This is a genomic window from Blastococcus sp. DSM 46786 (assembly GCF_900109665.1).
Taxonomy (GTDB): domain Bacteria; phylum Actinomycetota; class Actinomycetes; order Mycobacteriales; family Geodermatophilaceae; genus Blastococcus; species Blastococcus carthaginiensis.
On sequence record NZ_FOAO01000017.1, the window covers coordinates 56130 to 111754 of the forward strand.

Here is a 55625-nt window from a genome sequence, read left to right on the forward strand (position 1 = left end):
GACGACGGCGATCGGCAGGTAGGGCTGGAGCCACAGCGGGACGGTGGGGTCGAAGACCAGGCCGAGCAGCACACCCGCCGCGAGGCCGAGGATCGGGATCACGACGTCAGCCTCCGGGGCCGGGCTCGGTGCCGGGGACCCGGCGGGGACTGACGACCTCGGCGGAGCGGAGCTCCGGCGGGTTGGCGGCCGGCAGGGACAGGTCCTCCTCCTCGGCGAACACGAACTGCAGGCCGGTGGCCGCCGCGAACTCGGCGAGGTCGCGGACCTGGGGGTCGAGCAGGAAGTTCTGGGACAGCGCGTCGGGGTCGCCGACGGCGCTGATCCGGTACGGGCTGGTGACCGGGCGGAAGTTGACCAGCACAGCCTCGCCGGCGAACCGGATGGCGCTGGTGGGGCCCAGCCGCTGGCCGTTGATGCTGATCGCCTCCGCGCCGGCGCCCCACAGCGCGTTGACGACCAGCTGCAGGTCGCCGTCGGCCACCTGCACCGCGTCGGAGGGGGCACCGGTGCCGATCGGGTCGTCGTCGGCGTCGGCCTCGGCGTTGGCCAGCGTGACCAGCAGCCCCGGCCCGGTGACGGCGACGGCGGCGGTGCCCTGCTCGGCCCGGGCGAGGGCGTCGAGCGCCCGCTGGCCCACGGCGGTGGCGGCGAGCAGCTCGTCGCTGGTCCGGCTGACCTCGGCGCGCAGCTCCTCGAGGCGGGCGGCCAGCTCGTCGCTGCGCGCCGATTCGTCCTGGATGTCGCTGACCAGCGCCTCGCGGATCTCCTGCCGGCCCTCGGCCCGGGCGGCCGCCTGGTCGTAGGTCACCGCGGCCAGCAGGCCCGCGGCGGCCATGGTGAGCGCGACCAGCACCCGGCCGCGGCCCCGGCGGGGCGGCTCTCCCCCGGCCCGGCGCGCGGCGGCCTCCGCGTACGCCGGGTCGAGGGTCTCGGCGAGCACGTCGTCGAGCAGCGAGGCGCCCAGCGAGCGGATGCGGCCGGGCGGGTGCGCACCGGTCACGGCGGGCCCTGGCGTCCGGCGGAGCGCTCCGCGGCCACCAGGCCCACCACCTGGACCACGTAGAAGGCGGCGGCCAGCAGGTAGAGCGCCGTGCCCCAGATGGTGAGGGCCCACGCGAACGGCGCGGTGACGGTGGCCAGCGTGCCGTCCCCGTCGGCGATCAGCAGCGCGGGGAAGGCGTAGAGCAGCAGGAGGGTCGCCGCCTTGCCGAGGTAGTGCACCTGCAGCGGCGGGTAGCCGTGCGCCCGCAGGACGAGCAGCAGCACGCCCAGCAGGAGCTCCCGCCCGACCAGCAGCGCCACCAGCCAGACGGGCACCACCTCGCGCAGCGCGAGGGCGATCAGGGCGGAGACGATGTAGAGCCGGTCCGCGGCGGGGTCCAGCAGCGCGCCGAGGCGGCTGCCCTGGTCCAGCCAGCGGGCGAGCTTGCCGTCGAGCCAGTCGGTGAACCCCGACACCATGAGGACGACGAGCGCCCACCCGTCCTCCTCCGGCCCGAGGAGCAGCCACAGGAACAGCGGCACGCCGAGCAGCCGCAGCACCGAGAGAGCGTTCGGCAGGGTCCAGACGCGGTCCGGCAGGGCCTCGCGGCCGGGCAGCACCGACCTCGTCGTCCGGGGCGGGGGGACGGGTGCGGCAGCCGACGGCCCGTTCGACGACGTCACGTTCCCTCCAGTCCCAGCAAAGCCGTGCCCGAGGCTAGCCGACCGGCCCCGTCTCCCCCGTCGCCCGCGGGCTCGCGGCGAGCCCTCGGACGGGGCAGCCGCGGGGCCCCGCCGCCCGCGGGTGCCCGGCGGGCCCGGCCAGGGGCGGACCGCCGTCCCCGGTGCTCGCCGGGACGGTGTCGCTCAGACCGGCACGGCCACCGCGGCGGGCGCCGGCTCGTACCCGAGCGGCCGGCGGTCGAAGCTGCCCGTCCCGTGCGTCACCGAGCGCAGGACACCGGGGTACACGAGCAGCTCCACCTCGGGCACCTCGGCGCGCACGGTGGCGCGGTCGCGGCCCGGGTCGGCCTCGCTGCCGGTCACCCGCGCCCGCCGGGAGGACAGGTCGCTCATCACCGCGCCGACGTGCTCGGCCGGCACCCGCACCTCGACCTCGCACCACGGTTCCAGCACCTGGGTGCCCGCCGCGGCCGCGAGCTCCCGCACGGCCAGGGCGCCGGCGGCCTGGAACGCGGCATCGGAGGAGTCGACCGAGTGCGCCTTGCCGTCGACGAGCGTGACGCGGACGTCCACGAGCGGGCGGTCCCCGTTGACCCCCCGGGCCGCCTGGGCGCGGATCCCCTTCTCCACGCTGGCGTGGAACTGGCCGGGCACGGTGCCCCCGACGATGCGCTGCTCGAAGACGATCCCCGAGCCGGGCTCCCCCGGCTCCCCCTCGACGACGACGACGGCGTACTGGCCGTGCCCGCCGGACTGCTTGACGTGCCGGCCGGTCACCCGGGCCGGCACGCGGAGCGTCTCGACCAGCGGGACCCGCACCGGCACCGTGGCGACGGCGACGCCGTGCCTGCTGCGGAGCCGCTCCAGCAGCACCTCGGCGTGCGCGTCGCCGACGCACCAGAGCAGCAGCTGCCCGGTGTCGGCCCGCCGCTCCAGCCGGACGGTGGGGTCCTCGGCGACGAGGCGGGCCAGCGCGGTGGCCATCCGGTCCTCGTCGCCGCGGGAGGCGGCCTCCACCGCCACCGGCAGCTGCGGCACCGGCAGCTCCCAGGGCGGGACCAGCCGCGGTTCCTCCGGCGAGCTCAGCGTGTCGCCGGTCTCCGCCGTCGCCAGCCGGGCGACCGCGCAGACGTCGCCGGCCGGGCACGCCGCCACCGGCCGGAGGGCGGCGCCCAGCGGGGCGGTGAGGACGCCGATCCGCTCGTCGGCGTCGTGGTCGGGGTGGCCGCGCTCCGCCATGCCGTGACCGGAGACGTGCACCGCCACGTCCGGCCGCAGCGTGCCGGAGAAGACCCGGACCAGGGAGATCCGGCCGACGTAGGGGTCGGTGGTGGTGCGGACCACCTCGGCGACGAGCGGGCCGTCGGGGTCGCAGCTGAGCGCGGGCGCCGGGGACCCGTCGGGCCGGTTGACCGGCGGGCACCCGTGCTCGGCCGGCGAGGGCAGCGCGGCGACGACGAGCTGCAGCAGCTCGCCGGTGCCGACCCCGGTGAGCGGGGCGACGCAGACGACGGGGTGGAAGTGCCCGCGGGAGACCGCCGTCTCCAGGTCGGAGACCAGATCGGGGACGGCGAGGTCGTCACCGGCGAGATAGCGCTCCATCAGCGTCTCGTCCTCGCTCTCGCCGATGATGCCCTCGATCAGCTCGGCGCGGAGGCGGTCGGCGTCGTGGTCCCCGACCCGGGCGGGATCGAGGTGCGGCTCCAGCAGCGACACCAGGCCGCGGGCCGCCCCGTCCGGGCCGCGCTCCACCAGGTGCATGGGGTACACCCCCTCCCCCAGCATCAGCTGGCAGAGGCGCACCGCCTCGTCGACGTCGGCGCGCGGCCGGTCGATCTGGGTGAGCACGACGGCGCGTGGCATCCCCACCGCGGCGCACTCCTCCCAGAGCTGCACGGTGGCGGCGTCCACGCCGCTGACGGCCGAGACGACGAACAGCGCCGAGTCCGCCGCGCGCAGACCGGCCCGCAGCTCGCCGACGAAGTCCGGGGAGCCCGGGGTGTCGAGGACGGTGATCCGGTGGCCGTCGTGCTCGACGGTCGCCACGCCCAGGGCGACCGAGCGCTGCTGGCGGATCTCCACCTCCTCGGTGTCGAGACAGGTGGTGCCCTCCTCGATGCGGCCGGCGCGCGGTACCGCCCCCGTGGCCACCAGCAGCGCCTCGGCGAGCGTCGTCTTGCCGGCCCCGGCCCGGCCGACGAGGGCCACGTTGCGCACCTGCGCGGCCGGGCGCGGCGCGGGGGCCGGTGGGATGTCCTTGCCCATGGCGACCTCAGCCGTCGAGGCCGGTCGCGCGGGGCGGATGAGCGGGGTGGGCTGCCACGACGCCTCCTGGTGCGGGATGTGTCCTGCGTCACAGCCTGCCCGGCGAGCGGGCGGCGGACAAGACCCCCGGCGGCCCGCGGCCCGTCGAAGACGCATGCTGGGGGCATGACCAGCGACCACGCGGCCGGCCGCGACCAGGCCACCGGCCGCGCGCACGCCGTCCTCCGCAGCACCGCCGACCTGCCGGCACCGTGGGCCGGCATCTGCGGGGCGTCGGTCGGCGTCGTCCAGGGGGCGTGGGACGGCCCGCGGGGCCGGGGGTCGGCCGACCCGTGCCCCGAGTGCGTGCGGCTCACCTCAGGCTCATGACCGGCGCCTCTCCCCAGCTCGTCGCCGAGGAGTCCGTCCGCCGCTACCTGGCCGGCGATGCCGCGGCGCGGGCGCTGGGCGTCACGGTGAGCCACGTGGCACCCGGCGTCGTCACGGCGCACATGACCATCCGGCCGGAGATGCTCAACGGCCACGGCACCGCGCACGGGGCCGCGCTGTTCGCCGTCGCCGACATCGCCTTCGCGATGGCCTGCAACTCCCACGGCCGGGCGGCGGTGGCCCGGTCGTGCGGCATCGAGTACCTCGCGCCGGCCCGGTCCGGCGACGCCGTCACCGCCGCCGCCGTCGAGCGCTCGGTCGCCGGGCGCGGGGGCATCTACGACGTCGCCGTGACCCGCGACGCGGACGGCCTGCTGCTCGCCGAGATGCGCGGGCACAGCCGGCTGCTCCCACCCTGAGCCGGCCGAACCGTCAGGGGCCCGCCGCCGGCCGGGTGCGCAGCCCGGCGAACGCCGTGGTGACGACGGCGTCGGCGAGGTCGTCGGCGGAGAGGCCGCCGTCGGGCCGGTACCACTCGGTGAGCGAGTTGACGGTGCCGAACAGCAGCCGGCTGGTGACGGCGGGGTCGACGTCCGGGCGGACGTCGCCCTCCCCCTCCGCGGCGCGCACCAGGTCGGTGACGATGCGGTCGAACCGGCGGCGCCGCTCCAGCGCCGCCTGCTCGACGGCGGAGTTGCCGCGCACGCGCAGCAGCAGGGTGACGAACGGCAGCTCGGCGGCGAGCACCCGCACCGAGCCGCGGACGACGTGCTCGAGGCGGTCGATGGCCGGGCCGGCGGTGGCGCCCGGCTCCTCGGTGACGGCGAAGAGCGCGTCCAGGGCCCGGTCGAGCGCCAGCCGGAGCAGCTCCACCTTGCTCGGCACGTGGTGGTAGATCGCCGACTTGGTGACGCCCAGCCGCACGGCGAGCTCGTCCATGCTCGTGGCGTCGTAGCCGCGCTCGTTGAACAGCGCCACGGCGGTGCGCAGCAGGGAGTCCAGCGAGTGACCGGGGCGCCCCCGCCGCCCTGTCGCCGTCCCGATCGCGGTCACGCGGGGTCGCCGGTCGCCGGGCGTTCCCGCAGGTCGTGCAGCCGCTTGAGCTTGCCGACGGAGCGGGGCAGCGACTCGGGGTCGACGACCACGACGTCGATGCTGGTGCCGACGGTGTCCTTGACCGCCTGCGCCACCTCGGCCGCGGCGGGGTCGCGGCGATCGGGCGGGGTGTCCGGACGGGCCTCGATCCGGCAGGTCAGGTGGTCCAGCCGGCCCCGCGTCGTCAGCTCCAGGGCGAAGTGCGGGGAGAGCCCGGGGGTGCGCAGGACGATCTCCTCGACCTGGGTCGGGAAGAGGTTGACCCCGCGCAGGATGATCATGTCGTCGCTGCGGCCGGTGATCTTCTCGATCCGCCGCATGCCGGGCCGGGCGGTGCCGGGCAGCAGCCGGGTGAGGTCGCGGGTGCGGTACCGGACGACCGGCATCGCCTCCTTGGTCAGCGAGGTGAGCACCAGCTCGCCCTGCTCCCCCTCGGGCAGCACCTCGCCGGTGAGCGGGTCGACCACCTCCGGGTAGAAGTGGTCCTCCCACACGTGCAGGCCGTCCTTGGTCTCGACGCACTCCTGGGCGACGCCCGGCCCCATGACCTCGGAGAGGCCGTAGATGTCGACGGCCTGGATGTCGAGCCGCTCCTCCATCTCCCGGCGCATCTGCTCGGTCCAGGGCTCGGCGCCGAAGATGCCGATCTCCAGGCTCGTCGAGCGCGGGTCGATGCCCTGGCGCTCGAACTCGTCGACGACGGTGAGCATGTAGGAGGGCGTCACCATGACCACCCGCGGCCGGAAGTCGGTGATCAGCTGCACCTGGCGCGGCGTCATGCCCCCGGAGACCGGGACGACGGTGCAGCCCAGCGCCTCCGCGCCGTAGTGCGCGCCCAGCCCGCCGGTGAACAGGCCGTACCCGTAGGCGTTGTGCAGCACGTCGCCGGGGCGGCCACCGGCCGCGCGGATGGAGCGGGCCATGACGGTGGCCCAGGTGGCGAGGTCGCCCTCGGTGTAGCCGACGACCGTGGGCCGGCCGGTGGTGCCCGACGAGGCGTGCACCCGGCGCACCTGCTCCCGCGGGACGGCGAACATGCCGAAGGGGTAGTTGTCGCGCAGGTCGGCCTTGCTCGTCGTCGGGAAGCGGGCCAGGTCGGCGAGCTCGCGGCAGTCGTCGGGGTGCACGCCGGCCGCGTCGAACGCCTGCCGGTAGTGCGGCACGTTCTCGTAGGCGTGCCGCAGCGACCACCGCAGCCGGTCCAGCTGCAGGGCGCGCAGCTCCTCGAGGGGCATCCGCTCCGCCGGGTCGAGCTGCGCGGGGTGCGGGGGCTCACCGAGCCGTCGCCGTCCGGTCGTCGTCATCCGTGCCGTCCTCGCCCCTCGGCTGCTGGTCCCCGCCCGGCGCTTGTGCACGCCCGCGACGTGGGTCACACTATTCCTGACCGGACGGTCAGTAAACAGCTCGAGGAGATCCGATGTCCGCGCCCACCCTGGATCGATCCGCGACCGGGAGCCCCGACGAGGCCACCCTGCAGGAGCAGTTCGACGCGACGATCGCCGCCGACCGGCGCATCGAGCCGCGGGACTGGATGCCCGAGGGCTACCGGAAGACGCTCGTGCGGCAGGTCGCCCAGCACGCGCACTCGGAGATCATCGGCATGCAGCCCGAGGGTGACTGGCTGCTGGCCGCGCCCAGCCTGCGGCGCAAGGCGGTGCTGCTGGCCAAGGTGCAGGACGAGGCGGGGCACGGGCTCTACCTGTACTCGGCGGCCGAGACCCTCGGGGCCGACCGCGCCGACCTCACCGACAAGCTGATCGAGGGGCGGCAGAAGTACAGCTCCATCTTCAACTACCCGACGCCGGCCTACGCCGACGTCGGGGTGATCGGGTGGCTGGTCGACGGCGCGGCGATCTGCAACCAGGTGCCGCTGTGCCGCTCCTCCTACGGGCCCTACGCCCGGGCGATGATCCGGGTCTGCAAGGAGGAGTCCTTCCACCAGCGGCAGGGCTACGAGCTGCTGATGACGATGATGCGCGGCACCGACGAGCAGCGGGCGATGGTGCAGGACGCCGTCGACCGCTGGTGGTGGCCCTCGCTGATGATGTTCGGCCCGCCGGACGACGAGAGCCCCAACACCGCGCAGTCGATGGCGTGGGGCATCAAGCGGCACACCAACGACGAGCTGCGCCAGCGCTTCGTGGACATGACGGTGCCCCAGGCGCAGGCCCTCGGCGTCACGCTGCCCGACCCGGACCTCGCCTGGGACGCCGACAGCGGGCACTGGCGGTTCGGCGCGATCGACTGGGAGGAGTTCCGCCGCGTGCTCGCCGGCGACGGGCCGAAGAACGCCGAGCGCATCGCCCGCCGGCGGGCGGCGCGGGACGACAACGCCTGGGTGGTCGAGGCGGCCACCGCCTACGCCCGCAAGCACGAGCGGGGTGCGGCGTGAGCGAGGTGACCGCCGAGGGCGGGCACGGCGCGATCCCGACCGGGCCGGAGGTGCCGGTGCAGCCGCGCGCCCGCGCGGTGCAGCGGGACTGGCCGCTGTACGAGGTGTTCGTCCGCGGCAAGCGCGGGCTCAACCACGTGCACGTGGGCTCGCTGCACGCCCCCGACGACGAGATGGCGATCGACGCCGCCCGCGACCTGTACACCCGGCGCAACGAGGGCGTCAGCATCTGGGTGGTCCGGGCCGTCGACATCACCGCCTCGAGCCCCGACGAGAAGGACCCGCTGTTCGCCCCCAGCGGCGACAAGGTCTACCGCCACCCGACGTTCTACGAGATCCCGGACGGCGTCCCGCACATCTGAAAGGACCCCCTCTCCGCCCACCACCGCTCGTACCTCGCGGCGCCGGGCCCTGAGAGGGGGCCGCCCACGGAGGCCACCTTGCACGAAGAAACCGTGTACGACGCGTTGACCAACGCGCACGGGGAAGCGGGGCACTGGGCGTTCGGCACCGGGTTCGACGACCCGCTGGCCGGCGTCGACACCACCGTGCCCGACGGCATCGACCCCGCCGACCTCGGCGCGTACTGCCTGATGCTCGGCGACGACGCCCTCGTGCTCGCCCAGCGGCTGACGCAGTGGATCACCCGCGCGCCCGAGCTCGAGGAGGAGGTGGCGATCGGCAACATCGCGCTGGACCTGCTCGGCCAGGCCCGGCTGCTGCTGGCCCGCGCCGGCTCCGTCGGCGTGCTCGGCCGCTCCCGCGAGCAGGCCACCGCGACCATCCCCGACGAGGACGCGCTCGCCTACTTCCGTGACGTCGACGAGTTCCGCAGCACCGCGCTCGTCGCCGCACCCGACGCGGACTTCGCGCAGGCCGTCGTCCGGCTGGTGGCCGCCTCCACCGTGCGGCTCGCGGTGTTCACCCGGCTGCGCTCCTCCCGCGACCCGGTGCTCGCCGCGATCGCCGCCAAGGGCGTGCACGAGCTGGCCTACCACCGCGACCACGCCGCGCGCTGGGTGCTGCGCCTCGGCGACGGCACCGAGGAGTCGCACCGGCGCGCCCGGTCCGCCGTCGAGGCGGTGTGGCCGCTGCTCGCCGACCTGTTCACCGCCACCGACGTCGAGGAGCGGCTGGCCGCGGCCGGTGTCGCCGTCGACCCGGCCGCGGTGCGCGACGAGGTGCGGGACGTGCTCACCCAGGTGCTCGAGCGGGCCACGCTCCCCGTGCCCGCGTGGCCCGCCGGCGCGCCGCCCCGCGGGCGCCTCGGAGAGCACGGGCCGGAGCTCGCCGAGCTGCTCGGCATCCTCCAGGGGCTGGCCCGGCAGCACCCGGCGGCGACCTGGTGAGCGCCGTGCCCACCGATCCACGCACCGTCGCCGAGCAGGTCACCGACCCCGAGCTGCCCACGCTGACGCTGGCCGACCTGGGCGTGCTGCGCGACGTCCGCACCGGGGACGACGGCGCCGTCGTCGTCGAGATCACGCCCACCTACTCCGGCTGCCCCGCGATGGGCGTGATGCGCGCCGACCTGCTGAGGGCGCTGCACGAGGCCGGCTTCGACGACGTCGACGTCCGCACGGTCCTCTCCCCCGCCTGGACCAGCGACTGGATCAGCGCCGAGGGCCGCCGCAAGCTCGCTGCCGCCGGCATCGCGCCGCCGGGCAGCGCACCGGTGCGCCCGGACGGGCCCGTCCCGCTGCAGCTCGGCCCGCCCCGGCGCACCGCGGCCTGCCCGCTGTGCGGCTCCGCCGACACCGAGGAGCTGTCGGAGTTCGGGTCGACCGCGTGCAAGGCGCTGCGCCGCTGCCGCAGCTGCCGCGAGCCGTTCGAGCACGTCAAGGAGATCTAGTGAGCGCACCGACCCGCCGCCGGCCGCAGTTCCACCCGCTCACCGTGGCGCGGGTCGAGCGGCTCACCGACGACGCCGTGGCGGTCACCTTCGACGTGCCCCCGGAGCTGACCGCCGACTACGCCTTCTCACCCGGGCAGGCGCTCACCCTGCGCCGGGTCGACGGCGGGCGGGACGAGCGCCGCTCCTACTCGATCTGCGCGCCCGTGGGCGCCGCCCCGCGGGTCGGCGTCCGCGAGGTGCCGGGCGGCTTCTTCTCCTCCTGGCTGGTGCACGAGGTGCGCCCGGGCGACCGGATCGACGTGCTGCCCCCCTCGGGCACCTTCACCGCCGACCTGTCGACGCCCGGCGACCACGTCTTCGTCGTGGCCGGCTCCGGGATCACCCCGGCGCTCTCGCTGGCCGGCACGGTCCTGGGGGACGGCAGATCGACCGTCACCGTCTTCTACGGCAACCGGCGCACCAACACCGTCATGTTCGCCGACGAGCTCGCCGACCTGAAGGACCGCCACGGGCCCCGGCTGCAGCTGGTGCACGTGCTCTCCCGCGAGCCGCGCGACGCCGAGCTGACCAGCGGCCGGCTGGACGGGCAGCGGCTGCGCGCGCTGGTCGGCAACCTGGTCGACGCCCCGCACGTGGACCACTGGTGGCTGTGCGGCCCGCACGGGATGGTCACCGACGCCCGCGCACTGCTGGCCGAGCTCGGCGTCCCGCCGGAGCGGATGCACCAGGAGCTGTTCTACGTCGACGACGTCCCGCCGGAGCCGGTCCGCGGCGACGAGGAGACGGTCGAGGGTCCCAGCGCCCAGGTGACCGTCGTCCTCGACGGCCGCTCCACCACCCTGGCCCTCCCTCGCGGTGAGGCCGTCCTCGACTCCGCCCAGCGGGTGCGGTCGGACCTGCCGTTCGCCTGCAAGGGCGGCGTCTGCGGCACCTGCCGGGCGCGGGTGACCGCCGGTGCGGTGGAGATGCGGCGCAACTACGCGCTCGAGCCCGCGGAGGTGGAGGCCGGCTACGTGCTCACCTGCCAGTCGCTGCCCGTCTCCGACGAGATCACGGTCGACTTCGACGCCTGAGTGCCGGGCCGGTCACCCGCCGACCTGCACCTCGACCTCGTCGCCGTCGAAGGAGCGGTGCCCCGCGGCGGGCAGCGCCTCGAGCAGCGGGTCGCGGTAGCACCAGGCGGCGTCCTCGAACCGGCGCCCGTCGACGACGACGTGCTCGTAGGTCGCCACTCCCTTGTACGGGCACACCGACGTCGTCGGGCTCTCCGCCAGGACGCCGTCGGCGACGTCGGCCCCGGGCACGTACCAGCGCACCGGCAGCCCCGTCTCGAACACTGCGACCGGCGACCGCGTCTCGGCCACCACCTGACCGCCGACGCGGACGACCACGTGCCGCGAGGAGCGCCGGGCGTCGACCCGGTGGAACGGGTCGCGGGGATGGCCGATCATCTGCTCGTCCTCGATCCACCAGGAGTCCACGCGCTCCGGGTAGAAGGAGAGCAGGCCGGCCAGCGGCGGGCAGCCGGCCACGGGCTCCGGGTACGACCAGGCGGCGTCCTCGACGCGGCGCCCGTCGACCTCCAGGTGCCAGTAGCGGGCCTCGCCCTTGAACGGGCAGGTGGTGCGCGTCTCGCTGGGCACGAGCAGGCCGGGCGTGACGTCGTCCTCGGGGAGGTACCAGCGCGGGAGCAGGCCGGTCTCGTGCAGCAGCACCGCCCGGGTGGTGTCGACCACCGTCCGGTCGGCCAGCACGCCGCGGATGCGCTCCTCCAGCGGGTGCGTGTAGACGGCGTGGGCGGGCAGCGCCGACCACAGATCGCCGTTGAGCTGCCCCTCCGAGGGGCGGGCGAGCGGGCCGGTGCCGAGGGTCAGCGACATGGGTCGACGGTAGGCGCGGTCACTGGTCCCCGCCCGGTCACTCGGTCCGCCGGAGCGCCCCCGGCGACGGTTCCGGTGCCTCTCTCGTCGACGTCGTTCCTGGAATGTCGAGCTGTTAGTGGCTGGATGTTGGGCATAACGGCCGACGTCCTGCGGCACACCGACGGCGACGGGAGCCCGTTTCGTCGACGTCGTCCTGAACGAGGCGGAGCAGAAGGGCACCGGACGGTGGACCGTCCAGTCGGTACTGGATCTGGGCGTGCCGACCAGCGGCATCGCCGAGGCGGTCTTCGCCCGGTCCTTGTCGGGCCACCGCGAGCAGCGGTCGGCGGCGCGAAAGGTGCTGACCGGGCCCGGTGCGGCGTGGGAGGCGCCCCACCGGCAGCAGTCCGTCGACGATGTCCGGCGGGCGCTCTACGCGTCGAAGGTGGTCGCCTACGCCCAGGGATTCGACCAGATCGCCGAGAGCGCTGAGGAGAACGCGCCTACTACGATGGCCTGCGGGCCGAACGCCTCCCCGCGGCGCTCGTGCAGGTGCTGCGGCACCGGTTCGGCTCGCACGGCTACGAGCGGGTCGACCGCGAGGGCAGGTTCCACACCCGCTGGTCCGACGACCGCAGCGAGGTGAACTGCGCTGATGCTCGCCCGGGCCGAAGGGACGGCGGCCATCCCCGGGAACCGCTGCTGCGCCTCGGCATCCCGGAATGCGGCCTACGGGTCAGACGTGATCGCGCGGGATCGTGCGCTCCCAGTTGAGCGAGGCGACCCGCTTGTCGTCGTCGTAGGCGTCCAGTTCGGCGTACAGGCGGAAGTCGCGCGGGGTCGACGTCATGACCGTCCGGGTCACCGTCCGTACGTTCCACTCGCCTCGGCGGAAGCCCATGGCCCAGCGCGTCTCACCGCGGATCGATCCGAAGTCATCGGCGACCGAGCTGTAGCGCTCCTCCGCTCTGCGTGTCACCTCCAGGCCGATGTCGTCGATCCGCGCGACGCCCAGGTCGTTGACGACCTCCAGCGCGGATTCGTAGCCGATCAGGTCCCTGGTCACCTGCCACCGGTGCTCCCCGGGCCGAAGCTGCGTCACGGAGATCGGCTCAGCCCCCTCCGGCGGGCCGAACGGCTGCGCCGAGACCTCGTCGGACTCCTGGAGCGGTCGGGTCGGCAGGAGCAGCCGGCTGGCCGACGTCAGCACCTCCAGCCGGACCGGCTCCGGCGACGGCCACGCCAGCGGCCAGTACGACGTGGAGACCGAGAGCCGGATGCGGTGCCCGGCCGCGAAGGCGTGCGCGACGCCGTTCATGCGGACGGCGACGCGGTAGCACTGGCCCGGTACGAGCGGCTGCGGGTTCGCGTGCCCGTCGCGGTGGGTGAGGTTGAGCAGGCCGTAGGTGACCCGCGTCGCCCGCCCGTCCGGCGCGACGTCGGAGAGGCGGACGGCCACCATCGCGTCGGGCCGGCTGGCGGTGACCTCGAGCTCGGCCAGCGGCGCGCCGAGGATCTCGTGCTTCTCCACGAGCACGTCGCTGTCGAACACCAGCGACCCGCCGTCCTCCTCCCGCTGGTCGTAGGGCAGATCGGGAGGGGCGTTGTACGAGCACCACTTGCCGGCGAACTGGCCCACCGACAGCGGCGACTCCACGCTCAGCCGTTCCTCGGCCACCGCGTCGTCCGGGGCAGCGATCCGGTTGCGCCCCAGCGGGTGCGCGACCTCCTCGACGTGCGGTGAGGGCCAGCTCGGCTCGCCGACCCAGCGGCCCGGGCGGTCCTGGTAAGCGGTGAGCGGGGGCACGCTGTCCTGCATCCAGACCCGCAGCATCGGCGCGTCCATCACGTCGTTGTCGATCCCCTTGAGCCAGCGGTCCCACCACCGGACCATCTCCTGGAGGAAGCCGATCGCCGGCCCCGGCTGACCAAGATGCGGGTACTTGTGCGACCACGGGCCGATCAGGCCCTGCCGCGGGACGTCGAGGTGCTCGATCATGCGGAAGACGGCGTTGGAGTAGCCGTCCGCCCAGCCGCTCACGGCCAGCACGGGACACTCGACGTCCGAGTAGTCCTCGCAGATCGAGCCGTGCTCCCAGTACGCGTCGCGCGTCTGGTGGCGCAGCCACTCGTCCAGCCAGAGCCCGCTGCCGTTCAAGCGGTCTCGCCACATCTCCCGCCAGCGGTCGCCGACCAGCTCCGGGTCGGGGGGGCTCGACGTGTAGGCGAACATCGTGGAGGCCCACGACAGGTTGTCGCTGAGCAGGCACCCGCCCATGTAGTGGACGTCGTCGGCGTAGCGGTCGTCCGTGGAGCAGACGGTCACGATCGCGCCCAGCCCGGGCGGCCGGCGCGCTGCGACCTGCAGTGCGTTGAAGCCGCCCCACGAGATGCCCATCATCCCGGTGGTCCCGTTGCACCACGGCTGCTGGCCGAGCCAGGCGAGCACGGTCTCGGCGTCGAGCAGTTCCTGCTCCAGGTACTCGTCGGTCAGCACCCCCTCGGAGTCGCCGCTGCCCCGCAGATCGACCCGCACGCACGCGTACCCGTGCCCGGCCATGTACGGGTGGTGGATCGAGTCGCGATAGGCGGTCAGGTCGCGCTTGCGGTACGGGATGAACTCCAGGACGGCCGGGACGGGCCGGTCGTCGGACTCGCTCGCTCGCCAGATGCGGGCGGCCAGCCGGGTGCCGTCGGCCATCGGGATCCAGACGTGCTCGTCCTCCACGACGTCGTGCGGGAGCTCCTGCACCGCCCGCAGTGCCGCGTCAGCCACGGACTCCGCCTCCGTCCGTGATCTCGAACGGCAGCAGCGCGACGGCCCGCTCGTACTTCTCGACCAGCTCGGCCTCGTCGCGTGCCCCGATGAACACCTGGGCCAGCTCGTAGCTGTAGCTGTCCTGCTGCGCGAGCTCGGACAACCGGCCCCCCTGCTGCGCGACCACGCGCACGGTGACCCCCTCGAGCTCCCGCTCGACCCGGGCCACGTCCTCCGGCGACGGGCTCCGGGACACCACGCCGTCGTCGAAGGTGCGCAGGTACCACTTGGCCGCGACCCCGTACGCGCCGCCGGTCCGCTCGCCGGGTGCCCGGCCCAGGGCGAGCTCGACCATGACCTCGTGGTTGCTGACGCCGTCGACGGCCTCGAACATCGTCGCGTGGGACTGCGAGTGCCGCGGGTTCACCTCGAGCAGCCGGATGCGGTCACGGTCGGGGTCCCAGAAGTACTCGATGTTGAAGGTGGTCGACTCCAGGCCCAGGTGCTCGATGACTCTCGTCGAGATGTCCACCAGCCGCGCCCGGACCTGCTCGGGCAACCGGGAGGGGTACTGGTAGCGCAGGAAGCTCGAGGAATCGGGATAGGTCAGCGAGTCGATGATCCCGTACACGTGGGCGCGCCCGGCCTGCGCGTAGCCCTCGACCGTGAGCTGCTGCCCGACGGCGGCCTCCTCGGCGAGACAGGCGGTCGCGCCGACCGCCGCGATCTCGGGCGGGAGGTCGATCTGGTCGAGCACGAACTCGAACGGCTCCCCGTACTTGTCGATCCCCGCGCGGATCGCGCCGAGGGCCTCGTCCAGTTCCGTGCGGTCGCCGACGTGGAACGCGAGCTCCGAGGACACGGACTTCACCGGTTTGAGCCAGACGGGGAGGTCCAGACCCGGCGGCAGCTCGTCGTCCCCCTCGAGGTCCACCAGCGCGAACGCAGGAACCTCGTCGATCACCTTCCGCTGCTCCAGCCGGCTCCAGTACTTGTGCTCGCACTTCACGACGGCCTCGAGCGGAGCGCTCGGGAGTCCGCGTCGCCGGCACAGGATCGGCACCATCGAGCTGACCGGGAAGTCCCAGTACCCGATGACGGCGTCGATCGGCCCCGCGAAGCTGTCGAGCCGCTCCTCCGCGCGATCCAGCAGAGCAGGGATGTCGATGTCGTCGATCCCGATGAGCTCGTCCTTGTGGAGCAGTTCGTGGAAGGCGTACTCCTCCTGCGGGAGATGGGAGAGCGTGTCGAGGTTCAACCGGTCCAGGCCCAGGACGAAGACGTTGGCAGGCACCCGGTCGCCCTACCCGGGGGTTGGACGGTCACACGGCACCGGCGTCACACCCGCGGCAGCGGCGCACTCCGACATGATCGCCATCTCCGCCGCGCTCGCCGGCACAGGTCGCGCACCGCCGAGGCCGACGTCGTCGCCGGACTGCTCCACCGGGCAGGCACCGGCGAGGTGGCGCCGTGACCGACCGGCTGGCCGGTGGCACCGGCTTGCGGTCCTCCGCGGCCGCCGACGAGGAGCAGTTCGTCGTCCGCCCGCCCGACCGGCCGTCCTCGCCGCAGGGGTCTAGCGTCGATCCATGACGACGCCTCCGGTGCCGGCCCCCCAGCCGCCTTCCCCCTCGCCCTCGCCGACGGATCCGGTGTCGCCACCCGGTCCGGCCCCCGTACCGCAGCCGGGCCCCGCCGACCCCATCGCGCCGCCGCCCGAGGGCCCGCCGCCGGTCTGATGAGCGGGATCGCGGGGACGACCGGTCGGGTGGGCCTACCGCGACGCCGAACGGATACCGGGCTCCGCAGACCACACCCGACCGGCGCGCACCCGCAGCACCGGACCACTCGGTCCGCCGAACGCGAGGAGGCTCTCCCGACATGTGGGTCCGGATCGCTGTCATCACCCTCGTCCTGAGCCTGGGATCCGGGGCGGTGGAAGCAGCCCGGCTGGCGAGCAAGCACGAGGACGTGGCGCGCCGGGGTCCCGAGGCGTCCGGTCGAGCAATGCCCGACATCGACGGGGACGACCGCGCCGGACCCGGGATCGAGGAGCGGCAGGTGCCCGCGAGCGGCTCCCGGGCCGGTGTGTCCTCCGCCGGCCGGGTGTGATGGGCAACCTCCCTGCCGGATCGCCCGAGCCGGCCGACCGTGCCGTCGCCGGGCGCATGGCGGCGGCGGCGAGTGCCTGGCTGGCCTCGCTCGACCGCGGACAACACCGACTCGCCCAGCGGGACGGTCCGCGCAGCGATCCCGAGGCCGAGGCCGACCGCCGGCGCTGGCACTACACGCCTACCGACCACGGCGGACTGACCCTGGGTCAGCAGCACCCGGCGCAGCAGTCGCTGGCCATGCAGCTGGTCGCCTCCGGGCTGTCCACCGCCGGCTACGTGACCGTCTCCGGGGTCATGGGCCTGGAGAACGTGCTCGACCGCACGGAGGGCTTCCCGCGGGGCGCCGGGCACGATCGCCGCCGGGACCCGGGTCGCTACTACCTCCGGGTCTTCGGGGAGCCGGGCGGCGCGAAACCGTGGGGCTGGCGGCTGGGCGGTCATCACGTGTCCCTGAACAACCTGGTGGTCGACGGCCGGGTGGTCGCCGTCACCCCGTGCTTCCTCGGCGCCAATCCGGCCGCCAGCCCGCTGCTGGGCGATGGCTCCTTCCGGCTGCTCGGCGCGACCGAGGACCTGGCCCGCGAGCTGGTGCGTTCGCTGCCGCCGGCCCTGGCCGCACAGGCGGTGCTGCTCGATCGCGCGCCCTCGGACATCGTCAGCCGCAACCGGCCCCAGCTCCCGGCCGGCGACGAGGTCGAGCCGGGGCCCGACGGCACGCTGGAGCTGACGGCCCGGCCGATCGGGCTTCCGGGCAGCGAGCTGGACGGGGACCGGCGCGAACTGCTGCGGGCCCTGGTCTCGGCCTACACCGGTCGCGTCCCGGACGGACTGGGGCCGTCGGTCGACCTCGATGCGGTCCACCTGGCGTGGGCAGGCTCCACCGAGCCCGGCCGGCCGCACTACTACCGCCTCCACGGCCCGCGCCTGCTCGCCGAGTGGGACAACACCCAGAGCGACGGCAACCACGCGCACTCGGTGTGGCGCGATCCGGTGTCGGACTTCGGCGCCGACGTCCTGGCCGGCCACCGCGCGGCGCACCACGCGGGATGATCTCCTGATCTCCTGGCAGGCGAGCGGATCAGGAGGACCCATGGCGCGGGTCGCGGTCACCGGAAGCAGCGGCAAGCTGGGGCGGGCGGTGGTGCCCCACCTGCTCGAGCACGGCTGGGACGTGGTCGCACTCGACCGGGTGCCCTCGCCCCGGAGCGACGTCGCCTCGTCGGTCGTCGAGCTGACCGACTTCGGGCAGGCCGTCGAGGCGATGGGCGGCATCGACGACCGACATGCCGGCGTCGACGCGCTCGTCCACCTGGCGGCCATCCCGGCCCCCGGCCTCGCACCCAACGCGGCGACCTTCGCCAACAACATGACGGGCTCGTACAACGTCTACGCCGCCGCTCTGCGCGCCGGCGTCCGGAAGATCGTCTGGGCGTCGAGCGAGACGGTGCTCGGCTTGCCCTTCGACGAGCCGCCGCCGTACGTCCCGGTCGACGAGGAGTACCCACCGCGTCCGACCAGCACGTACTCCTTGGTCAAGACGCTCGAGGAGGAACTCGCCCGGCAACTGTGCCGGTGGCACCCGGACCTCTCGATGACCGGGCTGCGCTTCAGCAACGTCATGGACCCCGAGGACTACGCGCAGTTTCCCGGGTACGACGACGAGCCGTCGCTGCGCCGCTTCAACCTGTGGGGATACATCGACGCCCGCGACGGCGCTCAGGCGGTCCGGCGGGCGCTGGCCCACGAGAGCGTGGGCGCCGACGTGTTCATCATCGCCAACGCCGACACGGTGATGACCCGGTCCAACGAGGAACTGCTCGCTGCCGAGTTCCCCGGCGTCCCGCTCGCGCGATCCCTCAGCCCGCACGAGACTCTGCTCTCGATCGACAAGGCCCGCCGTGTCCTCGGCTACGAGCCCGAGCACTCCTGGCGCGACGAGCCGCGGGAATCGGTCCCTCCCGCGTCTCCCCCGGGTCGCTAGAGGCACCCCCGACGCTCGGATGGCCGCCTCCTGGGCAGCGTGGCAGCGTGGCGATCGACCGCCCGTCCACCTCGAGGAGGACCACGATGACCGACGACATCGGCCGGCTCGTCCGGCTGGACGACACGGCGCAGACCGTCGCCGATCCCGCTGCCGACGTCCGCGGACGCGCGGTCGTGGACAGCGACGGCGACGACGTCGGCCGGGTCGACGACCTGCTCGTCGACGACCGGGAGAACAAGGTCCGGTTCCTGCGGATCGGGGAAGGCGGCTTCCTCGGCATCGGCGCGCAGCACTACCTGATCCCGGTCGACGCCGTAGTCGCCGTCGAGCCGGACAGGATCCGGATCAGCCGGAACCGCGACCGGATGGCCGAGGTTCCGCCGTACGACCCGGAACTCGAGTACCAGCCGGACTACTACGCCGGCGTGTACGGGTGGTGGGGCTACGCGCCGTTCTGGGGTCCGGGCTACCGCTACCCCACCTACCCGAGGTACTGAGCGGGCGCCGACGGACCGGCTCGCATCGCGTCCCGGTGTGCCGCGTACGACGGGCGCCGCTGGGTAGGCGTGGGACGGCGTGTCGACCGCCGCCGCGCCGCATCGAACAGGGGCACGCGATGACCGAGAACGCACCCACGGCCGAGTGGGAGGACCACGACCACGAGCGGCTGGTGCACACGCACCGGCACTTCCACGTCACTCACAACCACAACGAGATGACGGGAGGGTTCGAGCACCTGAGTTCCGCGCACGAGCACGAGCACGACCACGCTCCGCTGCACCATGCGCACGTGCCGCACCGCGACTTCGAGCACGAGCACGCCGGCGAGGCACACGTTCACGACCACGACCAGCCGACCGCGCCAGGGGAACGGCGCTGACCGGTAGGGCTGGACCCGAAGGGAAGGGAACGTCATGACCACGAGCACGTCCGAGACGGGCGACGTCACCGGTACCACGGACAAGGACTACAACCTCATCTGGTTCACCGAGTCGTGTTTGAGCAACGTCCTGCGGCTCGACCTCTACATCCAGGACGCCGAACGGGCCGGCGACAGCGACCTCGTCGACCTGTTCCGTCGCGCGCAGGCAGAGAGCCGCAAGGGCGCCGAAGAGGGCAAGAAGATGCTCGCCGGCCGACTCCGCGGCTGAGTGCGCCATCGGGTCCGGCGACGCCTCGGAGCAGGCACCGCCGGACCCGACGACGTCTTCCCGCCTCCTGATCACCGACGGCATCGCCGGGACCGGCGTCAAGGCCGGCATCCCCACGTGCGCCATCGACCGCCAGGGCATGATCCGCGGGGTGGAACGGGTCCTGCGTGCCGTGGCGAAGGCGCACCTCCGGACGGGCGTGCCGATCACTTTGCACACGCACCCGACCGCGGCGACCAGACCGGCTGCGTCACCCTGCGCCTGGCCGGCCGACTCCACCACATCGGCATGGGCCGAACCCACGCCCTGCTGCTCGTGCAGGATCTGAACGCCCGCGTCATCGACGCCGCCACTGGCGAACTGCTGCGCGAGCTCACCATCGACCCCACCCACGACTACCAGCCCACCGGCCGACCACCCGGACCCACCCCGAAAACGCGCTGGCCCGGACCCACGAATCGTGGGTCCGGGCTATGCCGATGTCCTGAGACATCACACTGTCGGGCTGACAGGATTTGAACCTGCGACCCCTTGACCCCCAGTCAAGTGCGCTACCAAGCTGCGCTACAGCCCGCGTGCCGCCGACGCCCCGGACTTTCCCGGGCCGCGAACGACCGCCCGAGAAGGTTACCGCACGGCGCTCGCCGGTCTCGACGGTGGTCAGCCGCGCTTGCCGTCCTTGTCCCGCCCCTCGCGGACCTTCACGGAGATCTCGATCGGCGTGCCCTGGAAGCCCCACTGCTCCCGCAGCTTGCGCTGCAGGAACCTGCGGTAGCCGGCCTCCAGGAATCCGGTGGAGAAGACGACGAAGCGCGGCGGCCGGACGTCGGCCTGCGTGACGTACTTGATCTTCGGGGCGCGCCCTCCGCGGGCCGGCGGCGGCGTCTCCTGCACCAGGGCCCGCACGAACGTGTTCAGCTCCGCCGTCGGCACGCGGGTCTCCCACGAGGCGATCGCCGCGCGGAGGTGGTCGGCCAGCTTGCCCACGCCACGGCCCGTGGACGCCGAGATGTTGACCCGCGTCGCCCACTTCACGTGCGCGAGGTCGCGGTCGATCTCCCGCTCGAGCTGGTCGTGGCGGTCCTCGTCGAGGGTGTCCCACTTGTTGAAGGCGAGGACCAGCGCGCGACCGGCCTCCACGACCTGGGTGATCACCCGCTGATCCTGCTCGCTGATCACCTCGTCGGCGGCGAGCAGGACGACGCAGACCTCGGCGGCCTGGATCGCCGCCTCGGTGCGCAGGCTGGCGTAGTACTCCATGCCGCTGGCGGTGTTCACCTTGCGGCGCAGCCCCGCGGTGTCGACGAACCGCCACTCCTCGCCGCCGAGGGTGACGAGCGAGTCCACCGGGTCGACGGTGGTGCCGGCGACGGAGTCGACGACCGACCGCTCCTCCTTGGCCAGCCGGTTGATCAGGCTGGACTTGCCCACGTTGGGCCGGCCGACCAGCGCCACCCGGCGAGGGCCGCCCTCCTCCTCCTGCTCGCGCGGCGCCTCGGGCATGGCGTCGAGGACGAGGTCGAGCAGATCGCCGCTGGCCCGGCCGTGCAGCGCGCTGACCGCGTGCGGCTCCCCGACGCCCAGCGACCACAGCTCGGCGGCGTTGGCCTCGCTGCGCTCGTCGTCCACCTTGTTCGCCACCAGGATCACCGGCCGGTCGCTGCGCCGGAGCACCCGCGCGGCGGCCAGGTCGGTCTCGGTGGCGCCCACCTGGCTGTCGACGACGAAGACGATGACGTCGGCGGTCTTCATGGCGTACTCGGCCTGCCGGGTGATGGAGGCCCCCAGGCCGGCGGCCTTGGGATCCCAGCCGCCGGTGTCGACCACTGTGAACCGCTTGCCGTTCCACAGCGCCTCGTAGGCGATGCGGTCGCGGGTCACGCCCGGCGTGTCCTGGACGACGGCCGCCCGGCGCCCGAGGAAGCGGTTGACCAGCGTCGACTTCCCCACGTTGGGCCGGCCGACGACGGCGACGACGGGCAGCGGCCCGCTCTGCGGCTCGGTCACGTCCGGTCCCCTGCGGGCACGGCGGTCTCCGCCAGCAGCACGATGCGGTCGACCACCTGCGCCTGGGAGAGGTCGCTGCTGTCGACGACGACGGCGTCGGCCGCCGGGCGCAGCGGGCTGTCGGCCCGGCTGCTGTCGTACTCGTCGCGGCGGCGCAGGTCGGCGGCGAGCGCGGCGATCTCCGCGGCGTCGGTGACGCCGAGCTGACCGGCCCTGCGCTGGGCCCGCACCTCCGGGGCGGCGGTCAGGTAGACCTTCAGCGTCGCGTCGGGCAGCACCACGGTGCCGATGTCGCGTCCCTCGACCACGACCGCCTCCGCGCCGGTCACCAGGGCGCGCTGCTGGGCGACGAGCTGGCGGCGGACGGCGGGGACGGCCGAGACCGCGGAGACGGCACGGGTCACCTCGGCACCGCGGATCCGGGCGGCGACGTCGGTGCCGCCGACCTCGACCCGCTCGGTGCCGGCCTCGGTGCCCACGACGATCCCCGCCTCGGCGACGGTGCGGGCCACGGCCTCGGCGTCCGCGGGGTCCACGCCGGCGTCGAGGACGGCGACGGTGGCCGCGCGGTACATCGCCCCGGTGTCGAGGTAGGCCGCGCCGAGCCGGGCGGCGACGCCGCGGGCGACGGTGGACTTGCCGGTCCCCGACGGGCCGTCGAGGGTCACCGACCCGCGGAAGGGGCTCTGGGGGGTGCTCATGTGCTCCTGCTCGTTCGCTGTTCTCGGGTCACTGCGCGATGTCCCGCCGCAGCGCGACGGCGCCGCGCAGGTAGACGTGCTGGATCTCCGCGCGCGACCGCGGCGTCTCGACGTGGGCCATGAGGCGCAGCACCCGCGGCAGCGCGTGCGGCACGCCGATCTCGGAGGCGCACATCAGCGGCACCCCGCCCATGCCGAGCTCGCGGGCGGCCAGCGCCGGGAACTCCGAGACCAGGTCGGGGGTGGCGGTGAAGAGGATGCTGATGACGTCGTCGTGCTCGAGCCCGTTGCGCTCCAGCACCGCGCTCACGAGCTCGCGGGTGGCCTCGAGCACCTGCTGCCGGTCGTCGGCGTCGACCTGGGTCGCACCGCGGATGGCTCGGACGGCCATGCACACTCCTCGTTCGCGCCGCCCCGTCTGCCCGGGGACCACACGAGTCTAGGGAGCGCCCCGCCGCTCCCTCTCCCCCGCGCGCGCCGTGCCCGGCCCGGCGGCCCGCGTCCGGGCCGCCGGACGGGGGTCTCAGCCGCCCAGCCGGGCGCCGCTACGGCCGTCGAACAGGTGCACGTGGCCGGCGCGCGGGCGCACGTGCACCCGCTCGCCCTTCCGCGGCGGCGTGCGCCCGTCGACCCGCGCGGTGATCAGGTGCTCCTCGCCGCCGGCGGTGGTCCGGCCGTAGACGTAGGCGTCGGCACCGAGCTCCTCGACGACGTCGACCTCGACGGCCAGGCCGTGCCCGGCGAGCTCGAGGTCCTCCGGGCGGACGCCCACGGTGACCAGCGCGTCGGACGCCCCGCCGAGCACGTCCCGGGGCACCGGGTGCACCTCGTCGCCGAGCCGCACGCCGCCCTCGGTCACCGGCAGGGTGACGAGGTTCATCGCCGGCGACCCGATGAAGCCGGCGACGAACACGTTCGCCGGCCGCTCGTAGAGCTCGCGCGGCCGGCCCACCTGCATGAGCAGGCCGTCCTTGAGCACGGCCACCCGGTCGCCCATCGTCATGGCCTCGGTCTGGTCGTGGGTGACGTAGACGGTGGTGATGCCGAGCCGGCGCTGCAGGGCGGCGATCTGGGTGCGGGTCTGCACCCGCAGCTTGGCGTCCAGGTTGGACAGCGGTTCGTCCATGAGGAAGACGCGCGGCTGGCGCACGATGGCCCGCCCCATCGCGACCCGCTGCCGCTGGCCACCGGAGAGCGCCCTGGGCCGGCGGTCCAGGTAGGGCTCCAGGTCCAGGAGCTTCGCCGCCTCCTGCACCCGCTGGGCGATCTCCGGCTTGCCCAGCCCCGCCATCCTCAGCGCGAAGCCCATGTTGTCGGCGACGGTCATGTGCGGGTAGAGCGCGTAGTTCTGGAACACCATCGCGATGTCCCGGTCCTTGGGCGCCACCTCGGTGACGTCGCGGTCGCCGATCAGGATGCGGCCGTCGGTGACGTCCTCCAGGCCGGCGAGCATCCGCAGCGACGTCGACTTGCCGCAGCCCGACGGGCCGACGAGGACGAGGAACTCGCCGTCCTCGACCGCGAGGTCCAGCCGGTCCACCGCGGGTCGTCCGGCGCCGCTGTAGACGCAGCTGGTGTGCTCGTAGGTGACGGAGGCCATGGGTTTCCTCTCGGGGCGGGCCGGGCTACTTGCCGGCGCCGGCGGTCAGGCCGCTGAGCAGGTACCGGCGGCCGACGAGGTACAGGACGAAGATCGGGACGACCGACAGCGTGACCGCCGCCAGCAGCGCCGGGACGTCGGTGCCGAACTGCCCCTGGTAGTCCCACAGCCCCAGGGTGAGCACCCGGGTCTCCACGGACTGGGTGAGCACCAGGGGGAAGAGGAACCCGTTCCACGCGGTCAGCGAGGTGAACACCGCCACGGTGGTGATCGCCGGCTTGGCCAGCGGCAGCACCAGGTGGCGCAGCGCCTGGAACGGGCCGGCACCGTCGAGGGTCTGCGCCTCGTACAGCTCGCGGGGGATGTCGCGCAGGCTGTTGGTCATCACCAGCAGCGCCACCGGCATGGCGAACGCCGCCGTCGGCAGGATGACCGCGAGCAGGGTGTCGTACAGGTGCAACTGGGTGATCATCAGGTACACGGGGATGATCGCCGCCTGCGCCGGGATGGCCAGGCCGACCAGCATCAGCGAGAAGCCGCGCTGCACCACCCGTCCGGCGTTGCGGGCGACGGCGTAGCCGGCCGGGAGCGTCAACCCCACGACGATCGCGACGGTGGCCACCGTGACGACCACCGTGTTGAGCAGGTAGGTCGGGAAGTCGCCGGTGAGGACGGTCGCGTAGTTCTCCAGCGTCGGGTTCGGCGGCGGGGCCAGCGGGTTGTCCGACAGGTACTCCGAGCGGGTGCGGAAGCTCGCCGCCACGAGGAAGTACAGCGGGACGGCGACCAGCGCCAGCCACACGGTGGCCAGCACCCCGGCCAGGACGTTCGGGCGCCCGTGGCCCCGGCGCCGGTTCCAGACCCGCCGCCGCTGGCGTTCGGGCACCTCCGGCACCGGCGCGATCGGCGAGGGCGGCGCCTCCGCCGTCCGCACGCCGACGCCACCCGTGCGGCCGTCGTCCATGCCCAGCGGTGCCCGGTCGCTCACATGCCCTCCTGCTGGCTCTGCATCTTGCGGAAGCCGGTCGCGCTGGTCACGGCGAGGGAGAGCCCCGCACCGAGGAGCAGCAGCAGGACCGCGATGGCGCTGGCGTAGCCGAACTCGAAGCCGCTGAAGCCGGTGATGTACATGTGCAGCGGCAGGATGCGCGTCGCCGTGCCCGGCCCGCCCCCGGTGAGGATGAGGATCGTGTCGAACGTCGTCACCGAGCCGACGAGCATGAGCACCGTGGAGGTGATGACGGTGTACTTCAGCAGCGGCAGCGTGATGGTGAAGAACTGCCGGTAGCGGCCGGCGCCGTCGAGGGTGGCCGCCTCGTAGAGGCTCTGCGGCACCTGCCGGGCGGCGGCCTGGTACAGCAGGGTGTGGAACGGGATGTACTGCCAGCTGATCACCCAGACCACGGTGTAGACGACCAGCTCGGTGTCGCCCAGGAAGTTGACGCCGCCCAGGAACGGCAGCGCCTGGGTGGCGCCGAAGTTCGGGTCGAGCACCGCTGCCCACAGCAGTGCGATCGCCGCCGTGGACAGCAGCAGGGGCAGGAAGAAGAAGGAGCTGAGCACGGCGCGGTTGCGCTGGCGCCCGGCCGCCCAGACCCCGATCAGCATCGCGATCGGGGTCTGGACGAGCCAGGTCAGCACCATGAACAGCAGGGTCAGCCACAGCGAGTCCCAGGCCCGGCCGTCCTCGATCAGCCGGGTCCAGTTCTCCGCGCCGGACAGCGCGGGGAACCCGAAGCCGTTCCAGGAGGTGAAGCTGAGGTAGACGACCAGGACCATGGGTAGCACGGCGAACGCCCCGAAGAACGTGATCGCCGGTGCCAGGTACCAGCCCGAGGGCCGGTCCTGCCGGGTGACCGCCATGCGTGGTGCCCCTGTCCTGGTCCGCTGCGCCGTGTCCTGCATGCCGTGCCGGTGCCGGTCAGACGCCGGACATCGCCTCGACGAAGCCCTGCGGCGTCTGGTTGCCGAGGAAGAACTGCTCCAACTGGGTCAGCATCTCGGTGGCCTCGTCGGCCGGGAGGTCCTGGTCCCAGGAGAGCTGGAAGTTCTCCGCGTCGGCCGTCGCGTCGTAGATGAATGTCGCGTAGTCGCCGTTCTCGGTCTCCGCGAGCTGGTCGCGGATGCCCTGCACCGGCGGCACGTCACCGGCCTCGATGAGGTCGGAGATGTACTGGTCGTCGGTGAGCGCGGTCGACAGGTATTCGCGCGCCGCCTCCTTGTTCTCCGACGAGCTGGTCAGCGAGTAGAAGTTCGACACGTTGCCCACCAGGTTCGACGGGTCGCCCGCGCCGCCCTCGATCGCCGGGAAGGTGGTCCAGCCCAGGTCACCGGCCTCGACGAACTCGGGGCTGTCGTTGAGCTGGTTGGTGTACTCCCACGACCCCATGAGGTGGAACGCCGCGTCGCCCTGGGCGAGGATCGTCGACGCGCCGCCGACGTCGTAGCCGACGGAGGCGAAGTCGTCCCCGAAGGCGCCGCGGTCGATGAGCTCGCGGAGCATCTCCAGCGACTCCAGGACGGCCGGGTCCTCCCAAGCGCCCGGCTCGCCGTCGCGGATGGCCTGGAAGACCTCGGGGCCGCCGACGCGGTCGAGGATGTACTCGATCCACATCAGCTCGGTCCAGGCCTGGGTCCCGGCCAGCGCGACCGGCGTGACGCCGGCTGCGGAGAGGGTGTCGACGGCGGTGAGCAGCTCGTCCCAGGTCTGCGGGACCTCGACACCGGCGGACTCGAGGACCGCCTGGTTGTAGAAGAGCATCACCGGCTGCATGCCGCGCATGGGCAGGCCGTAGTTCTTGCCGTCCAGCTCGGCGCCGGCGAGGACGCTGGGCAGGAAGGCGTCGCGGAGCTCCGGGTTCTCGTCGAGCAGCCCGGTGAGGTCCTCCACCTGGCCGGCGTCGACGTACTCCTTGAGGTTGCCGCCACCCCAGTTGAAGAAGAGGTCGGGCGCGTTGGGCGAGCCGAGCGCGACGCGCAGCCGCTGCTTGTAGGGGTCGTTGCCGAAGGTGGCCAACTCCAGCTCACCGGAGTCCGAGCCCTCGTTGAAGCGGTCGATCGAGGCCTCTTCGATCGGGTTGAGGGCGGCGTCCTCGAGGGCCCACACCTGCCCGGTGCCGCCCTCGCCACCCCCGCCCGCGGGGCCGGAGGAGCCGCAGGCCGCGACCAGCGCGCCTGCCAGGACCAGAGCGCCCGCCTGAGTGGTCACGCGGGTCAGACGCCGGAGGGACATCCCACCGCCACCTTCCTGTTTCGTCGTTGAAAACCGAAAGTTTCGAGCAGTTGCGAGAACGTAAGGCAGGTCACCATCGGTGTCAACGGCGCCGCTCCTGGTCCGTCTCTGACCATGTGCGTCGATCTCTGGCGGAACGGCGGGGCGCCGGGCTACGGTCCCGACTCGACCGGACGGGCTACCGTCCCTTCGAAAGTTTCGTTAACATCGCCGCTCCCGGTCCGGTGACGTGCGCCACTGGACGGGCCGCGCCGGCGGTGGTCCGGTGGGATCGGACGCAGGCGCACACCTCAGGAGGACGGCAGTGGCGACACCCCAGCTGGGCCGGCCGACGCTGGCGAGCATCGCGGCCGCGGCCGGCGTCTCGCTCCCCACCGTCTCGAAGGTGGTCAACGGCCGCCAGGACGTCTCGCCGGCCACCCGGGCGCACGTCCTCGCCCTGCTCCAGGAGCACAACTACGTCCCCGTCACCCGCCGGTCCGCGGCGCCGCCCCGCCCGCTGGTGGACGTCGTCTTCACCGCGCTCGACAGCCCCTGGGCGGTGGAGATCCTGCGCGGGATCACCGAGAGCGGGCTGGACGTGGTGGTCGGCACCCTCGCCCGCGACCCCGGCGCCGACTGGGTGCAGTCGGTCATCAGCGGCGGTCGGCAGGGTGCCCTCGTCGTCACCTCCCGGATCACCGCCGCCGACCAGCGGCGCCTGGGCAGCTCGCACCTGCCCGTCGTCGTCATCGACCCGGTCGACATGCCCGGGCAGGACGTGCCGAGCGTCGGCGCGACCAACTGGGCCGGCGGGCTCGCCGCCACCGAGCACCTGGTCGAGCTCGGCCACCGGCGCATCGCGGTCATCGGCGGGCCGCAGGACTTCCTGTGCAGCCGCGCCCGCATCGACGGCTACCGCGCCGCCCTCGAGCGCGCCGGCATCGGCGTCGACCCCGAGCTCGTCCGGCACGGCAACTTCCACCACGAGGGCGGCTACGACCAGGCCCGCCTGCTGCTGGAGCTGCCCGACCCGCCGACGGCGGTCTTCGCCGGCAGCGACGAGCAGGCCTTCGGCGTCCTGGAGGCGGCCCGCCAGGCCGGCCTGTCCGTGCCCGCGGACCTCTCCGTGGTCGGCTTCGACGACCTGCCCATGGCCCGCTGGTCCTCCCCGCCGCTGACCACCGTGCGCCAGCCGCTGGCCGACATGGGGCGGATGGCCGGCCGGATGCTGCACGAGCTGATCACCGGTGGGCAGCTGGACAGCCAGCGCATGGAGCTGGCCACCTCCCTGGTCCCCCGCGCCTCGACCGCAGCGCGCCCGCGCTGACCTCCCCCCGCACCCCTGGAGCCCTCTCCTTGATCGAGCCCCCGGCCGCCGACGTCCCGGAGCCCGCCACCCTGGCCGGCCCCCCGCCCGCCGACTGGACCGACCCGTCCCGCCCGCTCGACGAACGCGTCCGCTGCCTCATGTCGCTCATGACGCTCGAGGAGAAGGTCGCCCAGCTCTACGGCATCTGGACGGCGATCGGCGAGGGCGAGGACGTCGCACCCAACCAGCACGAGTTCAGCGAGCCCCTGCCGCCGTGGGAGGAGCTGACCAAGCCGGGCCTGGGGCAGCTCACCCGCGTGTTCGGCACCGGTCCGGTGGAGCCGGCCACGGGGGCGCGGGTGCTCGCGCAGACCCAGCGCGACCTGATCGCGAACTCCCGGCTCGGCATCCCCGCGATCGCCCACGAGGAGTGCCTGGCCGGGTTCACCGCCTGGCAGGCCACGGTCTTCCCCGTCCCGCTCGCGTGGGGCGCCTCGTTCGACCCCGCGACGGTGCACCGGATGGCCGGCGCCATCGGGGCCCAGCTGCGCTCGGTCGGGGTGCACCAGGGCCTCTCCCCCGTCCTCGACGTCACCTTCGACGCCCGCTGGGGGCGCACGGAGGAGACCATCGGCGAGGACCCCTACCTCGTCGCCGTCCTGGGCACCGCCTACACCCTCGGGCTGGAGGGCGCCGGCGTCGTCGCGACCCTCAAGCACTTCGCCGGGTACTCGGCCTCCGGCTCCGGCCGCAACCACGCCCCCGTGCACCTGGGGCCCCGCGAGGTCGCCGACGTCGTGCTGCCACCGTTCGAGATGGCGCTGCGCGAGGGCGGCGCCCGCTCGGTGATGCACTCCTACTCCGCGGTCGACGGTGTGCCCCCGGCCGCCGACGAGGCGTTGCTCACCGGTCTGCTCCGCGGCACGCTCGGCTTCGACGGCGTGGTCGTCGCCGACTACTTCGGCGTCTCCTTCCTGCAGTCGACGCAGGGCGTGGCCGGCTCCCCCGGCGAGGCCGCGGCGCAGGCCCTGGCCGCCGGCGTCGACGTCGAGCTGCCCACGGTGCGCTGCTACGGCGAGCCGCTGCTGGAGCTGGTCGGCACCGGTGCGGTGCCCGAGGCGCTGGTCGACCGGGCGGTGGAGCGGGTGCTCCGGCAGAAGGGCGGGCTCGGGCTGCTCGACGCCGGGTGGGACCCCGAGCCGCCGGCGCTGCGCGACGGCGGGCTGGACCTCGACCCCCCGGAGCTGCGCGCGCTGGCCCGCACCATGGCCGAGCGCTCGGTGGTGCTGCTGGACAACACCGGCGTGCTTCCGCTGCGGGACCCGTCGTCGGTGGCCGTCGTGGGCCCGTGCGCCGACGAGGTCCTCTCGCTGATGGGTTGCTACGCCTTCCCCAACCACGTCGGCGTCCAGCACCCCGACGTCCCGCTGGGCATCGAGCTGCCCACCCTGCTCGAGGCCGTGCGCAGCGAGTACCCCCGCGCCACGGTCACCACCGCGCAGGGCTGCCCGGTGCAGGAGCCCGACCGGAGGGGCATCGCCGAGGCGGTCGCCACCGCGTCGGCCGCGGAGGTCTGCATCGCCGTCGTCGGCGACGTCTCGGGGCTGTTCGGCCGCGGCACCTCCGGGGAGGGGTGCGATGCCGACGACCTGCGGCTGCCCGGGGCGCAGGCCGAGCTGCTCGACGCCCTGCTGGGCACCGGCACCCCCGTGGTGGTCGTCGTGCTGAGCGGCCGCCCGTACGCGCTGGGCGAGGTGGCGGGGCGCGCGGCCGCCGTGGTGCAGGCGTTCTTCCCGGGTGAGGAGGGATCCGGCGCCGTCGCCGGTGTGCTCTCCGGTCGGGTCAACCCCTCGGGCAAGCTGCCCGTCCAGGTGGCGCGCACCCCGGGCGGCTCCCCCGCCACCTACCTCAGCCCGGCCCTCGGCCGCGCCGGTGGCATCAGCTCCGCCGACCCCACGCCGCTGTTCCCGTTCGGTTTCGGGCTGTCCTACACCACCTTCGCCGTGGACGACGTCCGGCTGGACGGGGCGCACCTCGGGGAGGTCCCGGCCGAGGTGGCCACCGACGGGTCCGTCGAGCTGTCGTGCACGGTGACCAACACCGGCGACCGGGACGGCGCCGAGGTGGTGCAGCTGTACCTCTCGGACCCGGTGGCGAGCGTGGTGCAGCCGGTCCGCCGGCTGATCGGGTTCGCGCGGGTCGAGCTCGCCGCCGGTGCGTCGGTCCGGCTGACCTTCGGGGTGCACGCCGACCGGGCCGCGTTCACCGGCCGGGACCTGCGCCGCGTCGTCGAGCCGGGCGAGCTGGTGCTCTCGGTGGGCACCTCCAGCGAGGACCTGCCGCTGCGTGCCCGGGTGCGGCTGACCGGGCCGGTGCGGGAGGCCGGCCCCGACCGGGTCCTGACCACGCCGGTGCAGGTCGCGCCCGTTCCCTGAGCACCGGTCCGGTCAGCGCATGCCCCGCAGCCGGGCGCGCGCCGACCGGACCAGGGCGTCGGCCACCCGGTCCAGCGGCTCGGAGTCCAGCCGCCACTGCTGCCAGTGGAGTTCCACGTCGACGGCGCCCGCCGGGTCGAACGGCCGGACGGCGCGGTCCCCGGTCGCTGCGGCCCCGAGCTGGAGCTCCGGCAGCATGCCCCAGCCGAAGCCCAGGGCCACCGCGGTGAGGAAGTCCGCCGACGAGGGCACGTGGTGGACCCGCACGTCCGCCGTCGTCGGCAGGTGGCGGCGCAGGTAGGCGTGCTGCAGGTCGTCGCTCCGGTCGAAGACGACCACCGGCGCCCGCGCCAGGGCCGCGGGGTCGGGCCCGTCCGGAAGCCAGCGGTCGAGGAACCCCGGCGCCGCGCACGGCAGGTAGCGCATGGTGCCCAGCGGGGTCACCCGGCAGCCGGCCACCGGCTCGGCGTCGGAGGTCACCGCTCCCATCACCGTGCCGTCGCGCAGCAGCGCGCTGGTGCGGGTCTGGTCGGTGCTGTGCAGGTCCAGGCGCAGCTCGCCGGCCAGCGGCGCCAGGGCCGGCAGCGCCCAGGTGGCCAGCGAGTCGGCGTTCAGCGCCAGCGGGACGACCGGCGGCCCGGCGCCCTCCGGGTCGAGGGTCCGCCCGGTGTCGGCGACGAGCAGGCCGACCTGGCGGGCCAGGCGCAGCACCGGCTCGCCGGCGGCCGTGACCGCCGCCGGCCGCCCGCGCCGCACCAGCACGCGGCCGGTGGCCTCCTCGAGCGCGCGCAGCCGCTGGGACACCGCCGACGGCGTCACGTGCAGCCGCCGCGCCGCTGCCTCCAGGGTGCCCTCGTCGACCACCGCGACCAGGGTGCGCAGCTGCGCCAGGTCCACGTCCACGGACAGCGATGCTAATGGTGCATGAGAAACATGAGCTGGACTGCTGGTGCGGCCCTGCCTAGCGTGGCTGCACGTGACGACAGGACTGCTGGCCGCGGTGGCCGGGCTGGGGCTGGGGCTCTCGCTGATCGTGGCCATCGGCGCGCAGAACGCCTTCGTGCTGCGGCAGGGGCTGCGCGTCGAGCACGTGTCGGCCGTCGTCGCCGTGTGCGCGGTGTCCGACGCGGTGCTCATCCTCGCCGGGGTCGCGGGCAACTCCTGGCTGAGCGCGCGCCTCCCCGACGCGATCACCGTCGTCCGCCTGGCCGGCGCCGCCTTCCTGCTGGGCTACGCCGTGCTGGCCGCCCGCCGCGCGCTGCGCCCGTCCTCGATCGCCGTCGATGCCGGTGGCCGGCGGACCGGCCTGGCCGCCACGGTCGTCACCTGCCTGGCGCTGACCTGGCTGAACCCGCACGTGTACCTGGACACGGTGCTGCTGCTGGGGTCGGTCGCCGAGAGCCACGGGGACCGGCGGTGGTGGTTCGCCGGGGGCGCCGTCGTCGGCAGCCTCGTCTGGTTCGGCGCGCTCGGGTACGGCGCGCGGCTGCTCCGCCCGCTCTTCGCCCGGCCGGCCGCCTGGCGCGTCCTGGACGCCGGCATCGCCGTCGTGATGGCCGCCCTCGGCCTGGGACTGCTGTCCTCGGCGCTCTGAGCCCGTCGCGGCATCAGAGCCCGACGAGCTCCTCCAGCGCGCCGACCTCCTGGCGGGACAGCTTCCGGATCGAGCCGCTGCGCATGCGCTGCAGCTGCACCGGGCCGACGGCGGTGCGGGTCAGCCGCGACACCGGCAGCCCGACGTGGGCGAGCAGCCGGCGGACGATGTGCTTGCGCCCCTCGTGCAGCACCACCTCGACCACGGATTGGCCGGCGTGGGTGTCGACCACCGTGAACGAGTCGACCGTCACCGGGCCGTCCTCGAGCTCCACCCCGGCGCGCAGCCGGCGGTGCATGTCCCGGGGCACCGAGCCGGAGACCTGCGCCAGGTAGGTCTTGCGCACGCCGAAGGAGGGGTGCGCCAGCCGGTGGGCCAGCTCGCCGTCGTTGGTGACCAGCAGCAGGCCCTCGGTGTCCTGGTCGAGGCGGCCGACGTGCACCAGACCGGGGGCCAGGTCGCCCACCATGTCACCGATGGTCGGGCGGTTGCGGTCGTCGCTCATCGCGGTGATGACCCCGGCGGGCTTGTTGATCGCGTAGGTGACGCGGTCGTCGCGGATCTCCAGGCGGGCGCCGTCGACCGCGATCCTGTCCTGGAGGGGGTCGACCCGCATGCCCTGCACGCGCACCTGCTCGCCGTTCACGCTGATCCGGCCGGCCTCGATCATCTCCTCGACGACCCGGCGCGACGCGACGCCGGCCCGCGCCAGCACCTTCTGCAGCCGCTCCCCCTGCCGCTCGCCCGGCTCGTCGGGGGCGGGCCGGTCACCGGGGTGCGCCGGGGCCAGCTCCATGTCCTCCGACCAGCCCTCGCCGGCCGCGGTGGTGCTCTCGTCGTTCGGGGTCGGCGTGTTCATCGCCGACCAGTGTCCCATCCCGCGGTGGCGGGGCCCGCCCGCCCGCGGGCATCCCGCCGGGCGCCCCCGTTCCCCGCGGCCCCGCCGTCGGCAGCGCCCGGCGCGGGCGGCGGCTGCAGCGGTCTCGCGGCGGACGGCGCCGGGCCCGGCACAGGCGGCGGCGGAGAGCCAGCGCCCGGCGCAGACGGCGGGCGATGTCCCCCTGCCGGACATCCCGGGCACTGGAATGCCCGCCAGGGGGACAACGCTCCGAAACCCGTTCGGGCGTCCGCGTGCCCGTCGGCGGGGACGAGCGCCCGACCGGTGCAGACGAGGGGTGGTGTCCCCCTGCCGGACATCCCGGGGACTCGAACACCCGCCAGGGGGACAGCGCTCCCGCGACGTTCCAGGCGCAGGGGTGCCCACCAGGGCGGCACTGCTCCCGGGGCCGTCACTCAGGCGTCGGGGTGCTCCTCGAGGAAGGTCGCCGTCTCCGGCAGCAGCGGCGCGAGCTCGGGCAGCTCGGCGAGGCTGGCCAGCCCGAGCCGTTCCAGGAACAGCGGCGTGGTCGCGTACAGCCCGCCGCCGCTGTCGGGGTCGCTGCCCACCTCCCGCACCAGGCCGCGCCCGATCAGCGTCCGCATGACGCCGTCGACCCCGACGCCGCGGATCGCCGACACCCGGGCCCGGGTGACCGGCTGCCGGTAGGCGATGACGGCCAAGGTCTCCAGCGCGGCCTGGGTGAGCCTGCTGCGCTGCCCCTCGCCGAGGTACCGCTCGACGACGCCGGCGTGGTCCTCCCGGGTGTAGAGCCGCCACCCCTCCCCCACCCGGCGCAGCGCGATGCCCGCCGAGCGCTCGTCGTAGCCCGCGGCCAGCTCCGCGAGCCCCTGCCGCACCTGCTCGGGCGGGCAGCGCAGCGCCGCGGCCAGCGTCTCCTCGTCGACCGGGTCGTCGACCACGAACAGCAGGGCCTCCAGGCCGCCGCGCAGCTCCACGGGGTCCAGCAGCACGGCGGGCTCGGGCTCCGGGGCCGGCTCCGGTTCCGGCGCGGGCTCGGCGACGGCGGCGGCGACGTCCTCGACGGGCACCGCCGGCACCGGCTGCTCCTCGACGGGCCGCTCCGCCACGCGGGCGGCCAGCTCCGCCGCCACGGCGTCCCACGCGGTGGGGTCGGCGTCCCCGCGCTCGGCCGCCTGCTCGCGGGTGGCGGCCAGCTCGGCGGCGAGCGCCTCCCAGGAGATCGGGGCGGGGTCCTGGCCGGCACGGTCGTCGGTCACCGGTACTCCTCGTCGGCGTCGGGGGCCGGGGCGCCGGCCGGGTCGGGGACGGACTCGCCGGTCCACCGCACGTGCAGCTCGCCGAGCGGCGTCAGCTGCTCGAAGACCACCCGCTGCTGGCGGTACAGCTCGAGCAGCGCGAGGAAGCGGGCCACCACCTCGAGGGTGTGGCCGCAGTCGGCGGTGAGCGCCCGGAAGCTCGCCGTCCCCGACCGCACCAGGTGGTTGCGCACCAGCAGCAGCTGCTCGGAGACGCTGACCGGCGGCGCGTGCAGGTGGGCGACGCTGACCGTCTCGGGGGCCTTGGGGGCGAGGGCGCGGGCGGCGAGGGCGGCGAACTGCTCCGGCGTGACGTCCAGCAGCACCTCGGGGACGAGCTCGGCGAACCGCGGTTCCAGCGCCGCCTCGCGCGGGAAGCGGCGGACGGCGTCGGCCTCGCGCTCGCGCAGGAACGCCGCGGCCTGCTTGTAGGCCTTGTACTGCAGCAGCCGGGCGAACAGCAGGTCGCGCGCCTCGAGCAGCTCCAGGTCGTCCTCGTCGTCGACCTCCGCCGCCGGCAGCAGGCGGGCCGCCTTGAGGTCCAGCAGCGTGGAGGCGACGACGAGGAACTCGCTGGCCTGGTCGAGGTCCAGCTCGTCGCCGAGCGCCCGCAGGTGGGCGATGAACTCGTCGGTGACCTGCGACAGCGCGATCTCGGTGACGTCGAGCTTGTGCTTGCCGATCAGCTGCAGCAGGAGGTCGAACGGGCCCTCGAAGTTGGTCAGCCGCACGGTGAAACGGGCAGGAGCGGCCCCGCCGGCCTGGTCGGCCGGCGGAACGGCTCCGGTGCTCCCGCTCACGGACGCCGAGGGTAAGGCCCCCGTGCAGGGGTCCGCCGCGAGCATGCGAGCGGTGGGCGGCAGGGGGTCCTCCTACTTCTCCTTGAGCCGGCGGACCAGGATCGCGTCCTCGCCGCGCTCGGCCAGGTCGGCGAGCAGCACCGACACCGCCTCGCGGACGATGCGACCCCGGTCGGCGGCCAGCCCGTGGTGGGCACGCAGCGTCAGCCGCGCGGATTCCAGGGCCAGCAGCTCGTCCGCGGAGATGTAGACGGTGATCTTCTCGTCGTGCTTGGTCCGGTCCGTGCGGCGGGCCGGCCGGCCGCGGGTGGCGACCCGGGGCTGCAGCACCGGGGCCGGCGCGGGCTCGGCCGGGCCCGCCCGGAACGAGGCCAGGTCGTCGTCCGCGGGCGGGGCGCCGCCCGGTACGAGGGTGAGCGACGCGGCCGCCTCGGCGGCGGACTCCCCCACCCGGCGGGCGGCGCTGCGCAGCGCCGGCGAGCTCGCCGGGGTGGGCAGGCTGGGCAGCTCGGTGACCTCGGGCACCGAGGCGGTGTCGGTGCGGCGGAACAGCTCCGAGGCACCGGGCAGGACGGGCCTCCGCGTCATGCCGACACCTCCTCGCTGGCGCTCGTCGGCAGCATGACCCGAGTCGCTGCGCCCATGCGTGATCTCGCACGCTCGATCACAGTGCCAGCACCTCCTTGGCGAGGTCGCGGTACGCCGAGGCGCCCGTCGACGTGGGTGCCCACGTGGTGATCGGCTGGCCGGCGACGGTGGTCTCCGGGAACCGCACGGTGCGCTGGATGACGGTCCGGAACACGGTGTCGCCGAACGCCTCGACGACGCGGCTGAACACCTCCCGGCAGTGCACGGTCCGGGAGTCGTACATGGTCGCGAGGATGCCGTTGATCTCCAGCGACGGGTTGAGCCGCTCCTTGACCTTGTCGATCGTGTCGACGAGCAGGGCCACCCCGCGCAGGGAGAAGAACTCGCACTCCAGCGGGATCACCACGCCCTGGGCGGCGGTGAGCGCGTTGACCGTGAGCAGGCCGAGCGAGGGCTGGCAGTCGATGAGGATGTAGTCGTACTCGTCGACGACGTCGGCCAGCACGCGCAGCAGCGTCTGCTCCCGCGCGACCTCGCTGACCAGCTGCACCTCGGCCGCGGAGAGGTCGATGTTGCTCGGCACCAGGTCCAGGCCCGGGATGTCGGTGGCCACCCGCACGTCGCGCAGGCTGGTCTGCCGCTCCATGAGGGCGTTGTAGATCGTCCGGTCCAGGTTCTGGGCCGGCACGCCCAGCCCCACCGACAGCGCCCCCTGCGGGTCGAGGTCGACGAGCAGCACCTTGCGGCCGAACTCCACCAGCGCAGCACCGAGGTTGATGGTGGACGTCGTCTTGCCGACCCCCCCCTTCTGGTTGCACATCGCGATGACGCGGGCGGGCCCGTGCTCGGTCAGGGGCTTGGGGTCCGGGAGGCGCCGCTGGCGCGCCCGGGCCGGGTCCTGTCGCAGCGCGGCCGCCCCCATCTCGGGGTCGGTGTCGTGCGGGCGCGCGACGGCAGAGGCCGCGTCCGCTCGGATCGCCATGGGTTGTCGCCTCCAGCTCGGTGCCCGTCCGGACGTTCCGGGTGCGGCCAGCCGTCCTGTCCGCTCGGGTGATGAGGACGCTAGGGAGATGGAGGAAGGTTCCCAAGGCGGCACGCCGTCGACGTGTCGACATGGCGACGAATGCCAACCAGTGTGACCGCTCAAGCCGAGCCAGACGCAACCACTGACAAACTGAGCGGGCTCCGGATGTCAGGTCAGCGCGCGCGGGTGGCTGGTCGCGTAGACCTCGCGCAGACGCTCCACAGTGACCAGCGTGTAGACCTGGGTGGTCGTCACCGAGGCGTGGCCGAGCAGTTCCTGCACCACGCGCACGTCGGCGCCGCCGTCGAGCAGGTGGGTGGCGAAGCAGTGCCGCAGGGTGTGCGGCGAGATCTCCCCGTTCAGCCCGGCGCGTTCGGCCGCCGTCCGGAGGATCGACCAGGCGCTCTGCCGGGACAGCGGGCCGCCGCGCACGTTGAGGAAGAGCGCGCCGCCCCGCACCCCCGCGCGGCCGTTCGCGGCCAGCGCCGGCCGCGCCCGCACGAGGTACTCCTCGACGGCCCGCAGGGCGTAGCTGCCGACCGGGACGACGCGCTCCTTGCCGCCCTTGCCCGCCAGCCGCACGGTGCTCTGCCCGCGGTCGAGGTCGTCGACGGCCAGCCCGACCGCTTCGGAGATGCGGGCCCCGGTGCCGTACAGCACCTCCAGCAGCGCCCGGTCGCGCAGCCCGCGCGGCCCCTCCAGCGAGCCGGCCGCCTCGATCAGCGCGACGACCGACTCCACCGGCACCGCCTTGGGCAGGCGCCGCGCCGGGGTGGGCGGCCGCACCTCGTGGGCGACGTCATCGGGCACCAGGCCGTCCAGGAGCGCGAACCGGTGCAGCCCGCGCACCGCCACCACCGCGCGGGCGGCCGAGGTCGCCGACAGCGGCGGGTGGTCGTCGTCGCCCCGGCGCAGCGCGGCGAGGAAACCGGCGACGTCGGACTCCGCCACCTCCCGCACGCCGCGGACCCCGGCCGCCGCCAGGTACTCGCAGTAGCGGCGGAGGTCGCGGCGGTAGGAGGCGATGGTGTTGGCCGCCAGCCCCCGTTCCACGGTGAGGTGGTCCAGGTAGCCGGTGACGACCCGGTCGACGTCGGGGCCTGCGGACAGCGTGCTGGTCAGCGGAGCACCTCCTGGAGCGGGACCGCGGCCATGCCGTGGGCCTCGGCGACCTCGGGCAGCACGACGCTGCCCGAGACGACGTTCACCCCGTGGGCGAGCGCCGGGTCGCGGTCGACGGCGGCGGCCGTGCCCTCGGCGGCCAGCGCCATGACGTAGGGCAGCGTGACGTTGGTGAGCGCGTGCGTGGAGGTGTTGGGCACCGCGCCGGGCATGTTGGCCACGCAGTAGAAGACCGACCCGTGCACGCGGAAGGTCGGGTCGTCGTGCGTGGTCGGCCGGGTGTCCTCGAAGCAGCCGCCCTGGTCGACGGCGATGTCCACCAGCACCGACCCCGGCTTCATCCGGGACACCAGCTCGTTGCTGACCAGCACGGGCGCCTTGGCCCCGGCCACCAGCACGGCGCCGATCACCAGGTCGGCGTCCAGCACGGCGCGCTCGACCTCGTAGGCGTTGGAGGCCACGGTCTGCAGGTGCCCCTGGTAGATCCGGTCGGCAGCCCGCAGCTTGTCGATGTCGCGGTCCATGACGACGACCTCGGCCTGCATGCCGAGGGCGATCGCCGCCGCGTTCATGCCCGAGACGCCGGCGCCGATCACCACGACCTTGGCGGCGTAGACCCCGGAGACCCCGCCGAGCAGCACCCCGCGCCCGCCGTGCGCCCGCTCCAGGCAGTGCGCGCCCACCTGCGGCGCCATCCGCCCGGCCACCTCCGACATGGGGGCCAGCAGGGGCAGCGTGCCGTCGGCCTTCTGCACGGTCTCGTAGGCGATCGCCGTCGTCCCGGAGGTGACCAGCGCGTCGGTGCACTCCTTGGACGCCGCCAGGTGCAGGTAGGTGAACAGCGTCTGGTCGGCGCGGAGGCGGCCGTACTCCTCGGCGATCGGCTCCTTGACCTTCAGCAGCAGGTCGGCGTCGGCCCACACGTCGTCGGCCTCGGCGACGATGCGGGCACCGGCGGCGGTGAAGTCGGCGTCGGGGATGGAGGAGCCCTCCCCCGCGCCCTGCTCCACCAGCACCTCGTGCCCGGCGCGCGTCAGCTCCGTCACGCCGGCCGGCGTGAGCGCCACCCGGTACTCCCGGTTCTTGACCTCTCGGGGAACTCCGACCCGCATCGCTGGCTCTCCTGGTCCCGGCGGCCGCTCCCGAGGGTGACGGGCCGGCCCACCACGTCGTGGACCGCCCGGTCGGGGCGGGCCTCGCCGCGGAGTGTAGGCACGCCATCCCCTCCCGTCCCGGGCCGGAAGCCGTTTCGTGACCCTCCATCCCCGCCGTCGCGACCGGCGCCGGGCTGCCGTGACCGGCCGACCGGCCGACGATGGCGGGGCCCGCCCGCCCCTCCCGGAGGACGCCACCCCATGCGCTTCTACGCCGAGCACCCCGCCCTCCGGGCGCGCCAGTTGGCCGCCGACCTGGGTTTCCTGGCGTGGACGGTGGTCTGGGTGCTGGTGGCCCGGGCCGCGCACGGCGCCGTCCTGCTGCTCGCCGGCCCGGGCCGGGCGGTCGAGGACCTCGGCCGGTCGGTCGCCGGCTCCATGGACTCGGCTGCGTCGGCGGCCGAGGGCGTGCCGCTGGTCGGTGGGGAGCTGGCCGCGCCGTTCGACGCCCTCTCGGGTGCGAGCGGCTCGGTGCGGGGCGCCGGGCAGTCGGCGCAGGACGCCGTCGGCACGCTGGCGACGATCCTCGCCGTCGTCCTCGTCCTGCTGCCCGTGGGCTGGATGCTGCTGCGCTGGCTGCCCTGGCGGCTTCGCTACGCCCGCGAGGCCGGCGCGACCCGCACCCTGCTGGCGGGCACGCCGGACCTCCACGTCCTCGCCGCCCGGGCGCTGGCGAACGCACCGCTCCCCCGGCTCGCCGCGCTGCCGGCCGGCACGGGGGCGGCCTGGCAGGCGGGGGACCCGGCCGCAGTGCGCGCCCTGGCCGCCGTGGAGCTCGACCGGCTCGGCCTCCGGCTGCCGGGCTGACCGGCGCGCGACCGGGCTCCACCACGCGATCCGTCACGCCGAGGGGCGGCCCTCGACCATGTCGAGGTAGTGCCGGTTGGCCATCACACCGAGCACGTTCCCGAAGGGGTCGACCACCGATGCGGTGACGTAGCCGGGGCCCCGCTCGATCGGCTCCTGGTGCACCGTCGCGCCCAGGGACAGCAACCGCTCGAAGGCGGCCCGGGCGTCGTCGACGGCCCAGTAGACGACCACGCCGCCGCCGGCCGGACCCGGCGCCGCAGGCGCGTACCGGCGGTCGAGGATCCCGAGTTCGGCCTGCAGGTCGCCGAGCCGGAACTCGACGTAGGCCGGCGGCCCCTCTTCGGGACGCACGAAGTACGGCTCGGCGCCGGCGACCTCGGCGTACCAGCGCACAGCGGCCGGGACGTCGTCGGCGAAGTAGGTGACGGTGGTGAGGCCTCGCAGCATCGGGATGTCCTCTCTCGGATCGGTCGTGCACCCATGCTCGGCCCTAAAGTGCTCACCTAGTGAGCACTTCCGACGACGGAGATCGGAGGTCCCGTGCGCGCTGACCGCCTGGTCGCCGTGCTGCTGCTGATGCAGGCACGGGGACGGGTGACCGCGGCCGAGCTGGCGCGGGAGCTCGAGGTCTCCGTGGCGACCGCCCGCCGCGATCTCGAGGCCCTCTCCACCGCCGGTATCCCGGTGTACCCGCAGCCCGGACGGGGCGGGGGCTGGTCGCTGGTCGGCGGCGCCCGGACCGACCTCACCGGCCTCTCGGCGCGGGAGGCCCGCGCCCTGTTCCTCCTCGTCGGGCCGGCGGCCCCGGTCTCCGACGAGGCGCGGACGGCGCTGCGCAAGCTGGTCGGGGCGCTGCCGCAGACCTTCCGCGCCGACGCGGAGACGGCCGCACGGGCGACGATGAGCGACCCCACGCGGTGGGGTGAGCGGGACCGTGCGCGCCCCGCCGTCGTCGACCTGCTGCAGACCGCCGTCGTCGGCCGGGAGAAGGTCCGCCTGACCTACGTGGACGGCGCCCGGCGGCGGTCGGAGCGGCTGGTCGACCCGTGGGGCCTCGTCGACAAGGACGAGGTCTGGTACCTGGTCGCGGGGACCGACCGCGGGCAGCGCACCTTCCGGGTGGACCGCATCGACCACGCCGAGCCGACCGGCGAGCCGGCCGAGCGACCCGACGACTTCGCCCTCGCGACGGCCTGGCGGGAGGTCGTCGGCGAGGTGGAGCAGCGGCGCTCTCGCACCTGGGCGACCGTGCTGGTCGACGCCCGCCACGTCCGGATCCTGCAGGACCAGTTCGGCCGGCACTGCGCGACCGACGGGGAGCACGGGGACGGGCGGGTGCGCGTCCGCCTGGCCGCCCCGACCGCGTTGGACATCGCCCGGACGCTCGCCGGCTGGGGCGCCGACGTCGAGGTCCTCGAGCCGGCGCCGGTCCGCGCCGAGCTGACGCGGATCGGTGCCGAGCTCACCGGCCGATACGCCGGCCCGCGGTGAACGGGAACCCCCGGCGCGTCAGCCGGCGTCGGCGGGGCGCAGCCGCGGGCCGGCGGCCCGCACCTGGGCGGCGGCCAGCAGCCCGACGACGGCCGCGACGTTGCGGATGCCGCCGTCGAACACCCGCTGGACCGCGTCGGCCAGCGGCACCCGCTCCACGGTCATGTCCAGCTCCTCGTGCTCCACGGTGAAGCCCTCGGGGCGGTCGACGCCGGTGAGCTCCTCGGCCAGGTACACCAGCACCTGCTCGTCGCAGAAACCGGGCGAGCTGTAGTGCGTCGTCAGCAGCGACCAGCGGGCCGCCGAGAGCCGCACCTCCTCGGCGAGCTCCCGCTTGGCCGTCTCCAGCGGCGGCTCGCCGTCGGCGTCCCGCAGCCCGGCCGGCAGCTCCCACAGGTAGCCGCCGACAGGGTGCCGGTACTGCCGCAGGAGGACGACCTCCTCGGCGTCGGTGAGGGCCACGACCGCCACCGCCCCCGGGTGGTGGACCACCTCGCGGACGCTGTCCCCGCCGCCCGGCATCGCCACGGTGTCCTTGACCAGGCTGATGACCCGGCCCTCGTACACCGGCTCGGAGGCCAGGACGTGGTACTCGTGGGCGTCCGGCTCCCCTGCGCCCATCAGATGCCGACCTTCTCCGCCTCGTCGACCGGCACCGGGAGCCGCGCGGACTCCTGGTACTCCACGGCGGCCCGCACGAACGCCGCGAACAGCGGGTGCGGCCGGGTGGGGCGGCTCTTCAGCTCCGGGTGGGCCTGGGTGCCGACGAAGAACGGGTGCGCCTCGCGGGGCAGCTCGGCGAACTCCACCAGCGTGCCGTCGGGCGAGGTGCCGGAGAAGACCAGGCCGGCCTCGGTGAGGCGGTCGCGGTAGGCGTTGGCGACCTCGTACCGGTGCCGGTGCCGCTCAGTGATCTCGGTCAATCCGTACGCGGCGGCCACCACCGAGCCGTGCTGCAGGCTGGCCGGGTAGCTGCCCAGGCGCATGGTCCCGCCCATGTCGCCCCGGCCCGCGACGACGTCGAGCTGGGTGGCCATGGTGGAGATGACCGGGTCCGGGGTCTCGGGGTCGAACTCGGTGGAGTTCGCGCCCGCGATGCCGGCCAGGTTGCGGGCGGTCTCGATGACCATGCACTGCAGCCCCAGGCACAGCCCCAGGGTCGGGATGCCGTTGGTGCGGGTGTGCCGGATGGCACCGAGCTTGCCCTCGATGCCGCGCACCCCGAAGCCGCCGGGGATGCAGACGCCGTCGACGCCGGCCAGCGCCTTCTCCGCGCCCTCGGGCGTCTCGCAGTCGTCCGAGGGCACCCAGCGGATCTGCACCCGGCTGCGGTGGGCGAAACCGCCCGCGCGCAGCGCCTCGGTGACCGACAGGTAGGCATCGGGCAGGTCGATGTACTTGCCGACGAGCGCGATCGTGACGGTCTGCTTGGGCGCGTGGACCCGGTCGAGCAGGTCGCCCCACACCGTCCAGTCGACGTCGCGGAAGGGCAGGCCCAGCCGGCGGACGACGTAGGCGTCCAGGCCCTCGCGGTGCAGCACCTTCGGGATGTCGTAGATCGACGGCGCGTCGGGGCAGGAGATGACCCCCTCGGCGTCGGTGTCGCACATCAGGCTGATCTTGCGCTTGAGGCCCTCGTTGATGTCCCGGTCCGACCGGCACACCAGCGCGTCGGGCTGGATGCCGATGCTGCGCAGGGCGGCGACCGAGTGCTGCGTCGGCTTGGTCTTCAGCTCGCCCGAGGGGGCGATGAACGGGATCAGCGAGATGTGCAGGAAGAAGCAGTTGTCCCGGCCGATCTCGTGGCGCACCTGCCGGGCGGCCTCGAGGAAGGGCAGCGACTCGATGTCGCCGACGGTGCCGCCGATCTCGGTGATGACGACGTCCACCCGCTCGGCGGAGTCGGCGCCGGCGAGGATGCGCGCCTTGATCTCGTTGGTGATGTGCGGGATGACCTGCACGGTGTCGCCGAGGTACTCCCCGCGCCGCTCCTTGGCGATCACGTCGGAGTAGACCTGCCCGGTCGTGACGTTCGCCCGGCCGGAGAGGTCGGTGTCGAGGAAGCGCTCGTAGTGACCGATGTCCAGGTCGGTCTCCGCGCCGTCCTCGGTGACGAACACCTCGCCGTGCTGGAACGGGTTCATCGTGCCCGGATCCACGTTGAGGTAGGGGTCGAGCTTCTGCATCGTGACGCGGAGGCCACGGCTGGCCAGCAACGTGCCGAGCGAGCTGGCGGTCAGCCCCTTGCCGAGCGAGGAGACGACCCCGCCGGTGACGAAGACGAACTTCGTCGGCTGGTTGTTGTGGAGCAGGAGGCTGCTACCCGAGTGATCACGTGTTCCCGACGGTCGATCCACGGGAGACGACCGTAACACGGTCGGGGCCGTCGGCCCGGCCGGAGTGCGGAGCGCCACCCGCGGACTCGCCCGCCCCGGTGGAGCCGGGGTCCGGCCCGACCGCCAGCCACACCAGCAGCGGCACCAGCAGGGCCGCCGCGGTCGCGGGCAGGGCGACGCCGGAGTCGTTGACCACCGCCCCGATCGTCAGGCTCAGCGCGACCGACACCAGCGCGGCGCGCAGCACGGCGGCGTCCTCGAGCGGCAGGCCGGCCGGGCCCCGCGGTGCGCGCCCCGGCCCCGCCGGCACGCTGCGCAGCGGACCGCCGGGCCGCAGCAGCCAGACGGCGGCGACCAGCGCGACCGGCAGCATCCAGGCCAGCGGGCTGCCCAGGAGGATGCCGATGTTGGCCTGCGCCTTCCGGCTGACGACGGTCCACGCCTCACCGGTGAGCACCTGCTCGACGAACCTGCCCAGGTGGGTGCGCTCCGTCGGCGGGCGGATCCAGTCCAGCACCGCGACCGTGCTGACGGCGACCACCGCCGCGGCGAGGATCGCCCCGAGCCGGACGACGGTGACCCGCACGCGCGCGAGCAGCATCGCCAGCAGCAGGAACCCGGGCAGGGCCGCGAGGACACCGCCGAAGTCGCGGCCCAGCGGCGGGGCCCCGATGACGGCGACGGTCAGCAGCCCGGCCCCCAGCACCACGGCGGCGGTGCGGCGGCGTGCCCGCCCGGCCGGGAACCGGCGCCCGGCGGTCGCGGCCAGCGCCGCGGTGACGGTCAGCGCGCTCACCGACAGCAGCCCGAAGGTGAGGTTCCCGTAGCCGGTGAACCGCCCGGCGACGATCGCGTCGTACCCCAGCGGCCCGTTCAGCTCGAGCGCCGAGCCGGTGAGCACGTCACCGACGAGGGTGACCAGGGTGAGGGCGAGGACCGCCAGCGCGGGGCCGAGCCGGCGCCGCCGCCAGGGGCCCAGGGCGGCGACCGCGAGCACTCCCAGGTCGGCGACGACCACGGCGGTGACCAGGGCGGCCAGCGGCGCCGGGGCCCGCTCCCACGGCACCGCCCCCGCCAGGAAGGTGGCCACGGGCAGCGCGGCGGCGGCGAGGCAGAGCAGGCGCAGCGCCCGCCGGATCGGCGGCCAGCTGCCCGGGCGGGCGCCCCGCCGTCCGCTGCCCACCACCAGCACGCCCAGCCCGACGACGGCCGCGCCGACGACCACGAAGGTCCAGAAGAAGACCCCGGTGTTGCGGTAGTGGGTGATCGCCGCGACGTTGACCCGCTCCAGCTCGGCCACGGCCTCGGGCAGCGGCGGCCGCTCCCCCGTGCTGCGCCACGGCTGGCCGTTCATCGACGCCGGCGGGTCGAGGCCCAGTGCGCGCAGCACGGTCGGGGCGACGTCGATGAGCTGCACGAACGGCACCCGGCCCGTGCTCGCCGAGGTCAGCCAGCCCACGTCGAACCCGGGCCCCGCGGCCATGCCGACGTGCAGCTGCGGCCGGCCGTCGTTGACCTCCGAGATGCCGGCCAGCAGGAGCAGGGTGTCGCCGGGCAGCGCGTCGAGGCCCGCGCGCAGCCGGCCCAGCGCGTCGTCGATCCGGGTCAGCGCGGAGGCCCGCGGCTCGGGCCGGGTGCCGTCGTCGGTCGGCTCGGCACCGGGCGCGCCGGCGTCGGCGAGCTGGTCGAGGGAGACCAGGGTCAGCGGGCAGGCGGTCAGCAGCTCCACCAGCTCGGCGGGGTCCGCCGGCAGCGCGGGCACCGTGGTGAGGGGCACCCCGTCCGCGGCCACCGCCAGGGCGGCGGCCCGGCCGGACACCGAGGCGCAGCCGACGGCCTCGCCCAGCGCGCCGGGCTCCGCGCCGAAGCGCACGGTGCCCTCGTCCTCGGCGGTCCGGGCGACGGTGGCCTGCGGGTCGCCCAGCGCCACCGCCGCCACCCGCTCCTGGAGACCGCAGCGGGTGAGGGAGGTGTCCAGCCGGGGTTCCTCGGGCGCCTCCTCCTCGGGAGCAGTGTCCCCGCCGGGGGCCTCGGGGTCGGGCAGGGTGGGCAGGGGCACCGGGGGCAGCCCCTCGTCGGTGCCCGGGAACCGGGCCCGGTTGCCGGCCCCCAGCGTGGCCCAGCCGTCCAGCAGGCAGCTGGTGGAGCGGGCGGCGCGCACCGACGTCGCCCCGATCGCCGACTCCTCCGCCAGCGCCCACAGCTGCGGCGTCGACGCGGGGTCCACGTCGGCCCAGGTGAGCCCCGGCACTCCCACGACGACGACGCGGTCGGCGGCGTGACCCTCCGCACCGGCCGCCGCCCCCGCGGTGGACGGGAGACCGACCAGCAGCAGCAGGACCAGGGCCACGAGCGCCGCTGCGCAGCGGCTCCCCCGCGCGGCCGGCCCGCTCATGTCGCCGGCCGGGCCGGTGGCGTGCCGAGCAGCTCCCGGTAGATCCCGACCAGCTGCGCGGCGGTGCCCGCCTCGTCGGGCCAGCCGGCGGCCTGCCGCAGCCCGGCCGCGACGAGGTCCGCGGCGTGCGCGCTGTCGCAGAGCACCCGCACCACGGCCTCGGCGAAGGCCACGGCGTCCCCGACCGGGACGAGCTCGGCGGCGTCGCCGAGCAGCTCCGGCAGCCCGCCGGTGCGGGTGGCCACCAGGGGCACCCCGGCGCGGAGGGCCTCCTGCGCGGTGAGCGACCGCGCCTCCCAGCGCGAGGGGAGCACGCAGAGATCGGCGGCGCCCAGCAGGTCGGCGACGTCGTCCCGGCGGCCCAGCAGCGTGACCGGCAGCGCCTCGGCGCGGATGCGCCGGGCCAGCTCGTCGTGCAGCGGCCCGTCGCCGGCGACGACGACGGAGGGCACCGGGCGCACTCGCTCGTCGGCCGACCAGCGGGCGACCGCGTCGAGCAGGACGTCGTAGCCCTTCTGCGGGTGCAGGCGGCCCACGGCGACGACCAGCGCACGGTCGTCGTCGAGGCCGAGGCCGGCGCGGACCTCCGCCGGGGCGCGCGTGGCCGCGGACAGCGGCGGCGCGGAGACCGGTGCCACCCGCACGTCGCGGGCGCCCAGCCGCCGGGCGTTCTCGGCGAGGTCGGCCGAGGCGGCGAGGACCACGTCGGCGGCGCGCACGGTGGCCCGCTCGGCGCGCTCCAGCACCCGGCGCCGCAGCCCCCCGCCCTCGGGGAGGGCGTTGTGCAGGGTGAGGACCAGCGGCACCGAGCCGCCGGCGAGCCGGCGCGCCGCCGCGGCGACCAGCCCGGCGCGCAGGCCGTGGGCGTGCACCAGGTCGCTGCCGGTCAGCGCGCGGCGGAGCGCCTGCACGGCGCGGGCGTCCGCGGCCGGGGCCAGCCCGGCGGAGATCTCCACGGGGGCGAACCGGGCGCCGCGGCCGGTGAAGTCGAACAGCGCGTCCGTGGCGGCCGGGCCGCAGACCGCGACGTCGGCGCCCGATGCCCGCAGCGGCGCCACGAGGGAGCGGACGTGGGTGCCCACGCCTCCGGTGCTGGTGGCCAGCACCTCGGTGATGCAGCGGTCCCGCAGGGGCGTCTCAGCCACTGCGCACCTCCTGCTCGCCCGTCGACCGCAACTCCCGGAGCGCCCCCACCAGCTGCGCCCGGGCCGTGCCCATCATGACGGCCAGCGCCACGACCAGCACGGCGCCCCCGACGACGACGCCGGCGCCCAGCGCGGCCAACACCCCGTCGGGCACGGGGTCCGCACCGAGGACGCGAGCCAGCCACAGCCCTGCCCCGCCCGCCAGGACCGCCGCCCCCACCGCGGCCGGGCCGCCCCGGGACAGCCCGTGCAGCGCCGGCCGGCCCGCCACCCGCAGCACCACCACCACCAGCCCGGCACCGGCGACGGTCACCCCGAGCGTGTGGCCGAGGGCCAGCGCCGCCGCCCGGTCCGCCGAGGGCAGCGCCGCGGCCAGGACGACGTCGGCGGCGACGGCGAGCAGCCAGCCGCCGAGGACGCACACGGTCGGTGCCTTCCACAGCCCGCGGGCGTAGAGCGCACGGGTGAGGACGGCCACCAGCGCATAGCCGAGCAGGCCGGGCGCGAAGGCCACCACCGTGTCCCGCAGCGCCGCCACCTCGCGATCGGTGCCGCCGGCGAAGAACACCCGCGCCACCGGGCCGGCCGCGGCGACCAGCGCCGCGGTGGCGACGGCGGAGGCGGCGACGGTGAGCAGGACGACCGGCGCCAGCGCGCGGCGGTAGCCGGTCTCGTCACCGACCTCGGCGCGCTCGGCCAGACCGGGGTAGGCGGAGGTGGCCAGGGGCACGGCGAGCGCCGCCCACGGCAGGAGGAAGACGGTCAGGCCGGCGACGTACACGACCTGGGTCCCTTCGGGCGCCCCGCTGTTGGCCAGCCGGATGGCGACCGCGGCCACCAGCTGCTGGCCGGCGAGGGTGAGGACGCCGGCGAGGGCGAGCCGGCGGACCCGCGGGGCGGCGCCGACCGGGAAGCGCAACGCCGGTCGCAGCCCCAGCCGCAGCCCCCGCAGCGGCACGAGAAGGCTCAGGCTGAGCGCCACCACGCCGAGCGTCGTCCCCACGCCGAGCACGAGCTCGGCGGGCGTGGACAACCCCGCCACCTCCTGCCCGCCGCCCATGGCGGCGAACGCCAGGTAGGCCGCCGCCACGACGACGCTGGACAGCAGCGGCGCGAGCGCCGGGCCGGCGAAGCGCCGGTGGGCCTGCAGCACGCCGGTGAGGACGATGCCGATGCCGTAGAGGACCACCTGCGGCGCGAAGACCAGCAGGAAGCGGGCGGCGAGCTCCACCTGCTCGGGGTCCTCCGCGCCGAGCAGCAGCCGCGCGATCGGCTCGGCCAGCAACGCCACCAGCACCGCCAGGGGCACGAGCAGCAGCAGGGTCCAGCCGAGCAGGGCCGACGCCGTGCGCCGCACCTGCTCGCGGTCCCCGGCGGCGATGCCGCCGGCGAGCATGGGGACGACGAGGCTGGCCAGCGCACCGCCGGCGACGACCTCGAAGACGATGTTCGGCACGTTGTTGGCCGCGAGGTAGGTGTCGCCGGTGCTGCCGGGGCCGACCGTGTTGGTGAAGACCAGCGTGCGGCCGAACCCGCCCAGCCGGGACAGGACGGTGAGCACCGCGATCAGCGCGGCGGCACCGGCCACCCCGCGGGCCACCTGCCGCCCGGTCACGAGGGACGGCGGCCGAGGCGGTCCAGTTCGCGCAGGCCCGGCGTGGCCTCGATGACGCGGGTGAAGCTGACCCGCTCGCTGGCGAGGGTGAGGCCGCTGACCGCGACCAGCGCGCCGGCCCGGACCGCGCGCGAGCCGACGGCGGCGAGCCGCAGCCCCAGCAGCGCGCCGAGGGCGTTGGCCCCGCTGTCACCGAGCATGACCCGCTCGCCGAGATCCTCGGGCAGCACCGCGAGAGTTGCCCCGAGCGGCCCGGCGGCCAGCCTCCCGGCGGGCCCGCCGAGGCCGGCGGCTGCGGCCAGGACGCCCACCTTGGCCGCGCGCCCCGGCCGCAGGTCGAGCAGGTTGAGCAGGTTCGCCGTCCCGGCCACGAGACCGGTGGTGAGCACGCCGTCGACGAGCGCACCGGCGCCGCGGCCGCTCCCGCGGGTCAGCAGGGCCGCCGTCGCGGCGGCGGCCCCGATCCCGGCGACCTTCACCGCGCCGGCGGACACCCGGCCCTCCCGCAGCGCCCGCAGGTGACCGGCGAGCCCCTTGTCCCGGGCCTGCTCCGGCCGGGCGCCGGCGAGGTCGTCGTAGCCGCCGACGAGGCCGGACGCGGCACCGACCACCACCGCGGCGGCCCGGGTGCCGGGTGGAGCACCGAGCGCGGCGGACGCCGTCGCAGCGGCCGCGAGCGCCGGCCCGCCGAGGAGGCTGACCGGGCGGCCGGCGTAGTTGGTGCGCCGCCACGGCTCACCGGCGGGGCGGGCCGCCAACCGGGCGGCCACCGACAGGGCGCCGCGGGCCGCCCCGGCTCCGGCGACGGCGAGCAGCGCGGTGCGCCCCGCGCTCACTGGGCGGCGGCGGGCAGCGGCGGCACCGGCTGGGTGTCCTCGCCGGTCCCGTACATGCCCGAGGTGCCCTGCGACTCCTGCCCGAGCGCGAGCACGGTGCTGATCCGGCCGACGACGGTGCCGACGTTGTCGACCGTGGAGATGGCGGAGGCGAGCGCCGGGTCCGCGCGCACGGCGCCGATCAGCCCGTTGGGGCGGGCCGACGGGGCGTCGCCGGCGATCACCGCGCCCCGGCCCTGCTGGTCCAGGGCGCTGGCCAGCGCGATCAGGGCGGCGTTGCGGGCGTCGGCGTCGTCACCGGTGAACCCGCTGCCGGTGAGCAGCACTGCGTGGTCGGCGGGCGTGACCGAGGCGCCCTCGGGGACGAGCACGTCCAGGGAGGCCAGGCCGGCCAGCACGGAGGAGACCGCGGCGGTGTCGGGCGCCGGCCCGTCCGGCGGGATCATGAGCACCTGCGCCAGCAGCGAGCCCACCAGGACGCCGGTGTCACCGCTCTCGGGCAGCTGCAGGCCGGCCGGCCGTCCCGGGCCGGTCACGAAGCTCTGCAGCGCGGCCCCGGTGGCCGGGTCGGTGTACTCCGGCTGGAGCCGCACCACACCGCTGACCGACCCGCCCGCCTCGCCGATGAGGGCGGTGACCGCTTCGACCGTCTCGGGGGTGACGGTGTCGTTGGTCGGGACGAGGAGCACCGAGCGGTCGGTGAGCGTGCCCTGGACCAGCGCGTCGTCCACGGCCTCCTCGAACTCCGCGGAGGTGTCCAGCTGCGCCTCGAGCTCCTGCGTGCGGTCCTCGAGGTCCCGCTTGTCCTGCTCGAGGTCGGCCACCTGGTTCTCGATGTCGGCGAGGATCGGCTCGTTGAGCGCCGTCGTCCCGATGACGATGCCCAGGGCGACCGCGAGGAAGACCGCGATCAGAGAAACCAGGTGGTAACGGAAGTCGATCACGCGAAGAGGTTCTCCAGCCAGAACATGAAGCTGTTCCATTGGTCGAGCAGCAGGTCCAGGTAGACGCGCCCGGCCGCGGACAGGGCCAGCGCCGACCCGATCGCGACGAAGGCGGCGATCACCAGGACCACGAGTGCGGTCGTCGAGATGCGGCTGCGGTAGAGCCGGCTGACGCCCTTGGCGTCGACCAGCTTGCCGCCCAGCCGCAGGCGGGTGAGGAACGTCGACGCCATGCCCCCGCGCCCCTTGTCCAGGAACTCCACGAGCGTGGCGTGCGTGCCGACGGCGACGATGAGCGTGGCGCCCTTCTCGTCGGCCAGGAGCATCGCGATGTCCTCGCTGGTGGCGGCCGCGGGGAAGGTGATGGCGTCGACGCCGAGATCCTGCACGCGGGCCAGCCCGGGGGCGCGGCCGTCGGCGTAGGCGTGCACGACCACCTCGGCGCCGGAGCGCAGCACGTCGTCGCTGACCGAGTCCATGTCGCCGATGATCATGTCCGGCGAGTAGCCCGCCTCGACCAGCGCGTCGGCGCCGCCGTCCACGCCGATGAGGACCGGGCGGTAGTCGCGGATGTAGGAGCGGAGGGCGTGCAGGTCCTCCTTGTAGTCGTAGCCGCGGACGACCACGAGCACGTGCCGGCCCTCGATCGTCGTCGTCACGTCCGGGACGCCGACGCCGTCGAGCAGGAGCGCGCGCTCGCGCTTCATGTACTCCATGGTGTTGGCGGCGAACGCCTCCAACTGCACCGAGAGGCCGGCCTTCGCGTCGGCCATCGCGGCGGCGACGGTGTCGGCGTCGTGCTCGGTGCCCTCCGCGAGGACCGTGCCCTCGGCGTCGAGCAGGCGGCCGTCCTCGACGCGGACCCCGGCGCCTTCCTTGACCTTCGCGAAGACGTCCTTGCCGACGTCGTCGAGCAGGGGGATGCCGGCGTTGATCAGGATCTCCGGGCCCAGGTTCGGGTAGCGGCCGGAGATGCTGGGCGCGGCGTTGACCACGGCGGCGACCTTGCAGCCCACCAGCGCGTCGGCGCTCACGCGGTCGATGTCGACGTGGTCGATGACGGCGATGTCGCCGGGGCGCAACCGCTTCGTCAGGTTCTTGGTGCGCCGGTCCAGGCGGACGGTGCCGGCGGTGCCGGGACCCGCCTCCTGAGCCCGGCCGCGGCGAACGGTGCCGATGCGCATGACATCGCATGCTGCCACGATCGGCGGTCGGGCCGATCCTCCGACGCGCCTCGGCAACCCCCTGGTCACGCAACGTGTCCGACACCACCTCCGCCCGACACGCCGGGCGCGCCGGGTCGGCCGCTTGCGCGGAACCGTTACCGAGTCGTGACTAGCGTTGCGCGTGTGACTGGAGTGGCCGGAGCCCTGACGACCGCAGCGTCCCTCCCGCAGGTCGAGGAGAGCGCTCCCGCGCCTGCCGGTGCGGCGGTGATCCGGGCCGTGCCGGCGCCCGAGCCGGTCGCGCCGCCCGCTCCCCCGCGGGGGCAACCCGCCGAGGGGGACGCCGAGGACCGGCCCCGCGGTCGCCGGAAGCCGCGGGGACAGGGCATCCGCGAGCACCGCCGGCAGCAGACCCGGGCGCGCATCGTCGACGCCGCCACGGACCTGTTCGACGCGCGGGGGTTCGACGCGGTCAGCGTGGTGGAGATCGCCCAGCGCGCCGGTGTGGTGGAGAAGACCGTCTTCAACCACTTCCCGGTCAAGGAGGGGCTCGTCTTCGACGCCGACCCGCCGATGCGCGCGGCTCTGCTGGACGCGGTGCGCCGGCGGCCGGCCGGTGAGTCGGTGGCCGCGGCCGCCGGGAGCTTCGTCGTCGCCGCGGTGAGCCTGCTGGGCACGCCCGAGGCCGCCGACGGGGTGGCCCGCATGGCGCGGGTGATCCGGGGCAGCCGCACGCTGCAGGTGCGCGAGCGGGAGATCCTGGGCGAGCTCACCACCTCGCTGGCCGACCTTATCGCCGAGGAGACCGCGGCGCGGCCGGGCCAGATCGAGCCGTGGCTGGCCGCGCACGCCGTGCTGGGCCTGTACGCCTCGTTGCTGGAGCTCGCGCGCGACCGGGTCCTCGCCGGGGTGAGCGGCCCCGAGCTGGCGGCCGAGCTGCGCCACCAGGGCCGGCGCGGCCTGGCCCTGCTGCAGTTCGGCCTCGCCGGCTACGCCAAGCGGAGGTGACCACCCCTCCGAGCGGGGGCCCGGAGGGCCTCCCGAGGAGGGGTGGGGAGCCGCCCCGCGAGGCGGCCCGCCGAGCGGGGCCCGAAGGGTCCCCGAGAAGGGCCGGAAACGGCTCAGCGCAACCGGAGCACGGCACCTGGCCGCGGTGTGATCCGGAGGATCACCATGTCATCGCACGGCTCCTGGCCGCGGTCCAGATCACGGAGTGATCTGCAAAGAACGCAGCAACTGGTCGCCGCGGTCGCCGGGGAGCGCCTGGTCGCGGGTGAACAGCGCGATGGCGACCATGTAGCCGTCGTCGCCGGCCCAGCCGTGCCCGTCCGCGCAGAGCCGGCGGATGTGCTCGCGGACCTTGGGCTCGCTGCTGTAGGGGCCGTAGTCCAGCCCCATGGCCAGGAAGTTGGCCACCCGGTAGCCGAGCTCCTCGGCCGTGCGCACCGTCGTCTCGGGGTCGGAGTAGCTGGCGACGGCGGTGATCACGTCGGTGTAGCCGACCTTGAGCAGCTGCAGCACCAGGTCGTTGCCGCGCACCCCGCCCCACAGCTCGGGCATCAGGATGTCGCGGTCGGGCGCGGGGATGTACGGCGGGTTGGAGATCACGGTCCGGGCCGGGCTGCCTCCCGCGGAGTCGGCCTGGTCGAAGAAGTCGCCGAGCTCGACGGTGTACCGCTCGGCGACGCCCCGCCCAGCGATGTTGGCGCGGGCCTGCTCCACCGACGGGGCGCTGATGTCGTAGCTGCGCACCCGGAGGCAGGGCAGCGCGCGGACGACGTCGGAGACGGCCGTGGCGTCACCGGTCCCGAGTTCGTCGACCCCCTCCTCGGCCCATCCGAGCTGGTCCCGGTACTGGCTGAGCAGCATGCACACCGAGAAGCCGTAGTGCGCGGACTCGTCGGTCGAGGAGAAGCACGTCACCGACGCGCCCTACCCCGGTGGGTGGCGCGGCACTCCCCCGCTCACCCGCTCCGGGGAACGCCGGTCAACGGGCGGCGGCCGCCACGGCGAGCAGCTCCCGCGCGTGCGCCTGCCCGGTGTCGCTGTCGGCGAGGCCGGAGAGCATCCGGGCCAGCTCCCGCACGCGGTCCTCGCCGTCGACCGAGCGGATGTCGGTGGCGGTGACCCCGGCGCCGGTGTCCGGCGCCTTGTCGACGACCAGGTGGGTGTCCGCGAAGGCGGCGACCTGGGCGAGGTGGGTGACGACGACGACCTGGTGGTCGCGGGCCAGCCGGGCCAGCCGCCGCCCGATCTCCCCCGCGGCCTGGCCGCCGACCCCGGCGTCGACCTCGTCGAAGACCATGACCGGCACCGGGTCGGCGCCGGCGAAGACGACCTCGATGGCGAGCATGACGCGGGAGAGCTCACCGCCGGAGGCCCCCTTGTGGACCGGCCGCGGCGGCGCACCCGGGTGGGCGGCCAGCAGCAGCGCGACCTCGTCGATGCCCTCGGGGCCCGGGTCGTCGGGGTGGCTGTTGATGCTGAAGGAGACCTGGGCGCTCTTCATCGCCAGGCCCGCCAGCTCGTCCCCGACCTCGGTGGCGAAACCCTCCGCGGCCGCGCGCCGCCCCGCCGAGATCCCGGCGCCCAGGCGGTCGACCTCCGCGCGGGCGGCATCGCGCTCGGCCGCCAGCGCCTCGAGCGCCTCGTCGGAGACGTCGAGCTCGGAGAGCCGGCGCGCGGCGTCCTCGGCCCAGGCGAGCACGCCCGCGACGCCCGCACCGGGGTCGGCGTACTTGCGGACGAGCCCCGTCAGGGCGGCGCGGCGGTCGAGCACCTCCGCCAGGCGGGCGGGGTCGGCGTCGAGGTCGGCCACGTACCCGGCGAGCTGGCCCGCGACGTCGGAGACCACGGCGACGGCGTCCGCGAGATCCTGGGCGAGCATGACCAGCGTCGGGTCGTCGGAGCCGGCCAGGGCGCGCTCGGCGATGGCCAGCGCCGCGGTGGCGTCCTGCGGCACCTCGCCGGCGCCCAGGTCGCCGGTCACGTCGCCGACCAGGGCCATCCGCGCCTCGTCGGCCGCGGCGTGCAGCGCGTCGGCGTCGCTGAGCCGCTTGGCCTGGGTGTCCAGGGCCTCGTCCTCACCCGGTTCGGGGGCGACGTCGGCGATCTCCTCCAGCCCGTGCCGCAGCACGTCGGCGGCCTGCGCCAGCTCCCGGGCCTGCCCCCGCCGGCGGTCCAGGTCGGCGGCGAGCTCCCGCCACCGCTGGTGGGCGGCGCGGTAGCGGTCCAGGAGGGCTAGGTGGTCGGCACCGGCGTACCGGTCGAGCGCGCGGCGCTGCTCGGCGGGGCGGGACAGCCGCAGCTGGTCGGTCTGGCCGTGCACCGCGAGCAGGCTCTCGGCGAGCTCGGCGACGACGCCGACGGGGACGCTGCGCCCGCCCAGGTAGGCGCGCGACCGGCCCTCGGCGCTGACGGTGCGGGCGAGGATGAGGCTGCCGTCGTCGTCGGGATCGGCGCCGGCGTCGGCCGCCCGCGCCCAGGCGGGCGACTCCGGGGGCAGCTCCATCCGCCCCTCCACCCCGGCGCGGCCGTTGGCCCGGACCCGGCCGGGGTCGGCCCGACCGCCGAACAGCAGGGTCAGCCCGGTGACCACCATGGTCTTGCCGGCGCCGGTCTCCCCCGTGACCACCGTCAGGCCGCGGCCGAGCTCGAGGGTGACGTCGT

Annotated in this window: 56 protein-coding genes, 1 tRNA gene and 2 pseudogenes (2 of these 59 cut by a window edge); 23 read left to right on the plus strand and 36 right to left on the minus strand. The window is 74.7% G+C overall.

Annotation, left to right across the window (positions count from 1 at the left end; all coding sequences use genetic code 11):
* From BMW62_RS15830 to BMW62_RS15845, 4 genes are all read right to left on the minus strand, one after another.
* Positions 1-102 carry the beginning of a small basic family protein gene (locus BMW62_RS15830; RefSeq protein ID WP_091932660.1) on the minus strand. 231 nt of this gene lie to the left of the window's left edge, so the window shows 102 of its 333 coding nt (coding positions 1-102); the start codon lies at positions 100-102; the stop codon falls past the left edge of the window.
* A 4-nt stretch (positions 103-106) separates the two neighbouring features.
* Positions 107-1003, minus strand: a complete 897-nt coding sequence (locus BMW62_RS15835; RefSeq protein WP_244524077.1) for a DUF881 domain-containing protein — start codon at positions 1001-1003, stop codon at positions 107-109.
* Positions 1000-1668: a CDP-alcohol phosphatidyltransferase family protein gene (locus tag BMW62_RS15840; protein ID WP_244524078.1), complete on the minus strand. Its 669-nt coding sequence runs from the start codon at positions 1666-1668 to the stop codon at positions 1000-1002. Before BMW62_RS15840 ends, BMW62_RS15835 begins: the two co-directional genes overlap by 4 nt.
* 183 nt (positions 1669-1851) lie before the next feature.
* Positions 1852-3933 (minus strand): elongation factor G-like protein EF-G2, encoded by a 2082-nt coding sequence (locus BMW62_RS15845; RefSeq protein WP_091932670.1) that lies wholly within the window; start codon positions 3931-3933, stop codon positions 1852-1854.
* Positions 3934-4098: 165 nt separating this feature from the next.
* On the opposite strand from BMW62_RS15845, the gene BMW62_RS15850 reads away from it, so the two are divergent.
* Positions 4099-4302, plus strand: a complete 204-nt coding sequence (locus BMW62_RS15850; protein WP_091932671.1) for a hypothetical protein — start codon at positions 4099-4101, stop codon at positions 4300-4302.
* The gene (gene paaI, locus BMW62_RS15855) at positions 4299-4721 is read left to right on the plus strand and encodes a hydroxyphenylacetyl-CoA thioesterase PaaI (RefSeq protein ID WP_091932672.1); all 423 of its coding nucleotides are present in this window, start codon (positions 4299-4301) and stop codon (positions 4719-4721) included. Before BMW62_RS15850 ends, paaI begins: the two co-directional genes overlap by 4 nt.
* Before the next feature lie 13 nt (positions 4722-4734).
* Here the strand turns inward: paaI and BMW62_RS15860 are convergent, their stop codons facing one another.
* Both BMW62_RS15860 and paaK read right to left on the minus strand, forming a co-directional pair.
* Positions 4735-5355 (minus strand): TetR/AcrR family transcriptional regulator, encoded by a 621-nt coding sequence (locus tag BMW62_RS15860; RefSeq protein WP_091932673.1) that lies wholly within the window; start codon positions 5353-5355, stop codon positions 4735-4737.
* Positions 5352-6701 carry a phenylacetate--CoA ligase PaaK gene (paaK, locus tag BMW62_RS15865; protein ID WP_091932674.1) on the minus strand — a complete coding sequence of 450 codons (1350 nt, stop codon included), beginning with the start codon at positions 6699-6701 and terminating at the stop codon, positions 5352-5354. Before paaK ends, BMW62_RS15860 begins: the two co-directional genes overlap by 4 nt.
* Positions 6702-6814: 113 nt before the next feature.
* Here paaK and paaA point away from each other — a divergent pair, with 113 nt between their 5' ends.
* The 5 genes from paaA (at position 6815) to paaE (ending at position 10717) form a co-directional block, all read left to right on the plus strand.
* Positions 6815-7789, plus strand: coding sequence for a 1,2-phenylacetyl-CoA epoxidase subunit PaaA (gene paaA, locus BMW62_RS15870; RefSeq protein ID WP_091932677.1), 975 nt, complete (start codon positions 6815-6817; stop codon positions 7787-7789).
* Positions 7786-8151, plus strand: coding sequence for a 1,2-phenylacetyl-CoA epoxidase subunit PaaB (paaB, locus tag BMW62_RS15875; protein ID WP_091932680.1), 366 nt, complete (start codon positions 7786-7788; stop codon positions 8149-8151). The genes paaA and paaB overlap by 4 nt, the downstream gene beginning before the upstream one ends.
* Positions 8152-8244: 93 nt before the next feature.
* Positions 8245-9138 (plus strand): 1,2-phenylacetyl-CoA epoxidase subunit PaaC, encoded by an 894-nt coding sequence (gene paaC / locus BMW62_RS15880; RefSeq protein WP_211435155.1) that lies wholly within the window; start codon positions 8245-8247, stop codon positions 9136-9138.
* Between the two features lie 5 nt (positions 9139-9143).
* The gene (paaD, locus tag BMW62_RS15885; RefSeq protein WP_244524079.1) at positions 9144-9641 is read left to right on the plus strand and encodes a 1,2-phenylacetyl-CoA epoxidase subunit PaaD; all 498 of its coding nucleotides are present in this window, start codon (positions 9144-9146) and stop codon (positions 9639-9641) included.
* Positions 9641-10717: a 1,2-phenylacetyl-CoA epoxidase subunit PaaE gene (paaE, locus tag BMW62_RS15890; RefSeq protein WP_091932688.1), complete on the plus strand. Its 1077-nt coding sequence runs from the start codon at positions 9641-9643 to the stop codon at positions 10715-10717. The genes paaD and paaE overlap by 1 nt, the downstream gene beginning before the upstream one ends.
* A gap of 12 nt (positions 10718-10729) precedes the next feature.
* On the opposite strand, the gene BMW62_RS15895 is transcribed toward paaE, so the two are convergent.
* On the minus strand, positions 10730-11524 hold the full coding sequence (locus tag BMW62_RS15895) for a DUF427 domain-containing protein (protein WP_091932691.1): 795 nt from the start codon (positions 11522-11524) through the stop codon (positions 10730-10732).
* 196 nt (positions 11525-11720) lie between these two features.
* Here BMW62_RS15895 and BMW62_RS23605 point away from each other — a divergent pair.
* Positions 11721-11945 (plus strand): annotated as a pseudogene (locus BMW62_RS23605) (NADP-dependent phosphogluconate dehydrogenase); the annotation flags it as partial.
* A 74-nt stretch (positions 11946-12019) separates the two neighbouring features.
* Positions 12020-12280, plus strand: a pseudogene (locus BMW62_RS23610) (hypothetical protein); the annotation flags it as partial.
* Here BMW62_RS23610 and BMW62_RS15905 read toward each other — a convergent pair.
* On the minus strand, positions 12243-14282 hold the full coding sequence (locus BMW62_RS15905) for a CocE/NonD family hydrolase (RefSeq protein WP_211435156.1): 2040 nt from the start codon (positions 14280-14282) through the stop codon (positions 12243-12245). The pseudogene BMW62_RS23610 and the gene BMW62_RS15905 overlap by 38 nt on opposite strands.
* Complete coding sequence (locus tag BMW62_RS15910) at positions 14275-15558, minus strand: ATP-grasp domain-containing protein (RefSeq protein WP_091932695.1); 1284 nt, start codon at positions 15556-15558, stop codon at positions 14275-14277. The genes BMW62_RS15905 and BMW62_RS15910 overlap by 8 nt, the downstream gene beginning before the upstream one ends.
* A gap of 176 nt (positions 15559-15734) precedes the next feature.
* On the opposite strand from BMW62_RS15910, the gene BMW62_RS23510 reads away from it, so the two are divergent.
* The 8 genes from BMW62_RS23510 to BMW62_RS23250 all read left to right on the plus strand — a co-directional run bounded on the left by BMW62_RS23510 (position 15735) and on the right by BMW62_RS23250 (position 19841).
* A complete protein-coding gene (locus BMW62_RS23510; protein ID WP_280138661.1) occupies positions 15735-15857 on the plus strand; it encodes a hypothetical protein in 123 nt (40 codons plus the stop codon).
* 288 nt (positions 15858-16145) lie between these two features.
* Positions 16146-16376, plus strand: coding sequence for a hypothetical protein (locus BMW62_RS15915; RefSeq protein WP_091932701.1), 231 nt, complete (start codon positions 16146-16148; stop codon positions 16374-16376).
* Positions 16376-17428: a DUF3500 domain-containing protein gene (locus tag BMW62_RS15920; RefSeq protein ID WP_211435157.1), complete on the plus strand. Its 1053-nt coding sequence runs from the start codon at positions 16376-16378 to the stop codon at positions 17426-17428. The genes BMW62_RS15915 and BMW62_RS15920 overlap by 1 nt, the downstream gene beginning before the upstream one ends.
* Before the next feature lie 40 nt (positions 17429-17468).
* Positions 17469-18359, plus strand: a complete 891-nt coding sequence (locus tag BMW62_RS15925) for an NAD-dependent epimerase/dehydratase family protein (RefSeq protein WP_091932703.1) — start codon at positions 17469-17471, stop codon at positions 18357-18359.
* A gap of 86 nt (positions 18360-18445) precedes the next feature.
* Positions 18446-18859: a PRC-barrel domain-containing protein gene (locus BMW62_RS15930; protein WP_091932705.1), complete on the plus strand. Its 414-nt coding sequence runs from the start codon at positions 18446-18448 to the stop codon at positions 18857-18859.
* Positions 18860-18978: 119 nt separating this feature from the next.
* Positions 18979-19242, plus strand: coding sequence for a hypothetical protein (locus BMW62_RS15935; RefSeq protein WP_091932707.1), 264 nt, complete (start codon positions 18979-18981; stop codon positions 19240-19242).
* 34 nt (positions 19243-19276) lie between these two features.
* Positions 19277-19513 carry a hypothetical protein gene (locus BMW62_RS15940; RefSeq protein WP_091932710.1) on the plus strand — a complete coding sequence of 79 codons (237 nt, stop codon included), beginning with the start codon at positions 19277-19279 and terminating at the stop codon, positions 19511-19513.
* Between the two features lie 82 nt (positions 19514-19595).
* The gene (locus BMW62_RS23250) at positions 19596-19841 is read left to right on the plus strand and encodes a phosphotriesterase family protein (protein WP_280138663.1); all 246 of its coding nucleotides are present in this window, start codon (positions 19596-19598) and stop codon (positions 19839-19841) included.
* A 172-nt stretch (positions 19842-20013) separates the two neighbouring features.
* On the opposite strand, the gene BMW62_RS15955 is transcribed toward BMW62_RS23250, so the two are convergent.
* The 8 genes from BMW62_RS15955 to BMW62_RS15990 form a co-directional block, all read right to left on the minus strand.
* Positions 20014-20087, minus strand: a tRNA-Pro gene (locus BMW62_RS15955).
* Between the two features lie 86 nt (positions 20088-20173).
* Positions 20174-21520, minus strand: a complete 1347-nt coding sequence (gene der / locus BMW62_RS15960; RefSeq protein ID WP_091932716.1) for a ribosome biogenesis GTPase Der — start codon at positions 21518-21520, stop codon at positions 20174-20176.
* On the minus strand, positions 21517-22221 hold the full coding sequence (gene cmk, locus BMW62_RS15965) for a (d)CMP kinase (RefSeq protein ID WP_091932719.1): 705 nt from the start codon (positions 22219-22221) through the stop codon (positions 21517-21519). Before cmk ends, der begins: the two co-directional genes overlap by 4 nt.
* Before the next feature lie 28 nt (positions 22222-22249).
* Entirely contained in the window at positions 22250-22612 is a 363-nt protein-coding gene (gene aroH / locus BMW62_RS15970) for a chorismate mutase (protein WP_091932722.1), read from the minus strand.
* A gap of 132 nt (positions 22613-22744) precedes the next feature.
* The gene (ugpC, locus tag BMW62_RS15975) at positions 22745-23821 is read right to left on the minus strand and encodes an ABC transporter ATP-binding protein (protein WP_091932725.1); all 1077 of its coding nucleotides are present in this window, start codon (positions 23819-23821) and stop codon (positions 22745-22747) included.
* 25 nt (positions 23822-23846) lie between these two features.
* Positions 23847-24809, minus strand: a complete 963-nt coding sequence (locus tag BMW62_RS15980) for a carbohydrate ABC transporter permease (RefSeq protein ID WP_244524080.1) — start codon at positions 24807-24809, stop codon at positions 23847-23849.
* The gene (locus tag BMW62_RS15985; protein ID WP_091932728.1) at positions 24806-25684 is read right to left on the minus strand and encodes a carbohydrate ABC transporter permease; all 879 of its coding nucleotides are present in this window, start codon (positions 25682-25684) and stop codon (positions 24806-24808) included. The genes BMW62_RS15980 and BMW62_RS15985 overlap by 4 nt, the downstream gene beginning before the upstream one ends.
* Before the next feature lie 58 nt (positions 25685-25742).
* A complete protein-coding gene (locus BMW62_RS15990) occupies positions 25743-27029 on the minus strand; it encodes an ABC transporter substrate-binding protein (RefSeq protein ID WP_244524081.1) in 1287 nt (428 codons plus the stop codon).
* A gap of 328 nt (positions 27030-27357) precedes the next feature.
* Here BMW62_RS15990 and BMW62_RS15995 point away from each other — a divergent pair, with 328 nt between their 5' ends.
* Complete coding sequence (locus BMW62_RS15995; RefSeq protein WP_091932735.1) at positions 27358-28362, plus strand: LacI family DNA-binding transcriptional regulator; 1005 nt, start codon at positions 27358-27360, stop codon at positions 28360-28362.
* 29 nt (positions 28363-28391) lie between these two features.
* Positions 28392-30779, plus strand: coding sequence for a beta-xylosidase/alpha-l-arabinosidase (locus BMW62_RS16000; protein ID WP_244524082.1), 2388 nt, complete (start codon positions 28392-28394; stop codon positions 30777-30779).
* Positions 30780-30791: 12 nt separating this feature from the next.
* Here BMW62_RS16000 and BMW62_RS16005 read toward each other — a convergent pair whose 3' ends face one another.
* Positions 30792-31682 carry a LysR family transcriptional regulator ArgP gene (locus BMW62_RS16005; protein ID WP_091932738.1) on the minus strand — a complete coding sequence of 297 codons (891 nt, stop codon included), beginning with the start codon at positions 31680-31682 and terminating at the stop codon, positions 30792-30794.
* A gap of 73 nt (positions 31683-31755) precedes the next feature.
* Between BMW62_RS16005 and BMW62_RS16010 the strand changes: the two genes are divergently transcribed.
* Positions 31756-32373: a LysE/ArgO family amino acid transporter gene (locus BMW62_RS16010; RefSeq protein ID WP_091932741.1), complete on the plus strand. Its 618-nt coding sequence runs from the start codon at positions 31756-31758 to the stop codon at positions 32371-32373.
* Positions 32374-32386: 13 nt separating this feature from the next.
* On the opposite strand, the gene BMW62_RS16015 is transcribed toward BMW62_RS16010, so the two are convergent.
* From BMW62_RS16015 to ald, 7 genes are all read right to left on the minus strand, one after another.
* Positions 32387-33232 (minus strand): pseudouridine synthase, encoded by an 846-nt coding sequence (locus tag BMW62_RS16015; protein WP_091932743.1) that lies wholly within the window; start codon positions 33230-33232, stop codon positions 32387-32389.
* Positions 33233-33666: 434 nt separating this feature from the next.
* Positions 33667-34491, minus strand: a complete 825-nt coding sequence (gene scpB / locus BMW62_RS16020; protein WP_091932746.1) for an SMC-Scp complex subunit ScpB — start codon at positions 34489-34491, stop codon at positions 33667-33669.
* Complete coding sequence (locus tag BMW62_RS16025) at positions 34488-35330, minus strand: segregation and condensation protein A (protein WP_244524083.1); 843 nt, start codon at positions 35328-35330, stop codon at positions 34488-34490. Before BMW62_RS16025 ends, scpB begins: the two co-directional genes overlap by 4 nt.
* Before the next feature lie 72 nt (positions 35331-35402).
* Positions 35403-35918, minus strand: coding sequence for a hypothetical protein (locus BMW62_RS16030; RefSeq protein ID WP_091932752.1), 516 nt, complete (start codon positions 35916-35918; stop codon positions 35403-35405).
* 76 nt (positions 35919-35994) lie between these two features.
* Entirely contained in the window at positions 35995-36900 is a 906-nt protein-coding gene (locus BMW62_RS16035; protein ID WP_091932755.1) for a ParA family protein, read from the minus strand.
* A 210-nt stretch (positions 36901-37110) separates the two neighbouring features.
* The gene (gene xerD, locus BMW62_RS16040; protein WP_348271467.1) at positions 37111-38064 is read right to left on the minus strand and encodes a site-specific tyrosine recombinase XerD; all 954 of its coding nucleotides are present in this window, start codon (positions 38062-38064) and stop codon (positions 37111-37113) included.
* Entirely contained in the window at positions 38061-39176 is a 1116-nt protein-coding gene (ald, locus tag BMW62_RS16045; RefSeq protein ID WP_091932758.1) for an alanine dehydrogenase, read from the minus strand. The genes xerD and ald overlap by 4 nt, the downstream gene beginning before the upstream one ends.
* Before the next feature lie 243 nt (positions 39177-39419).
* Between ald and BMW62_RS16050 the strand changes: the two genes are divergently transcribed.
* Positions 39420-40025: a hypothetical protein gene (locus tag BMW62_RS16050; protein WP_091932760.1), complete on the plus strand. Its 606-nt coding sequence runs from the start codon at positions 39420-39422 to the stop codon at positions 40023-40025.
* Positions 40026-40058: 33 nt separating this feature from the next.
* On the opposite strand, the gene BMW62_RS16055 is transcribed toward BMW62_RS16050, so the two are convergent.
* Positions 40059-40475 (minus strand): VOC family protein, encoded by a 417-nt coding sequence (locus BMW62_RS16055; RefSeq protein ID WP_091932762.1) that lies wholly within the window; start codon positions 40473-40475, stop codon positions 40059-40061.
* Between the two features lie 93 nt (positions 40476-40568).
* Here BMW62_RS16055 and BMW62_RS16060 point away from each other — a divergent pair, with 93 nt between their 5' ends.
* Positions 40569-41519, plus strand: coding sequence for a helix-turn-helix transcriptional regulator (locus BMW62_RS16060; protein WP_091932765.1), 951 nt, complete (start codon positions 40569-40571; stop codon positions 41517-41519).
* Between the two features lie 18 nt (positions 41520-41537).
* Here the strand turns inward: BMW62_RS16060 and BMW62_RS16065 are convergent, their stop codons facing one another.
* From BMW62_RS16065 to steA, 8 genes are read right to left on the minus strand one after another with little or no spacing between them, the layout of a single operon-like run.
* Positions 41538-42140, minus strand: a complete 603-nt coding sequence (locus BMW62_RS16065) for an NUDIX domain-containing protein (RefSeq protein ID WP_091932767.1) — start codon at positions 42138-42140, stop codon at positions 41538-41540.
* A complete protein-coding gene (locus BMW62_RS16070; RefSeq protein ID WP_091932849.1) occupies positions 42140-43831 on the minus strand; it encodes a CTP synthase in 1692 nt (563 codons plus the stop codon). Before BMW62_RS16070 ends, BMW62_RS16065 begins: the two co-directional genes overlap by 1 nt.
* Before the next feature lie 19 nt (positions 43832-43850).
* On the minus strand, positions 43851-46250 hold the full coding sequence (locus BMW62_RS16075) for an alkaline phosphatase family protein (protein WP_091932770.1): 2400 nt from the start codon (positions 46248-46250) through the stop codon (positions 43851-43853).
* Positions 46247-47395, minus strand: a complete 1149-nt coding sequence (locus BMW62_RS16080) for a glycosyltransferase family 4 protein (RefSeq protein WP_091932773.1) — start codon at positions 47393-47395, stop codon at positions 46247-46249. The genes BMW62_RS16075 and BMW62_RS16080 overlap by 4 nt, the downstream gene beginning before the upstream one ends.
* A complete protein-coding gene (locus tag BMW62_RS16085; protein ID WP_091932776.1) occupies positions 47388-49010 on the minus strand; it encodes a murein biosynthesis integral membrane protein MurJ in 1623 nt (540 codons plus the stop codon). Before BMW62_RS16085 ends, BMW62_RS16080 begins: the two co-directional genes overlap by 8 nt.
* Positions 49007-49846 (minus strand): hypothetical protein, encoded by an 840-nt coding sequence (locus BMW62_RS16090; RefSeq protein ID WP_091932779.1) that lies wholly within the window; start codon positions 49844-49846, stop codon positions 49007-49009. Before BMW62_RS16090 ends, BMW62_RS16085 begins: the two co-directional genes overlap by 4 nt.
* Positions 49843-50790, minus strand: coding sequence for a copper transporter (locus tag BMW62_RS16095; RefSeq protein ID WP_091932781.1), 948 nt, complete (start codon positions 50788-50790; stop codon positions 49843-49845). Before BMW62_RS16095 ends, BMW62_RS16090 begins: the two co-directional genes overlap by 4 nt.
* Positions 50787-51974, minus strand: a complete 1188-nt coding sequence (steA, locus tag BMW62_RS16100) for a putative cytokinetic ring protein SteA (protein ID WP_091932784.1) — start codon at positions 51972-51974, stop codon at positions 50787-50789. The genes BMW62_RS16095 and steA overlap by 4 nt, the downstream gene beginning before the upstream one ends.
* Positions 51975-52139: 165 nt before the next feature.
* On the opposite strand from steA, the gene BMW62_RS16105 reads away from it, so the two are divergent.
* Entirely contained in the window at positions 52140-52964 is an 825-nt protein-coding gene (locus tag BMW62_RS16105) for a TetR/AcrR family transcriptional regulator (protein ID WP_091932786.1), read from the plus strand.
* A 198-nt stretch (positions 52965-53162) separates the two neighbouring features.
* On the opposite strand, the gene BMW62_RS16110 is transcribed toward BMW62_RS16105, so the two are convergent.
* Positions 53163-53879 carry a class I SAM-dependent methyltransferase gene (locus BMW62_RS16110; protein ID WP_091932789.1) on the minus strand — a complete coding sequence of 239 codons (717 nt, stop codon included), beginning with the start codon at positions 53877-53879 and terminating at the stop codon, positions 53163-53165.
* A 64-nt stretch (positions 53880-53943) separates the two neighbouring features.
* On the minus strand, positions 53944-55625 hold the 3' portion of the coding sequence (gene recN, locus BMW62_RS16115; protein ID WP_091932792.1) for a DNA repair protein RecN. Its footprint extends 94 nt past the window's final position; only the last 1682 of its 1776 coding nucleotides appear in the window; the start codon falls outside the window, past its right edge; the stop codon is at positions 53944-53946.

Coding starts and splice junctions, on each gene's coding strand:
- aroH (WP_091932722.1), bottom strand. CDS start 22,612: ATGGCCGTCCGAGCCATCCGCGGTGCGACCCAGGTCGACGCCGACGAC.
- BMW62_RS15925 (WP_091932703.1), top strand. CDS start 17,469: ATGGCGCGGGTCGCGGTCACCGGAAGCAGCGGCAAGCTGGGGCGGGCG.
- BMW62_RS16030 (WP_091932752.1), bottom strand. CDS start 35,918: ATGACGCGGAGGCCCGTCCTGCCCGGTGCCTCGGAGCTGTTCCGCCGC.
- BMW62_RS15915 (WP_091932701.1), top strand. CDS start 16,146: ATGTGGGTCCGGATCGCTGTCATCACCCTCGTCCTGAGCCTGGGATCC.
- ald (WP_091932758.1), bottom strand. CDS start 39,176: ATGCGGGTCGGAGTTCCCCGAGAGGTCAAGAACCGGGAGTACCGGGTG.
- BMW62_RS16065 (WP_091932767.1), bottom strand. CDS start 42,140: ATGGGCGCAGGGGAGCCGGACGCCCACGAGTACCACGTCCTGGCCTCC.
- BMW62_RS16015 (WP_091932743.1), bottom strand. CDS start 33,232: ATGAACACGCCGACCCCGAACGACGAGAGCACCACCGCGGCCGGCGAG.
- BMW62_RS16075 (WP_091932770.1), bottom strand. CDS start 46,250: ATGAGCGGGCCGGCCGCGCGGGGGAGCCGCTGCGCAGCGGCGCTCGTG.
- paaA (WP_091932677.1), top strand. CDS start 6,815: ATGTCCGCGCCCACCCTGGATCGATCCGCGACCGGGAGCCCCGACGAG.
- BMW62_RS16055 (WP_091932762.1), bottom strand. CDS start 40,475: ATGCTGCGAGGCCTCACCACCGTCACCTACTTCGCCGACGACGTCCCG.
- cmk (WP_091932719.1), bottom strand. CDS start 22,221: ATGAGCACCCCCCAGAGCCCCTTCCGCGGGTCGGTGACCCTCGACGGC.
- BMW62_RS15930 (WP_091932705.1), top strand. CDS start 18,446: ATGACCGACGACATCGGCCGGCTCGTCCGGCTGGACGACACGGCGCAG.
- steA (WP_091932784.1), bottom strand. CDS start 51,974: ATGCGCATCGGCACCGTTCGCCGCGGCCGGGCTCAGGAGGCGGGTCCC.
- paaK (WP_091932674.1), bottom strand. CDS start 6,701: ATGACGACGACCGGACGGCGACGGCTCGGTGAGCCCCCGCACCCCGCG.
- BMW62_RS15895 (WP_091932691.1), bottom strand. CDS start 11,524: ATGTCGCTGACCCTCGGCACCGGCCCGCTCGCCCGCCCCTCGGAGGGG.
- BMW62_RS15935 (WP_091932707.1), top strand. CDS start 18,979: ATGACCGAGAACGCACCCACGGCCGAGTGGGAGGACCACGACCACGAG.
- BMW62_RS16035 (WP_091932755.1), bottom strand. CDS start 36,900: ATGGCGATCCGAGCGGACGCGGCCTCTGCCGTCGCGCGCCCGCACGAC.
- ugpC (WP_091932725.1), bottom strand. CDS start 23,821: ATGGCCTCCGTCACCTACGAGCACACCAGCTGCGTCTACAGCGGCGCC.
- BMW62_RS15940 (WP_091932710.1), top strand. CDS start 19,277: ATGACCACGAGCACGTCCGAGACGGGCGACGTCACCGGTACCACGGAC.
- BMW62_RS15920 (WP_211435157.1), top strand. CDS start 16,376: ATGGGCAACCTCCCTGCCGGATCGCCCGAGCCGGCCGACCGTGCCGTC.
- BMW62_RS16050 (WP_091932760.1), top strand. CDS start 39,420: ATGCGCTTCTACGCCGAGCACCCCGCCCTCCGGGCGCGCCAGTTGGCC.
- BMW62_RS15845 (WP_091932670.1), bottom strand. CDS start 3,933: ATGGGCAAGGACATCCCACCGGCCCCCGCGCCGCGCCCGGCCGCGCAG.
- BMW62_RS15985 (WP_091932728.1), bottom strand. CDS start 25,684: ATGGCGGTCACCCGGCAGGACCGGCCCTCGGGCTGGTACCTGGCACCG.
- paaI (WP_091932672.1), top strand. CDS start 4,299: ATGACCGGCGCCTCTCCCCAGCTCGTCGCCGAGGAGTCCGTCCGCCGC.
- BMW62_RS15850 (WP_091932671.1), top strand. CDS start 4,099: ATGACCAGCGACCACGCGGCCGGCCGCGACCAGGCCACCGGCCGCGCG.